The organism is Enterovibrio norvegicus, assembly GCF_002876705.1.
GTDB lineage: Bacteria > Pseudomonadota > Gammaproteobacteria > Enterobacterales > Vibrionaceae > Enterovibrio > Enterovibrio norvegicus_B.
Genome location: NZ_MDAG01000006.1, coordinates 1 through 57,671 on the forward strand (window position 1 = coordinate 1; position 57,671 = coordinate 57,671).

The 57,671-nt window shown below is 48.5% G+C and carries 50 protein-coding genes, 3 tRNA genes and 1 pseudogene (1 of these 54 running past the window's edge); 23 read left to right on the forward strand and 31 right to left on the reverse strand.

Annotated elements, in window-relative coordinates; genetic code table 11:
- Positions 1-626 (reverse strand): annotated as a pseudogene (locus BCT27_RS02865) (signal recognition particle-docking protein FtsY); the annotation flags it as partial.
- A 239-nt stretch (positions 627-865) separates the two neighbouring features.
- On the opposite strand from BCT27_RS02865, the gene rsmD reads away from it, so the two are divergent.
- Positions 866-1,501, forward strand: coding sequence for a 16S rRNA (guanine(966)-N(2))-methyltransferase RsmD (gene rsmD / locus BCT27_RS02870; RefSeq protein ID WP_102394981.1), 636 nt, complete (start codon positions 866-868; stop codon positions 1,499-1,501).
- Positions 1,498-1,770, forward strand: coding sequence for a DUF1145 domain-containing protein (locus BCT27_RS02875; RefSeq protein ID WP_017009477.1), 273 nt, complete (start codon positions 1,498-1,500; stop codon positions 1,768-1,770). Before rsmD ends, BCT27_RS02875 begins: the two co-directional genes overlap by 4 nt.
- A gap of 93 nt (positions 1,771-1,863) precedes the next feature.
- Here the strand turns inward: BCT27_RS02875 and BCT27_RS02880 are convergent, their stop codons facing one another.
- The 4 genes from BCT27_RS02880 to BCT27_RS02895 all read right to left on the reverse strand — a co-directional run bounded on the left by BCT27_RS02880 (position 1,864) and on the right by BCT27_RS02895 (position 3,765).
- Positions 1,864-2,100 carry a YecH family metal-binding protein gene (locus BCT27_RS02880; protein ID WP_102317647.1) on the reverse strand — a complete coding sequence of 79 codons (237 nt, stop codon included), beginning with the start codon at positions 2,098-2,100 and terminating at the stop codon, positions 1,864-1,866.
- An 84-nt stretch (positions 2,101-2,184) separates the two neighbouring features.
- On the reverse strand, positions 2,185-2,496 hold the full coding sequence (locus BCT27_RS02885) for a putative signal transducing protein (protein ID WP_102394982.1): 312 nt from the start codon (positions 2,494-2,496) through the stop codon (positions 2,185-2,187).
- A 12-nt stretch (positions 2,497-2,508) separates the two neighbouring features.
- The gene (locus BCT27_RS02890) at positions 2,509-3,135 is read right to left on the reverse strand and encodes a lysoplasmalogenase (RefSeq protein WP_102317649.1); all 627 of its coding nucleotides are present in this window, start codon (positions 3,133-3,135) and stop codon (positions 2,509-2,511) included.
- 267 nt (positions 3,136-3,402) lie between these two features.
- The gene (locus BCT27_RS02895) at positions 3,403-3,765 is read right to left on the reverse strand and encodes a hypothetical protein (protein ID WP_017009473.1); all 363 of its coding nucleotides are present in this window, start codon (positions 3,763-3,765) and stop codon (positions 3,403-3,405) included.
- Between the two features lie 224 nt (positions 3,766-3,989).
- Between BCT27_RS02895 and BCT27_RS02900 the strand changes: the two genes are divergently transcribed.
- Positions 3,990-4,328 carry a DUF2500 domain-containing protein gene (locus BCT27_RS02900; RefSeq protein ID WP_198597500.1) on the forward strand — a complete coding sequence of 113 codons (339 nt, stop codon included), beginning with the start codon at positions 3,990-3,992 and terminating at the stop codon, positions 4,326-4,328.
- A gap of 84 nt (positions 4,329-4,412) precedes the next feature.
- On the opposite strand, the gene BCT27_RS02905 is transcribed toward BCT27_RS02900, so the two are convergent.
- Complete coding sequence (locus BCT27_RS02905; RefSeq protein ID WP_102394983.1) at positions 4,413-5,414, reverse strand: acyltransferase; 1,002 nt, start codon at positions 5,412-5,414, stop codon at positions 4,413-4,415.
- Between the two features lie 576 nt (positions 5,415-5,990).
- On the opposite strand from BCT27_RS02905, the gene BCT27_RS02910 reads away from it, so the two are divergent.
- Together BCT27_RS02910 and BCT27_RS02915 are read left to right on the forward strand one after the other, a co-directional pair.
- Entirely contained in the window at positions 5,991-7,010 is a 1,020-nt protein-coding gene (locus tag BCT27_RS02910) for an alpha/beta fold hydrolase (RefSeq protein WP_102391271.1), read from the forward strand.
- 145 nt (positions 7,011-7,155) lie between these two features.
- A complete protein-coding gene (locus BCT27_RS02915; protein WP_102258818.1) occupies positions 7,156-7,962 on the forward strand; it encodes a Cof-type HAD-IIB family hydrolase in 807 nt (268 codons plus the stop codon).
- 151 nt (positions 7,963-8,113) lie between these two features.
- Here the strand turns inward: BCT27_RS02915 and BCT27_RS02920 are convergent, their stop codons facing one another.
- On the reverse strand, positions 8,114-8,578 hold the full coding sequence (locus tag BCT27_RS02920; RefSeq protein WP_102317653.1) for an EVE domain-containing protein: 465 nt from the start codon (positions 8,576-8,578) through the stop codon (positions 8,114-8,116).
- 83 nt (positions 8,579-8,661) lie between these two features.
- On the opposite strand from BCT27_RS02920, the gene BCT27_RS02925 reads away from it, so the two are divergent.
- The 3 genes from BCT27_RS02925 to BCT27_RS02935 all read left to right on the forward strand — a co-directional run bounded on the left by BCT27_RS02925 (position 8,662) and on the right by BCT27_RS02935 (position 12,479).
- Positions 8,662-10,215, forward strand: coding sequence for a COG3650 family protein (locus BCT27_RS02925; protein ID WP_102394984.1), 1,554 nt, complete (start codon positions 8,662-8,664; stop codon positions 10,213-10,215).
- A gap of 83 nt (positions 10,216-10,298) precedes the next feature.
- Positions 10,299-10,958 (forward strand): tRNA-uridine aminocarboxypropyltransferase, encoded by a 660-nt coding sequence (locus tag BCT27_RS02930; RefSeq protein ID WP_102394985.1) that lies wholly within the window; start codon positions 10,299-10,301, stop codon positions 10,956-10,958.
- A 78-nt stretch (positions 10,959-11,036) separates the two neighbouring features.
- Positions 11,037-12,479 carry a coniferyl aldehyde dehydrogenase gene (locus BCT27_RS02935; protein ID WP_102394986.1) on the forward strand — a complete coding sequence of 481 codons (1,443 nt, stop codon included), beginning with the start codon at positions 11,037-11,039 and terminating at the stop codon, positions 12,477-12,479.
- A 66-nt stretch (positions 12,480-12,545) separates the two neighbouring features.
- Here the strand turns inward: BCT27_RS02935 and BCT27_RS02940 are convergent, their stop codons facing one another.
- The 5 genes from BCT27_RS02940 to ftnA form a co-directional block, all read right to left on the reverse strand.
- Positions 12,546-13,433, reverse strand: a complete 888-nt coding sequence (locus BCT27_RS02940; RefSeq protein WP_102394987.1) for an aldo/keto reductase — start codon at positions 13,431-13,433, stop codon at positions 12,546-12,548.
- 170 nt (positions 13,434-13,603) lie between these two features.
- Positions 13,604-14,788, reverse strand: a complete 1,185-nt coding sequence (locus tag BCT27_RS02945) for a BaiN/RdsA family NAD(P)/FAD-dependent oxidoreductase (protein ID WP_102394988.1) — start codon at positions 14,786-14,788, stop codon at positions 13,604-13,606.
- 159 nt (positions 14,789-14,947) lie between these two features.
- Positions 14,948-16,072: a mechanosensitive ion channel family protein gene (locus tag BCT27_RS02950; protein ID WP_102394989.1), complete on the reverse strand. Its 1,125-nt coding sequence runs from the start codon at positions 16,070-16,072 to the stop codon at positions 14,948-14,950.
- A gap of 123 nt (positions 16,073-16,195) precedes the next feature.
- The gene (uspB, locus tag BCT27_RS02955; RefSeq protein ID WP_017009461.1) at positions 16,196-16,537 is read right to left on the reverse strand and encodes a universal stress protein UspB; all 342 of its coding nucleotides are present in this window, start codon (positions 16,535-16,537) and stop codon (positions 16,196-16,198) included.
- Between the two features lie 63 nt (positions 16,538-16,600).
- Positions 16,601-17,128, reverse strand: coding sequence for a non-heme ferritin (ftnA, locus tag BCT27_RS02960; protein WP_017009460.1), 528 nt, complete (start codon positions 17,126-17,128; stop codon positions 16,601-16,603).
- Positions 17,129-17,415: 287 nt separating this feature from the next.
- On the opposite strand from ftnA, the gene BCT27_RS02965 reads away from it, so the two are divergent.
- Together BCT27_RS02965 and BCT27_RS02970 are read left to right on the forward strand one after the other, a co-directional pair.
- Positions 17,416-17,841 (forward strand): universal stress protein, encoded by a 426-nt coding sequence (locus tag BCT27_RS02965; protein WP_102317660.1) that lies wholly within the window; start codon positions 17,416-17,418, stop codon positions 17,839-17,841.
- Positions 17,842-17,960: 119 nt separating this feature from the next.
- Positions 17,961-18,836, forward strand: coding sequence for a carboxylate/amino acid/amine transporter (locus BCT27_RS02970; protein WP_102317661.1), 876 nt, complete (start codon positions 17,961-17,963; stop codon positions 18,834-18,836).
- A 79-nt stretch (positions 18,837-18,915) separates the two neighbouring features.
- On the opposite strand, the gene fre is transcribed toward BCT27_RS02970, so the two are convergent.
- The 6 genes from fre to trxA all read right to left on the reverse strand — a co-directional run bounded on the left by fre (position 18,916) and on the right by trxA (position 24,890).
- Positions 18,916-19,635, reverse strand: coding sequence for an NAD(P)H-flavin reductase (gene fre, locus BCT27_RS02975; protein ID WP_102317662.1), 720 nt, complete (start codon positions 19,633-19,635; stop codon positions 18,916-18,918).
- Positions 19,625-19,903 (reverse strand): 2Fe-2S iron-sulfur cluster-binding protein, encoded by a 279-nt coding sequence (locus BCT27_RS02980; protein WP_017009456.1) that lies wholly within the window; start codon positions 19,901-19,903, stop codon positions 19,625-19,627. The genes fre and BCT27_RS02980 overlap by 11 nt, the downstream gene beginning before the upstream one ends.
- A gap of 3 nt (positions 19,904-19,906) precedes the next feature.
- Entirely contained in the window at positions 19,907-21,799 is a 1,893-nt protein-coding gene (gene ubiD, locus BCT27_RS02985; RefSeq protein WP_102394990.1) for a 4-hydroxy-3-polyprenylbenzoate decarboxylase, read from the reverse strand.
- 90 nt (positions 21,800-21,889) lie between these two features.
- Positions 21,890-22,942, reverse strand: coding sequence for a hypothetical protein (locus BCT27_RS02990; RefSeq protein ID WP_241905174.1), 1,053 nt, complete (start codon positions 22,940-22,942; stop codon positions 21,890-21,892).
- A gap of 166 nt (positions 22,943-23,108) precedes the next feature.
- Positions 23,109-24,377 (reverse strand): transcription termination factor Rho, encoded by a 1,269-nt coding sequence (gene rho, locus BCT27_RS03000; RefSeq protein ID WP_017009452.1) that lies wholly within the window; start codon positions 24,375-24,377, stop codon positions 23,109-23,111.
- A 186-nt stretch (positions 24,378-24,563) separates the two neighbouring features.
- Positions 24,564-24,890: a thioredoxin TrxA gene (gene trxA / locus BCT27_RS03005; RefSeq protein WP_017009451.1), complete on the reverse strand. Its 327-nt coding sequence runs from the start codon at positions 24,888-24,890 to the stop codon at positions 24,564-24,566.
- A 113-nt stretch (positions 24,891-25,003) separates the two neighbouring features.
- Between trxA and rhlB the strand changes: the two genes are divergently transcribed.
- A complete protein-coding gene (gene rhlB, locus BCT27_RS03010) occupies positions 25,004-26,305 on the forward strand; it encodes an ATP-dependent RNA helicase RhlB (protein ID WP_026024530.1) in 1,302 nt (433 codons plus the stop codon).
- Positions 26,306-26,326: 21 nt separating this feature from the next.
- Positions 26,327-27,808 carry a guanosine-5'-triphosphate,3'-diphosphate diphosphatase gene (gene gppA, locus BCT27_RS03015; RefSeq protein WP_102394991.1) on the forward strand — a complete coding sequence of 494 codons (1,482 nt, stop codon included), beginning with the start codon at positions 26,327-26,329 and terminating at the stop codon, positions 27,806-27,808.
- 71 nt (positions 27,809-27,879) lie between these two features.
- On the opposite strand, the gene traF is transcribed toward gppA, so the two are convergent.
- Positions 27,880-29,046 (reverse strand): conjugal transfer protein TraF, encoded by a 1,167-nt coding sequence (gene traF, locus BCT27_RS03020; protein WP_241908492.1) that lies wholly within the window; start codon positions 29,044-29,046, stop codon positions 27,880-27,882.
- Between the two features lie 308 nt (positions 29,047-29,354).
- Between traF and BCT27_RS03025 the strand changes: the two genes are divergently transcribed.
- Positions 29,355-32,588, forward strand: a complete 3,234-nt coding sequence (locus BCT27_RS03025) for a hypothetical protein (protein WP_102394992.1) — start codon at positions 29,355-29,357, stop codon at positions 32,586-32,588.
- A gap of 65 nt (positions 32,589-32,653) precedes the next feature.
- Here BCT27_RS03025 and BCT27_RS03030 read toward each other — a convergent pair whose 3' ends face one another.
- Both BCT27_RS03030 and prlC read right to left on the reverse strand, forming a co-directional pair.
- Positions 32,654-33,514 carry a hypothetical protein gene (locus tag BCT27_RS03030; protein WP_102391307.1) on the reverse strand — a complete coding sequence of 287 codons (861 nt, stop codon included), beginning with the start codon at positions 33,512-33,514 and terminating at the stop codon, positions 32,654-32,656.
- 136 nt (positions 33,515-33,650) lie between these two features.
- Complete coding sequence (gene prlC, locus BCT27_RS03035; RefSeq protein WP_102394993.1) at positions 33,651-35,693, reverse strand: oligopeptidase A; 2,043 nt, start codon at positions 35,691-35,693, stop codon at positions 33,651-33,653.
- Between the two features lie 133 nt (positions 35,694-35,826).
- Between prlC and BCT27_RS03040 the strand changes: the two genes are divergently transcribed.
- Positions 35,827-36,666 carry a 23S rRNA (adenine(2030)-N(6))-methyltransferase RlmJ gene (locus BCT27_RS03040; protein WP_102394994.1) on the forward strand — a complete coding sequence of 280 codons (840 nt, stop codon included), beginning with the start codon at positions 35,827-35,829 and terminating at the stop codon, positions 36,664-36,666.
- An 89-nt stretch (positions 36,667-36,755) separates the two neighbouring features.
- Positions 36,756-38,111, forward strand: coding sequence for a glutathione-disulfide reductase (gorA, locus tag BCT27_RS03045; RefSeq protein ID WP_102260763.1), 1,356 nt, complete (start codon positions 36,756-36,758; stop codon positions 38,109-38,111).
- Positions 38,112-38,179: 68 nt separating this feature from the next.
- On the opposite strand, the gene BCT27_RS03050 is transcribed toward gorA, so the two are convergent.
- The 8 genes from BCT27_RS03050 to BCT27_RS03085 all read right to left on the reverse strand — a co-directional run bounded on the left by BCT27_RS03050 (position 38,180) and on the right by BCT27_RS03085 (position 45,606).
- The gene (locus tag BCT27_RS03050; RefSeq protein WP_102394995.1) at positions 38,180-39,163 is read right to left on the reverse strand and encodes an SPOR domain-containing protein; all 984 of its coding nucleotides are present in this window, start codon (positions 39,161-39,163) and stop codon (positions 38,180-38,182) included.
- A gap of 149 nt (positions 39,164-39,312) precedes the next feature.
- The gene (locus BCT27_RS03055; protein WP_102260761.1) at positions 39,313-40,254 is read right to left on the reverse strand and encodes an ABC transporter permease; all 942 of its coding nucleotides are present in this window, start codon (positions 40,252-40,254) and stop codon (positions 39,313-39,315) included.
- Positions 40,255-40,256: 2 nt separating this feature from the next.
- Positions 40,257-41,234, reverse strand: coding sequence for an ABC transporter permease (locus BCT27_RS03060; RefSeq protein ID WP_017009443.1), 978 nt, complete (start codon positions 41,232-41,234; stop codon positions 40,257-40,259).
- Between the two features lie 179 nt (positions 41,235-41,413).
- Positions 41,414-42,967 carry an ABC transporter substrate-binding protein gene (locus BCT27_RS03065; RefSeq protein WP_102394996.1) on the reverse strand — a complete coding sequence of 518 codons (1,554 nt, stop codon included), beginning with the start codon at positions 42,965-42,967 and terminating at the stop codon, positions 41,414-41,416.
- Positions 42,968-43,078: 111 nt separating this feature from the next.
- Positions 43,079-44,788, reverse strand: coding sequence for a dipeptide ABC transporter ATP-binding protein (locus tag BCT27_RS03070; RefSeq protein ID WP_102394997.1), 1,710 nt, complete (start codon positions 44,786-44,788; stop codon positions 43,079-43,081).
- Positions 44,789-45,337: 549 nt separating this feature from the next.
- Positions 45,338-45,414 (reverse strand) — tRNA-Pro (locus BCT27_RS03075).
- A gap of 2 nt (positions 45,415-45,416) precedes the next feature.
- A tRNA-His gene (locus tag BCT27_RS03080) sits at positions 45,417-45,492 on the reverse strand.
- A 37-nt stretch (positions 45,493-45,529) separates the two neighbouring features.
- Positions 45,530-45,606 (reverse strand) — tRNA-Arg (locus BCT27_RS03085).
- 344 nt (positions 45,607-45,950) lie between these two features.
- Between BCT27_RS03085 and BCT27_RS03090 the strand changes: the two genes are divergently transcribed.
- Entirely contained in the window at positions 45,951-46,370 is a 420-nt protein-coding gene (locus BCT27_RS03090) for a c-type cytochrome (protein ID WP_102317675.1), read from the forward strand.
- 137 nt (positions 46,371-46,507) lie between these two features.
- The gene (locus tag BCT27_RS03095) at positions 46,508-47,086 is read left to right on the forward strand and encodes a sugar O-acetyltransferase (protein ID WP_102394998.1); all 579 of its coding nucleotides are present in this window, start codon (positions 46,508-46,510) and stop codon (positions 47,084-47,086) included.
- A 75-nt stretch (positions 47,087-47,161) separates the two neighbouring features.
- Here BCT27_RS03095 and rep read toward each other — a convergent pair whose 3' ends face one another.
- Complete coding sequence (rep, locus tag BCT27_RS03100) at positions 47,162-49,180, reverse strand: DNA helicase Rep (protein ID WP_017010491.1); 2,019 nt, start codon at positions 49,178-49,180, stop codon at positions 47,162-47,164.
- A gap of 201 nt (positions 49,181-49,381) precedes the next feature.
- Here rep and BCT27_RS03105 point away from each other — a divergent pair, with 201 nt between their 5' ends.
- The 4 genes from BCT27_RS03105 (at position 49,382) to ubiK (ending at position 54,584) form a co-directional block, all read left to right on the forward strand.
- A complete protein-coding gene (locus BCT27_RS03105; protein WP_198597501.1) occupies positions 49,382-49,969 on the forward strand; it encodes a TetR/AcrR family transcriptional regulator in 588 nt (195 codons plus the stop codon).
- Positions 49,966-51,072, forward strand: a complete 1,107-nt coding sequence (locus BCT27_RS03110; RefSeq protein ID WP_102394999.1) for an efflux RND transporter periplasmic adaptor subunit — start codon at positions 49,966-49,968, stop codon at positions 51,070-51,072. Before BCT27_RS03105 ends, BCT27_RS03110 begins: the two co-directional genes overlap by 4 nt.
- Before the next feature lie 10 nt (positions 51,073-51,082).
- On the forward strand, positions 51,083-54,190 hold the full coding sequence (locus tag BCT27_RS03115; RefSeq protein ID WP_102391314.1) for a multidrug efflux RND transporter permease subunit: 3,108 nt from the start codon (positions 51,083-51,085) through the stop codon (positions 54,188-54,190).
- Positions 54,191-54,323: 133 nt separating this feature from the next.
- Positions 54,324-54,584 (forward strand): ubiquinone biosynthesis accessory factor UbiK, encoded by a 261-nt coding sequence (gene ubiK / locus BCT27_RS03120; protein WP_017010496.1) that lies wholly within the window; start codon positions 54,324-54,326, stop codon positions 54,582-54,584.
- Between the two features lie 98 nt (positions 54,585-54,682).
- Here the strand turns inward: ubiK and ilvC are convergent, their stop codons facing one another.
- On the reverse strand, positions 54,683-56,167 hold the full coding sequence (gene ilvC / locus BCT27_RS03125; RefSeq protein WP_102317680.1) for a ketol-acid reductoisomerase: 1,485 nt from the start codon (positions 56,165-56,167) through the stop codon (positions 54,683-54,685).
- A gap of 153 nt (positions 56,168-56,320) precedes the next feature.
- Between ilvC and ilvY the strand changes: the two genes are divergently transcribed.
- Entirely contained in the window at positions 56,321-57,199 is an 879-nt protein-coding gene (ilvY, locus tag BCT27_RS03130) for an HTH-type transcriptional activator IlvY (RefSeq protein WP_102317681.1), read from the forward strand.
- Between the two features lie 165 nt (positions 57,200-57,364).
- Positions 57,365-57,671: the 5' end (the start) of an erythromycin esterase family protein gene (locus BCT27_RS03135; protein WP_102395000.1), read on the forward strand. The gene runs 977 nt beyond the window's last position; 307 of the gene's 1,284 nt are visible here — the first part of the coding sequence; its start codon is at positions 57,365-57,367; its stop codon lies beyond the right edge, outside the window.

The window sequence follows — 57,671 nt, forward strand, 5'->3', positions numbered from 1 at the left end:
GCGGCTTGGGCTTGAGCCTCGGCTTCCGCTTTCAGGCGTGCTTCTTCTGCGGCTTGCGCTTGGGCATCAGCTTCCGCTTTCAGGCGGGCGTCTTCGGCTGCTTGCGCTTGTGCCTCAGCTTCCGCTTTTAAGCGAGCGTCTTCGGCGGCTTGAGCTTGAGCCTCGGCTTCTGCTTTCAGGCGCGCTTCTTCGGCGGCCTGCGCTTGGGCATCAGCTTCCGCTTTCAAGCGCGCTTCTTCGGCGGCTTGGGCTTGTGCATCTGCTTCTGCTTTCAGGCGCGCGTCTTCGGCGGCTTGCACTTGGGCATCTGCTTCTGCTTTCATGCGTGCGTCTTCGGCGGCTTGCGCTTGGGCATCTGCTTCTGCTTTCAGGCGCGCGTCTTCGGCGGCTTGCGCTTGAGCCTCAGCGTCTGCTTTCAGGCGGGCGTCTTCTGCGGCTTGGGCCTCAGCGTCCGCTTTCAGGCGCGCTTCTTCGTCGGCTTGCGCTTTTGCTTCTGCCTCAGCGTGAAGACGTGCTTCTTCTTCAGCACGTGCTTGGGCTTCTACCTGTTGCTGTTCTTCTTGGTCATCTTTCTTGCGGCCGAAACCCAGCCAGGACATAAATCCGCGTTTCTTTTTTTCTGCCATTGGCAAATCCTAAAGCATGATTGGTACAATCGGCGCAATACACAGCGAACTGATCAAAAACTGTAAACACTGCGCCTATGAATGCAGTGTGGTAACGAAGCTAAAACACATTCCTTGCAGCGTAACAAACTCGGCGAAAGTGACCGAAGTCCTTTCGTCGTTGACTCGTTAAATAAGGGGAATGCAGAATCGTTACCGAACCGACATATACTAACACCTTCTTGGCGGTCAAAAAATCTATGGTAAGACGTAACCCAAAAAACCCTGCGACGCGCAACACGAGCAGGGGCAGCAATCCATCTGCATCAACAGGTGGCGGATCCGGTTTTGTCCGTATCATCAGTGGCAAATGGCGAGGCCGTAAGCTTCCCGTGAAAAACGTAGAAGGCCTGCGCCCAACCACTGACCGCGTTAAAGAAACCGTCTTTAACTGGTTGGCAGCCGATCTCTATCAAGCAAAGTGCTTGGATGTGTTCGCAGGCAGCGGCGGCCTTGGTCTTGAAGCCTTGTCTCGCCAAGCAGAGCATGTAACCCTCCTAGAACTAGATAAAGGCGCTGCAGACCAAATTAAACTGAATATCAATACGTTGAATGCCGACAATGCCACGGTAGTAAATACTGATGCCTTGAGTTATTTGTCACAGTCAGGGCAGGCTTTTGACGTGGTGTTCATCGATCCGCCGTTTCGCAAAGAGTTACTGTCAGACGTCATTACACGTTTGGAGCAAAATGGCTGGCTAAGTCCTAACGCCATGATTTATATCGAGGCGGAAAAAGAACTTGGCGCTATCGACGTGCCAGTACATTGGGACATGGTTAAGGAAAAACATGCCGGACAAGTCAGCTTCCGGTTGTATCAGAGAGAGGAAGAATGAACGCACTCATCTTATTAGCAAAAGCCGCCATCGGTTTTGTTTGGCTCATATTGTTCACCAATATTGCCTATCCATTTCCCGGCGTTGCCGCGATAGCGCTCTATATCATGACCGCATTCTTATTTTGTATGCACGGTCTTCAAATGCTGATTTTCATCGGTGCGTTTGGCGATAAAGTGAACATGACGCGTTGGGAAAAGTGGTCGATTCTCTTTTTCGGGATTTTCGCACTGCTCGGCATTCGCCAAAAATACATGATTGGTAAGTAAGTACTAACATTCATTTTTCATCAGTGTTTCCCTGATGTTAAAAAGGCCTCTATTGAGGCCTTTTCTATTTCCGCAGTGTATCAATCAACCCACTCAGTGCTGGCATACTCGCGCAGTATTCACCAACAAGGTGCCTGACTGTTCGGTGATTTTTTTACGTCGACGAAGAAACACTAAGACTTCGCTGAACAAAAGATCTTGTTGGCTGCACGTATGAAATCTTGCTGTCGCACCCCATTGCTCGGTCACCCATTGGGTAAGGTCAAGCTCTGACATTGGTTCAGCACTGAGGTGGTTTAGGATTTGGTGAACATGAACAGAAGAAGACATTTGCGCTCCACACGTTATCTGACGGTCTCTACGCGCATGGAATCACATTTATAGAATCAATGAGTTGATGTGGCACAAGCTCAATCAGGTTTCATCATGTGGCGTATTACACTGCCAACACACCTCAAAGCTCCCACCGTTCTCTTCTTGGCAATGTGAACAATGCCAAACCGTTTCACTCTGCACCTCATAGGCTTCAAGCGCTTGGCGTGCTTTGCTTTCTTGTATGGCATCCACCCACAGTGTCACCGCAACAATGTCCGGTGGTAGTTCGCCCGCAGCGCTGGATAGCGATTCACCTTTTAGCATCACTTCAATGCCTTGAGATCCCAGCATGCCTTTTAAACTATGTGCTTCCAATGCGTTAGCAGCGCTATAAACCTGAACCCATGACATAAGTAATCTTCCTTACAGCGAAAGTACGGAGGCGGTGATAAGCCCTTGCGCACAAAAATAGGTGGTCATAACGAGAAGAACAGACGCTTTAAATGGCCCTTTAAATCGCTCAAATGCCAAGACGGTATCGGACACCATAAACAACAGCGCACCACCAAAGGCATAGGCCGCAGGCTGGGTGCCCGCACTCATCCAAAACTCACCTGCCCCCCATGCCATTTGGGCGATCACGGTAATATAAATACCGACAGGAATGAGCAAAGCACCCAGGTTTGGCAGTAATAGTAAGAAAACAATGATACTGGCAGCACCAATTAAAGAAGGTAACCACCACACCATTGTGCCTTCAAAACTTTGCCAGAACGCAACGCTGTAGATGATATGTGCCACTAAAAAGCTGAGCAAACCGGGAATGAAGCGGTCTTTTGGCAGCATTAAAAACACATCGCCAAACAGTGAGAACAGTAGGCCAGCTAAGATCAGATAGGTATACCCGTTCGGCTCTCCGCCAAAAACGGCAATAAACATCATCAGCGCGATCGTTAATGGCTTAAAAAGATAAAATTGCCAGCGCGGTCCTTTATAGGCGGCATTGATATGCAACAATCCTGAACAACAAACGGCAAACCAACTCAGCATGTTTTCATTCCCTTAAAATCAAGCCAACCAAGTCTAGAGATGACACTAAGAAAGTCCACCGTACACCTCTCAGAAAGCGAACGACACATCAAAAGCCAACATCTGCCACACAAAAAATGGCAGCACATAGATTTTCAATGAATCTCCACATTGAAGACCTCGCTAAAACACACGACATTTCAGTCCGCTTGTGCATCAGACAATAAAAAAGCAGGCCCCTTTAAAAGGCCTGCTTTCACTTGTTTGTATTCAATTTTTAGAACGTGGCTAACTGCCGACAATGTGTCGCCAGTTTTCGATATAGAACCACACGGCGCCTGCTGTGACGGCAAAAATGAGGAAAAATGCCATCCGCCAAATCATTCGATTACTGCGAGGCTGCAATTCTTTTTCGCACTGTTTGCAGGCAGAAACGAACCCGCGCATGTCATCCACTTCGTAGCCATCTTCATGTACAGCTTTGTTTCGGACGGTTGCGACAAACCTAAGTTTCGCAATCACATCATGGGGTAAGCGCTCTTGGCAGCTCGATACCAGCTCATGAAGACCACGGCCTTGCGCGTGGTAATGCTCCTTGAGCAGCCGTTCTAAACGACGACTATTTCTCACTACGACAGCAATATCATCCATGCTGACCTCCTTGGGCGTAGGGTCTCATACCCTTTATACCTTCATTTCATTAGCTTACGTCAATTCGACGGAAATGAGAAAATCCTTTAACTTCGTTTACATTCACTGCAACGACTGACTATATGAGTGCGATTGATCACGAAACCAATTGCACTAAGGTTTGCGCGAGTAGAGTCTGAAGTAGACTCATGCTCGACTTCTTCAGGCCGGAACAGGAGAACACCGTGCCAATTTCTATGATTTTACTCTTAGTTGCGTTGGCCGTGATTTCGACAGTGTATTTTTTCCTGTCATTTCAAAAACACTCTCTCGGCAAAGGTGCAGAAGAGCGCGCCATTGATATCCGCATCTTAGACAAACAGTCTGTTGCGCTGCCTTCTCCAGAGCAGCACGAAGATCCAGAAGAGTATTGGATCTACGTTCAACCTTTGGCTGGCGGCCCTAAGCGCGAATTCCAAGTGGGCGTTCATTATTACCATGCACTTCAGCCGGGTGATTGCGGCACATTAACCTACAGAGGGTTGCAATTCCTGCACTTCGCAAAGCTACAACGCGCAGATTAATGCCACACGGCAACATCACCTTAAAGCGCGGAGACAGACGTTTCCGCGTTTTTTATTTCCGCCTCATCAAGACGCTATTCCGTCTTATGGCACCAACCACGCAGTCCAACGCGATGAAGAGAGTGCTCGGCTCGTCCAATAGGACAACACAAATACCACTAACGTCACTAATGGAATGGTTAACCACGCCATATCAAACGTGCCACCCCATTCCCGAATAGGCCACAAGAAAATCGGATGAATGAGATAAATCCCCAAAGATTGACGGCTTAATGCGACAAGACGTTGCTGGTTCTTTGGTGAAATACGGTCTGCCCAATGTTTGCATAGGCCAAACACCATGGCAGCAATCAGCACAGTGTTGACCGTTTTATATGAAAACCAGCCCGCACTGGTGTATCTACTTTGCAATTCACTTTGACTCAGCGCCATGTATTCCGTAGCGACGAGCGCGAGAAGCCCAGCAAAGAGTAAGCCCTTAATGGGAATGTCATTTCGATGAAGTGCCAACCCCAACAGCAAATACCCACCATAGAGCAGTAAATCTTCCACGATCCCAAAGCTCATCCCCGCCAAACGAAACGTACAGAGCGCGATCCAAACGCCTAGCAAGGTATTAAAATAACGAGGGTCTTGGTGCTGGGCAGCAGGCCTAAGCAACGGAATAACGAAATACAACGGCAGAAAATAGTAGAAAAAACCCAGGTGATAGTAGGTTTCTTGATATGGAAAGGCCGTTAAGCGCTGTACCGTTTCCGCCCAGTTTATATTTTGCAATGAAACAGCAGCCAATAGCCCATAAAACAAGGACCACACGACAAATGGCACAAAGACTTTCATCACGCGTCGACGAACGAAGTAAGACGCGGAAAAAGCCCGAGTGTCCGATAACATTAATGCACCTGTGATCATAATAAACACAGGCACAGCCCATCGACTTGCACCATTGATCAACACCGCAGATATCCAATCAGAATCAGGGATTTGTCCTAACAAGTGACGATAAGGACCAAGGACATGGATGGCGATAACGGCGATGGCTGCTACAACGCGTAGCAGTTCAACGTAAAAGATTTTTTTCTGCATGATGGCAATGTAGCGCGAGTGACGCTCACCTTCCTCCTACGCATTTAAAAGTGCGCACACTATTAAGACTTTCTGTACATATTCTTTGCAAAACTATAGCCCAAGCGTTAGCGCTCATTTGCTTCATATTGCTGACCAATTAATCAATAACAGCGTTTAGTCTTGAGAAATGGCTTGTTCATGCCCTTGCATGCTGTGGGAAGCCAAACAAACCCCTTTTTTCCCGTTTTTCTCGACGCAGCCGAGTAATTCTGAGGCTTACAGCCTCCTCTCCGTTATTCTGTTTGCCATTTTATGTATGGCTATCTTCTTCGCATTGGGTATTTCAGAGTATGTCGACGTGTCTGGTATCAATCTTCAATTGCGGACAATAGTTTGAATAGTGAAAGACCGATTTTCTCGCTGTGACTTCATAGCAACTTGTTGAGTAACTAAACGAGAAGCAGCGGAAAAATACGTCAAACAGTCGGCCTATGCCGACTGTTTTCTTTTATTGATTGCCAACTCAATGCCACAAACGCAGGGCAGAAATGGCGACACATGATATGCTAAATAAAAACCCCAACGGGATTAGACATGGTAATTGAACACCCTTTTTTATTTACTCGCGAAACTGAGCTTACAGACGCCATGGAAGCGTCTATTGGGCCATTTTGGGCATCGCGTCAGCAGGGACAGTTCATAGGTAAAGACGGACTGCGCTTGCAGTGGTGCGCTTTTACATCGCCTGAGCACACCAAAGCCATTGTTGTGGTAAACGGCCGTATTGAGTGCGCAGAAAAATACCAAGAAATTTTCTATGACCTATTCCAGCAGGGGTACGACGTTTACAGCTACGATCACCGTGGCCAAGGCATCAGCCAACGTTTGGTGACGGGCAGCGATATCGGTCATGTTGTGCAGTTCGAAGACTACGTGGACGATCTCGAGACCTTTGTTGATGATGTGGTGACACAAAAAGTCCACCAGCAACGCATGATTCTGGCGCATTCAATGGGAGGCGCAATCGCCACCTTGTATGCGGCACGTAAACCTGCGGCCATTGATGCATTGGCGCTGAGTGCGCCTATGCTGGGAATTAATCTTTCTCCATTGCTGCGTGTTACCGCAAAGCCACTGTGCCGCGTACTTTCTCAGTTACAGCACCCAGCAGGGTTTGCACCCGGCCAAGTACCGTACTGGGCAAAACCTTTCAAACACAACCTGCTCACCCAATCTGAAGCGCGTTATCAGTGGTTCAGAGAGCTGTATGAAGAACATGAGACAGTGCAGGTTGGCGGCCCAAGTGCGCAGTGGATTTGGCAAAGCATGACCTCTTGCGAGCATGCCGTGAGCCTTGCAAAAGACATCGACATGCCCATTTTAATGATACAAGCGGCCCGCGATGCGATCGTGTGTAACGAGAGCATGTTCCGTTTCTACCGCGACAGACAAGCATCAGGTCAGCCGATTCAATTCCAAATCGTCCCTGACTCTCGCCACGAGCTTTTGTTTGAACGTGATGAAATTCGCGATAAAGCACTGACCTATGTGCTGACCTTCTTCGGCGCCCAACAGCCCGATCAAGAAACCGCGCCTCTCGAACAAACTGCCTAACGGCATTGCCCGCAATCTACTTAGGTACAAGACGGTTATTTCGACTAAACAGGAAAAAATAACCGTCACTTTGATCCCTTTTCTTTATCTCCACCTTGGATACACTGGTTAGGTTAAGAACATCTTCTCTCCTACCGAGGTTTCCATGTACAAAATCGTTGCGTCTGATCTTGACGGCACATTGCTGACACCCGACCACAAAATCGCCCCTTATACTCGCGACGTACTTCAACGTCTGCACAGCAAAGGCGAACACTTTGTTTTTGCGACAGGTCGTCACCACATCGACGTTGCTAGCATCCGTAAAAACGTGGGCATTCCCGCCTTCATGATCACCTCTAACGGCGCACGTGTGCATGATGCTGACGATAACCTCGTATTCAGCCGTAACGTAAACCCAGAGTTGGTGGCTGAACTGATCAAGATGGTGAAAGACGACGAAACCGTCACCATTCATATCTACCGTGAAAACGACTGGTTGCTGAACCGTGTTGATGAAGAGCTGGCAAAATACCACAAAGAATCAGGCTTCAGCTTTACCGAGTTCGACTCAGAAAACCCACCATTAGAAGACGTTGCGAAGGTTTTCTTTATTCGTCACGACCATGACTACCTAACGAATTATGAAAAAACCTTCACAGAGAAATTTGGCGACCAAGTTAGCGTCGCGTTCTCAACGCCATTCTGCTTAGAAGTCATGGCGGCAGGCGTCTCTAAAGGTGAAGCATTGAAAGCCGTTGCAGAATTGAAAGGTTTTAGCCTGGATGATTGTATTGCCTTCGGTGACGGCATGAACGACGTTGAAATGCTCAGTGCGGCGAAGAAAGGTTTGATCATGGAAACCGCCCACCCACGCGTAAAAGCAACGCTACCAGACAACGAAGTGATCGGCAGTCATGCGGATGAAGCCGTTGCACGCTACTTAGAGAAACACCTGCTGAACGTGGAGTAAGACCCGCGCGCGCCGCGCAATTTGACGATTGAACACGCGGTGCAATCTGCATAGAAACGTAGCGTGATTAAAAAGGCAGCCATTCCCCCGCTGCCTTTTTCTTTGTCCGCCCGTTTGTTGCGTCGATAAAGACAGTCTCAGCGGAACAACCTCAACGCCCTTTGCTTTCTGACATGGCGATGATTTCAAGCCACTGACATTCAGTCAGCGGCATAATACTGAGGCGATTGCCGCGCTTTACCAAAGGCATCTCTTCCAATGCAGGGTTGGCTTTGATTCGCGCCAGCGACACGTAATTGAGGTGTTGGCGGTAAGCGACATCCACCATGATCCATCGCGGATTATCTGGCGTACTTTTCGGGTCAAAATAGTGGCTTTCTGGATCAAACTGGAAATGATCGGGATACGCCTCTTTCACCACTTCCGCAATACCAACGACGCCCACATCCTTGCAAGATGAGTGGTAAATAAACGCCTTATCGCCCACTTTCATGCCATCACGCATCATGTTTCGCGCCTGATAATTGCGCACACCTTCCCAGCAAGAGACCTTTTGCTGTTTTAAGGTGTCTATAGAAAAAGTGTCAGGCTCGGTTTTTAGTAGCCAATACGCCATAATTTCCCCGTAAACGATCCATTGATTAATCGGTGACTCACGGTTTTAACCCGTAACGAAAACAAAGAGAAGAGGAATCTCCCTTGTTGACCCAATATCGACAACGTCTCCAACTGCTCGGCAGCCTTTCTATGATCAGCGTGCTGTCAGCCTGTAGCTTATCGCCTTCTGAACCTGTTGAACTGGGTAATTCCGACCAGCTCGAGCAAGCGGCACAAACGTCGCCTTCCCATGTCGCCGCCACGCCACAGCGCTTTATGTTGCGCGGCAATGTCACGCTAGGCCATGAAGTCAGCGCCATTTCTCCCTGTGGCAGCAAAAACCAATATTGGCTTGAACTGGACGCGAACCTCGCCCAAAAAGGCACCATGATGACACCAAGCCCTTACGCCAGTATTTATGGTGAAATGATTGGTGAATTCGTTCAACCCGCCTCTGACGGCTTCGCTGCCGACTACCCAGCGGTGTTTAAAGTCAGTCAATTAAACCTGATTTCTGCTGAAATTGATGGCTGCAAGCAAGCGCGAAACAACACTGTCGCCGCCGGCAATGAGCCATCATGGTCAGTGTCTATTGAAGGTAATACACTCAACTTCAACCCAATTGGCGGCACACCAGAACGCTTCACCTTGTCAGATCGCTCGCTCACGCCAACCACCCGCACCTACACCGCAAATGGTGCGACCTTGACGTTGGATGCCAAGATCTGCAACGACACCATGAGCGACAGCCTGTATGGCTGGTCAGCAACGTTCAATAGAAACGGAAAGACCTATAAGGGCTGCGCAACCTTATCTGCGGATGACCCAACACACACTTGGGTGGGCAACTATCAAGGCGTAACACGTCTTGGCAGTACCTCGCTGAGCACCACCCTAACGTTAAATACTGATCACTCAGCAAAAACCACCTACCAAGAAGCGGGTGAATCTCCTATCGAGGAAACGGGCGTTTGGCAGCAAGTGAATGATCGCGAAGCCCATGTGATGATGACTCGTCATCAAGGCCGTTTTTTGGTCAGCGAGCGCGTGTTTACTCGCAATGGTTTTTCATTGCACGCGGACAGCGAGGTGGTCAATGGTCGAAAATACAGCCTTGGCAAAGAAGGTTTGAGTCTCTCTTTGATGGTCGGCAACCATGCAGAAGCCAGCAATGCGCCCGCCAAAAATGGGATTAACGGCTCTGCGACACCAAATTCGAAGGTCGATGCGGCGTTAAAAGCCTACTTGGGCGATGCACTCGATAACATCGACCCCACAACGTATCGCTGGCTGGCACAAGATCTGAACCAAGACGGACAAGACGAATTGCTCGTGATGACCGATTGGTGTGGCAGTGGCGGTTGTACCTTACTGGTGTTCGCCAACAACAAGGGGGACTGGCAGTTCAACAGCCGCGTCACGCTGGTGCACTTGCCATTCCAAATGAGCAATATCACCAGCCAAGGTTGGCACAACCTGATCATGCCAGTGGGCGGCGGTGGCGCGAAACCTGCCACCCATGTGCTCGAGTTTAACGGCCAACGCTATCCTGGTAACCCTTCCATAGCACCAGAAGTCAGCAAGCCAGATAGCGCCGACATCTACTTATTTGCTGACGGTATTTACCCTGCGCAGCAAGGCGTAACGTTACAATAAATGCCCCGTGAGCCGCCAAAGACCCAAGGTTGATGGCGGCATGCTCATGTTAAGCATCAGCCTGACCATAGACCGAGGAACACATGGCGCCATCTTCTGATTCCCCCTCATCACCCAATCCCGCAGGCACGCCCTTATCGGCAAAACCTGCACCGTGCTCAGGCTGTGGCTTTCACTACAACTGCCTGTGTGACGCAGTGCCAAGGCTCGATAGCCAAATGCGTATTGAACTATTAATGCACGAAACAGAAACCGAGCGCGCCACCAACACAGGGCAATTGCTTGAAGCATGCTTGCCTCACTGTCGCCGCCATGTTTGGCAGCGAAAAGATCCGCCTATCGAATTGCTCACACTGTTGGCCGATCCTGCCGCAGAGCCCGTCTTGGTCTTTTTAAGCGACGATGCCCTGCCGCTCGAGCAGATCACAGCGCGACGCTGCTCTAAGCCAGAAGCCAAACCTATTCATTTCATTATTCTGGATGCCACATGGCAGCAGGCGAAGAAAATGCGTAATAAGAGCCCTTGGCTGCAAGACATTCCCACCGTAGTGCTACCCTCGGGTTTGGTGACGGAATATAGCCTACGACGCAACCAACCCGACGGCGCTTTGTGCACCTGCGAGGTGGGTATCGTTTTGATGAAGGCGATGGGCGAGCAAGAAAATGCAGAGAAAGTAGACCAATACTTTCATCGATTTATGGATACGTTCGAGGCTGACAGACAACACAAATCCGTGCGGTAATAGGTGGTCTGACGCTTGCCTTTGTGCTGGTCTGACCTTAATGTTAGTAGATAGTGTCTGCAAAAAGGAAATGCACACATGGGCGTGGTATCAATGGCAAGTATGGTTCCTGTTGAACAGCAAATCACAGCGTTAGAAACGCAGTTTGCAACCCTGTTCGAGCACAGTAACGTGAATCCTGACGTGGCGTATGAAGATCGTATTAATGACCTTAATCAGCTGCAAAAAGCACTAAAATGCCACTATAAAGCGCTTGTTGATGCCTTATCGCAGGATTATGGCCACCGCAGTGACACAGACACGCTGATTGCAGATATTCTGCCGTGCTTCCAGATGCTGCGCTACACCAAGCGCAAGCTCAAACGTTGGATGCGCCCATCATCTCGCTCAACGGGTTTGCTGCTCACCCCCGCGTCGGTGAAAGTGCATTATCAGCCCCTTGGCGTCGTGGGCATTGTTGTGCCGTGGAATTTCCCGGTGACCCTCAGCATTATTCCACTGATGACAGCCCTTGCCGCGGGCAACCGCGTGATGCTCAAACTCAGCGAATTCACACCCAACACCAATCTCGTCATCAAAGCCATGCTCGGCGACGCATTCCCAACGGAACAAGTGTGCGTGGTAGATGGTGAAGCGGCCGTTGCCAGCGCCTTCTGTAAATTGCCGTTCGATCACCTGCTCTTTACCGGCTCAACGGAAGTGGGCAAAAAAGTGATGGAGGCAGCGTCAGCAAACCTTACGCCTGTCACGCTTGAACTCGGCGGTAAATCACCCGTTATCGTGGCACCAGACATCGACCCAGCCCTTGCGGCTGATCGCATGCTGTTTGGTAAAAACCTCAATGCCGGACAAATCTGCGTCGCGCCAGATTTCGTGTTTGTTCCCGAAGACTCGCTCGAGCCTTTTGTTGAAGCGCTGCGCGCAAAGTGGCAAGCGGCATACCCCAAAGGCATTAACAGCAAAGACAGAACCGCCATCATTAACGATCACCAGTTTTCCCGCCTTGAATCTTTGATTGAAACTTCAAAGGAGAGCGGCGCAACCGTCATCCACCTTGCTGAACCTGCCATCGACCGTGGCACGCGAAAAATGGCACTGCATCTTGTCATTAATCCACCAGCAGACAGTGCCGTGATGCAGCAAGAAATCTTCGGCCCAATTTTGCCGATCATTACCTACAAAGATGTGCACGACGTAGTTAGCACCTTGCACCGCCAGCCTCGCCCTCTCGCGCTGTATGTGATGACGTTTGATAAAGATTTTCAGCAACACGTAATCAAACATACCCATTCAGGATCACTGGCCATCAATGACACCGTGGTACATGTCGCTGTGGACGATGCGCCCTTCGGTGGCGTTGGCGCATCGGGCATGGGCAGCTATTACGGCATTGAAGGGTTTCGCACCTTCAGCCATGCCAAAACCGTCTTCACACGTGGGAAAATAAACCCTGGTAAGTTGCTCACGCCACCGTATGGCAAGTGGTGGCAAAAGCTGATGCTGAAGACTTTTTTACGCTAATCAGAAACGAAAAAGGCGCAAATTGCGCCTTTTTGCTCACTCTTTTCGGGCATCCCCGAGATGAAGCTACTTCACGCCATGCCCCACGGCGGCAGACCACACTTGATACCACTGTTCTCTTGTCAGTCGGATATCTCGCGCGTTAACCAAAGGGCGAATGTTCTCAATCTTGCCAGAGCCGGTAATGATTTGCGGCTGACTTGGCAGGGTTAGCACCCAAGCATAAATAAGCTCAGCCAACGAAGACACACCAACCTCTTCCATTAAACCGCTTAAGCCCTGCGTCAGCCTTTGGGTGACGGCATCCGTCGTATCAAACAAACGTCCGCCGCCCAAGCAAGACCAAATCATAGGACGAATGCGGTGCTGATAGCATTGGTCGAGCAGACCATTGTCCAGCGCGCTGGTTTCAAACGGCGACAACTCAATTTGGTTCGTGATGAGCGGTTCATCCAAAGTACTTTGTAGCAAAGAAAACTGCGCGGTATTGAAGTTCGACACACCAAACTGCTTCACTTTTCCCTGTGCTTTTAGCGTATTGAATGCATCGTTTACGGCATCAACATCCATCAGATAATCAGGGCGGTGCAGCAATAATGTATCAACATAGTCCGTCCCGAGCGCCTTCAATGAGTGATCGACTGACGCAAGGATGGTCGCTTTGCTTGAGTCATAGTGGTTCACTGACGTCGCATCAAGTGGGCTGTCACCCACGCCACGAATACCGCACTTGGTGATGATATTGATGTTGTCTCGAAGGTTTGGAGAGAGGGACAATGCTTGCCCAAATGCCGCTTCACTGCGATACACATAGGCGTGGTCGAAGTCTTTCAGACCGATGTCGACGAGCTGCTCAATAAATTGATTTAACGCTTGGGTAGAATATCCCCATGCATTAGTTCGCCAAAAACCCGCAATAATTGATGCGTTCTCATCTGTCGTGTTTGCACTCATTGAACAGTTCCCTAAACTTGCACAAGTCTCGAGAGATTAACGGTTTCCTGAACATCCGCAACAAAAGCAAAGCATTGCGTGCGTCATGTCCCTCATTGACGCAAAAAGCCATGACACGTCATGGCTTTAGAGCATCGAGCATCAGTGATGCAAATCTTGAAGAGACCGCGTTAAACGTGTTGACCTGCAACCCAACCAGAGCTCCACGCCCATTGGAAGTTATAACCGCCTAACCAGCCTGATACGTCCATCACTTCACCGACAAAATACAGGCCAGCGATATTTTTCGTTTCCATGGTTTTCGAAGATAGCTCGTCTGTGTCTACGCCGCCCAAGGTCACTTCCGCGGTGCGGTAGCCTTCTGTGCCATTCGGCGCGATGTTCCAATCATGGAAGTAATCAGACAGCGATTGAATGTCTTTCAGGTTGAGCTGCTTAAGTGGCTTATCTTCAATATCTCCACGTGTAATCAAGGCTTCGATCAAACGCTTTGGCAGCAAACGGGATAAGCTGTTTTTCAGGCTTTGCGCAGGGTGCTTGTCGCGCATGGCGTTGAGCGTGTCAGCCAAATCCAAATCAGGCAGCAGGTTCACGGCGACTTTCTCGCCTGGGTTCCAATATGAGCTGATTTGCAATACCACAGGGCCAGACAAACCTCTGTGAGTGAAAAGCAGGTTTTCTTTAAAGGTGATACCACTGTCAGAGGTGATCACCACAGGAATCGCGATACCGGATAAATCAGAGAACGCTGCTTTGTCTTTATCATGCAGCGTGAAAGGCACCAGACCAGCGGTGGTTGGAATGCGTTTCAGGCCAAACTGCTCTGCGATGTGGTAACCAAACGGGGTCGCACCCAGCTTAGGCATCGACAAGCCACCTGTCGCCACCACCAGCGATTGGCAGGTAATCGTGTCGGTATCTAACTTCAAGATGAAGCCATCTTCTGTTTTTTCGATGTCATGAACATCACAGCGATAGCGTTGCTCTACATTCGGAAGATCGCATTCTTTTAGCAGCATTTCGACGATGTCTTTTGCTGAATCGATGCAAAATAGCTGACCATGCTCGCGCTCTTCCCATGCGATACCGTGTTCGTTCACCATGGAGAAGAAATCCCACTGGCTGTATTGCGCCAACGCGGATTTAGCGAAGTGCGGATTGCGACAAACAAAGTTGGCCGAGGTGACATCATAGTTGGTGAAATTGCAGCGACCGCCCCCGGAAATCAGGATTTTACGTCCGGGCTTTTTGCCGTTATCGACCACCAATACCGAGCGACCACGCTTTCCAGCCTGCGCAGCACACATAAGGCCCGCAGCACCTGCACCAATGATCACGACATCAACTTGCTTCATTTTTACGCTCTTCGCTTTGCATGACAAAAGGCAGGGAGTTCCACCGTTCGCTGCTTATAAATAGGGCGGCATTGTAGCCGCCCTGTTCGCATTGAGCCAGACCCAGATAGACACCTTATACCTTGCTGGTGCCTTACCGATCCCTTGCCTACGCCATGCTTAGTGTTGGTTCGGCACCGAATCAAACGGTTCGGACGATGGGATACCTGCATCTGCCATGTCCCCATTGTCGAAGCTCAATGTTCTGGTTGGGAAGGCAAAGTCTGCGCCATGTCCATGAACAATCTCGACAATCTTAAGCATCACGTCTTGTTTTACTTCGTGGTATTTCGCCCAGTTGACGGTTTTGGTGAAGGTGTAAATAAAGAAATTCAGCGATGAGCCTGCAAAGGCATCAAAGTTCACCATCATGGTGGCACGCTGTTCGATGTCCGGATGGGCTTCGAGCATTTTCTTCACGTCAGCGACCACCACCGCCATTTTGTCTGCGTCTTTGTAGCGCAGGCCAAAGGTTTCATTGATGCGGCGATTCTGCATACGAGACGGATTCTGTACCACGATGCTGCTGAACACGGAGTTCGGTACATAGATAGGACGGCTTTCAAACGAGCGGATCATCGTCATGCGCATACCAATGCGTTCCACCGTGCCTTCAATGTTTCTGTCCGGCGAGCTGATCCAATCACCAACGCTAAATGGGCGATCGAAGTAAATCATCAAACCGCCGAAGAAGTTCGACAAGAGATCTTTGGCCGCCAAACCGACGATTAAGCCCCCCACGCCACCGAAGGTCAGTAACCCTGTCAGGCTAATACCAAACTCTTGCAGGGCCGTCAGCACGCCGACAACGGCGAGCAATAAGCGGAAGATATGCCCCATGGCAGACACTGTGGTCTGATCGCGGGTTTCCGAAGTCATCAGGTAGGCTTCTACCTTGTTGACCAAGCGCAGCAAGATCCATAGCACCACGCCAAACAACATCACGCGACGTGATATCGCAAGCCAATCTGTGCTGGCCTTGCTGGTGACTTCCAGCAAGCTATCTATGGCATAGCTCGATGGCCACAACCAAATCAGCACACTGATCGGCACGCTCACCGATTGCAACACAATGGTGTCCCATTCTGTCTTCGTGGTTTTCGATACCGACACCAATTTGCCAAATACCACTTTCCAGACCAACCAAGAAAACGCAGCTGCCGCAAGCAGCAGCGCAATGTGCTCTAGCCAATTCCAGTTGAGGCCTTCGGAACTTGTTCGCCACCATGCTAAAAAGCGATCCACAGAAATCTCCATTACATCAGATAGGTATATCTAGGTTACTTAGATATTGTCTTAGAGTGGGAGGGTATCAAAAAAAACGCTAACCTCGGTCAGCGTATTTTTAAGACATGCGTGAAGTAACCGTTATAAACCAGCAAACGCCACAAAAAAGAGTGAAACAACCAAAGCGAGTACAAGGGCGGTCGAAAGGATAAACAGGTGTCGGACTTTATTGCACTTGGCAATAAACGCATCATCGTGATGGTGGAGGTATTCTTGACTTCGAATGTAATGATAAAGCCGCTTCTGCCGGCTAATGTCGCCTTGCGAAGAAAAGAAGTTATTGTTGCCGCGGTGCATTTGTTGGTAGAGCAGCGGATTGGCTTCGCGCATCATGCTGAGCAGCGCGCGCAGTGAACTGAAATAGCGCAGAATGTTTGCCAGTGTCACGAAAAAAATCGCAATAATTAATGCGTCTCCGCTCATGGTGTCATCTCCCATCATAAAACTTCGGTGGGGGCCCATGGCGAAGACGCTAGCAATCAGGTCTTAAGCCGCTGGGCTATCCATCACAGAAGTGGACTCTTGTTTGGCCATTTCAGCCAAATCTTTATCAATGAAGAACAGGGCTTTTCCGTCTTCCCCTACGAGCTCAATCTTGTCCAAGATCCCTTTGAAGAGTTTCTCTTCTTCATGTTGCTCTGCGACATACCACTGCAGGAAGTTGAATGTTGAGTAATCCTGCGATGTGAATGCCACATGCGCCAAATGATTAATCCTTTGTGTGATCAGTTGTTCGTGTTGGTAAGTTTCACGGAACACTTCACCTAACGACTCAAACTGATGGCGCGGCGCTTCAATCGTGCCCAAAATTGGCAGTGCACCCGTCTCGCTTACGTATGTAAACAGACGTTGCATATGCTCCATTTCTTCTACGGCATGCTTGCGCAAAAACTGAGCCGCACCTTCGAAACCTTTGTCTTCACACCAGGCGCTCATTTGTAAGTATAGATTTGATGAAAAAAACTCCAAATTAATCTGTGCATTGAGCTGGTCGATCATCGGTTTTGCTAACATGCTATTGTTCCCTGTTTTCAATCTAATATACCCAAACAACCTGAAAATGCTCGATGTTGGACGTCTTGAATGTTCTCAATTCTTCGAGGCAAATTCTTGTAGTGATGATCATTCTCCCTACCTGATGGTCACTTTTCAACCCCATTAATGTTGGAGACGTATAAACTTCTACTATGCGCTTCAGCAGTGAGATCTACACGACAGTCTTGCCGCCGAGACAGTGCTAATTTCTGATCAGGTTTCAATGTTTTCCCACCCCGAAAGGGGCTGACTTTAGGAGTGAAGCCATGGGCTATAAACACATTCTGGTTGCCGTCGATCTCTCTACCGACAGTGAAGTGTTAGTGCAAAAAGGCGCTGCATTGGCTGCGCCACTCGGGGCAAAGCTGTCCTTGATTCATATCGACGTGAACTATGCACAGCTCTACACCGGTCTGATCGACATCAACATGGTTGAAGTGCGCCATCGCATGGCGGAAGAAGCGCAAGCACAGCTCAATGTGCTGGCAAAACAATCGGGCATTCCCGTTACCCACACCTTTGTAGGCAGTGGCGATTTGGCAGATGAAATCACAGAATCGATTTCTAACTTCGGCATCGATTTGGTGATTTGTGGGCACCATCAAGATTTTTGGAGCACTTTGATTTCTTCCGCTAAGCAGCTCATTAATCGCACCCCTGTCGATATGCTCATGGTGCCGCTGCCAAGTTAAGCCTTCACCAAGGCGCGCGTTCGCGCCTTCCCCGTCGCTCATCCGTCCAGACTGACGTTACCGACACGTTGCCGTGATTTACAGTACAATGGCGGCAACTTTCACGGATAGAGCACATCATGGGATACCTTTCGTTCATCACCCTTCTTTGGGCATTTTCTTTTAGTTTGATTGGCGTTTACCTCGCCGGACAGGTCGATGGCTACTTTTCAGTGGTGAGCCGTGTCGCGCTCGCCGCTCTGGTCTTTTTGCCTTTCTTGCGCTTAAAGGGCATTCCAAAACCTTTGATGCTTAAACTGATGGTGATTGGTGCCATTCAGCTTGGTTTGATGTACTGCTTCTACTATCAATCCTTCCTCTATCTTTCAGTGCCTGAGGTGCTGCTGTTCACCGTATTCACGCCGGTGTATGTCACGCTGACTTACGACATCATGCATCGCCGTTTTTCACCGTGGTACTTGATGACCGCCCTACTGGCAGTGCTCGGCGCAGTCGTGATTAAGTTTGCCTCGGTGAACCCGAACTTTATGCTAGGTTTTTTGGTCGTTCAGGGCGCAAACCTCTGCTTTGCAATCGGCCAGGTGAGCTACAAAGTCGTGATGGAAAGATCGCAGGTCGATGTGCCGCAACACACAATTTTTGGTCTGTTTTATCTCGGCGCACTCTGCATCGCGGTGCCCGCATTTTTGCTGTTGGGTAACCCAGAGAAGTTGCCGACAGACACCCATCAATGGCTGATTTTGGCGTACCTCGGCACAGTGGCTTCAGGGTTGGGCTATTTCCTTTGGAACAAAGGCGCAACAATGGTAAACGCCGGGGCGCTGGCGGTGATGAATAACGTTCTCGTGCCAGCCGGCATTGTGGTGAACGTGTTGATTTGGAACCGCGACGCGGATTTGGTCACTTTGGCTATCGGCGGTGCAGTGATTTTGCTTTCACTGTGGATCAATGAAACCTGGGTGAAGAAAAAGATCATGGCAACTTCTGCCGCGTAATGCGCACAAGCCACCCATGACGTAGACATAAAAAAACACCGCCAACGGGCGGTGTTTTCATGTCAACGAGATGTGCGAATCAAAGAAACGCAAACGCATCGGCAAACAAATGATCACGTTCAGCGCCGCGTTCATTACAGAACATCTCACGCGCTGCGCCTGCCATTTCAAAGCGCCCTGCAATGTATACGTCGTAGGCTGACAATGACACGAAATCGGTCATTACGGCTTCCAACACATTACCGACCTTACCATTCCACCCTTCCGGCGCATTTTCAACGACAGGAATGTAGTTCAGCTGGCTGTTTTTCAATGCCAGTGCTTCCATCTCATCATTCGAGTAAAGCTGGCTAAGGTCACGGCCACCCCAATAAAGGAAAATGGGCTGCGAGAAGTTTTGGCTAAGGCAGTGATCAACCATGCTACGCACATAAGAAAAGCCAGTACCGCCCGCGATCAAGATCAACGGACGCTGACGTTCTTCACGCAACCATGCGTCGCCATGCGGCGCTTCAATCAAGAAAGAATCGTCACCTTTCTCTAGCGTTGCTTTCGCTGCGGTTACCACGTCGAGCGCGTAGGCATTCTCTTCTGCCGCACCGATGTGCAATTCAAGCTCATGGCCGTTTTGACGGCATGGGCTGCTCGCAATCGAGAACGGGCGCTTGTCTTTTTCACCAAGCACTGCCAACAGGTATTGTCCGGCTTTGTAGCTCACCGGCGCTGCTGGCTTTAATAAAATTCGATAAGTGTTATTGGTCAGTGACGACACTGACGTAACTTCACATTTAATAGTCATCGCTTTCCTCAAAACTAACCACCAGATCACTGCATGGTATGGCTTGGCAGGCAAATATCCAGCCTTGTTGTTTCTCTTGCTCAGTGAGCATTGGCTCGAGGTGATAGTTCACTTCACCTTTTTGCAAACGGCATAAGCACGTTGCACAAGCACCGATCTGACAACGGTTAGGAAATGGTACACCAGCGTCGAGCGCACCTTGTAATAGTGTCTTATTTGCAGGCACCTCAAATTGGGTGCCAGCGGGCATCAGGTGTACCACAAACATGCCTTAAATTCCCAACTTGCCCCAGATTTCATCGACCTTTGCGACGATTTCCGGATCTTTTGAAATGGGTGTCCCCCACTCTCGTGTGGATTCTCCCGGCCATTTATTGGTGGCATCTAATCCCATTTTAGACCCGACATTGCCAGACAGTGACGAATTATCAAGGACGTCATCAGGCATATTGTCGACCATCAGGGTATCACGGGATGGATCCATTCGGGTGGTAATCGCCCAAATCACATCGTTCCAATCGCGAATATCGACATCATCTTGATCGAATACCATCACGAAGTTGATATCTGCAACCTGTTCAAATTCAGACCAAATCCCTTTCATGATGCGTGGTCCATCACCGAGCGCTGATTTATTGATGGTCACCAACGCCATACGGTTCGCTGCCGCTTCGGTTGGTAAGTGAAGATCAACAATTTCAGGGTACGCCACTTTCAGTGCGCGAATGCTCGCGGCAACGCGCTCTGAGTCGGGTTCAACATCAGAAACTGTCGCGGAATTGGCAAGCTCTGCGTCCCATTTGATGGTGGCATCCAACCCCATCTTGGAGCCAAGGCCCACTACAGGGGAAGCAAAATCGAGGGAGTCGATAGGCGTGTTCTCAATCATCACGGTATCGCGCTTCGGATCCATACGGGTCGTCATCGCGTTGATCACACTGCCCCAATCACGGGTGTTCACGTCTTCATCCACCACAATCACGTACTTGGTGTACATAAATTGGCGAAGGAAAGACCACACACCCATCATCACGCGCTTGGCATGCCCTGGATATTGCTTCTTCATGCTCACAACCGCCATGCGGTATGAGCATCCTTCAGGTGGCAAATAGAAATCAACAATCTCAGGGAATTGCTTTTGAAGAATCGGCACGAACACTTCATTAAGCGCAACACCCAATACCGCAGGCTCATCCGGTGGACGCCCTGTGTAGGTACTGTGATAAATCGGTTTCTGACGCATGGTGATGTGCGTAATGGTGAACACGTGATGACTTTCAACTTCATTGTAGTAGCCCGTATGATCGCCATAAGGGCCTTCGTCTGCATATTCGGTTGGGTCAATGTACCCTTCCATCACGATTTCCGCGCTTGCTGGCACGTCTAGCGTGTTGCTGATGCTTTTCACCACCTCGGTCTTACTGCCGCGCAGCAAGCCCGCAAAGGCGTATTCAGACAAGGTGTCAGGCACTGGCGTAACCGCACCAAGAATGGTCGCAGGGTCAGCACCAAACGCAACAGACACAGGGAAAGGTTCGCCCGGATGGGTTTCCATCCAATCGCGTAAATCTAACGCACCGCCACGGTGAGCGAGCCACCGCATGATGACTTTGTTCTTGGCGATCTTTTGTTGGCGATAGATACCGAGGTTCTGGCGCTTCTTGTTTGGTCCTTTGGTCACGGTCAAACCCCATGTGAGTAGCGGGGCAACGTCGCCCGGCCAGCAACTCATCACTGGGATTTTATCAAGGTCAACGTCGTCGCCTGTCCAAACAATGTCCTGACACGCGGCTTTACGCAGCTTTTTGGCAGGCATGTTCAGTACTTGTCGAAACACGGGGAGTTTGTCGATCGCGTCTTTAAAGCCTTTCGGTGGCTCAGGCTCTTTCAAGTAAGCCAGTAACTTGCCCACTTCTCTAAGCTCTTTCACTTCGTCCCGTCCCATGCCCATTGCAACGCGCTTTGGCGTGCCAAACAGGTTCGCAAGAACAGGTATGTCATAACCAATAGGGTTTTCGAACAACAATGCAGGGCCGCCAGCACGCAGCACGCGATCGGCAATTTCCGTCATTTCTTGATCAGGGCTTACGGGTTGTGCAATGCGTTTTAATTCACCGACTGATTCCAAATAGTCGATGAACTTACGTAAATCGGTAAATTTCATAACTTTCTCGGGCGAGGTGTTGTGGGTTGATTATAACGAGATGAACACAGTCTATCCGTGTCCAATATACTGAAATTCTGCCGTTTTGGATTACCCTGCGGCGAGGTCGAGGCCTTTTTCGATATTTCGATGCGTAACCCCCGTCGTGCTCTCCAACATGTCTTCCAGCCATTGCGCATGACCTTTCTTCGCAATCATTTCAGCAATGCCTTTCCCTCGTTGCCTGTCACTGAGTTGCTTCAGTAAAAATGCTTTTACGTCATCAGGTAACGGGCGCAACCCTGCCAACTGACGGGTCGCAATATTACGCAACAACGGGTTCACACTCGCCGCGATCATTTGAGAGATTTTATCTTCTGTCACTGGCGGCATATTCAACAATTGCAGCTGTTTCAAACTATGGCTGTCGGTGCGGCGACGCCATAACAGGTTGTACAGGGCTGGATCGCCGGTTTTATAAGCCAGTGCACCCAGAACTGCATTGTCTGGGGTCCACACCATGTTTTTGTCAGCAAGGTACAGCGTGACCAGCTTTTCCACGTTTATCGACGTCATCTGAGAAATCATGCCGACCAACGCATCACGACGCAGTGGATAATCAGACGAGGTGAAAGAAAGCCATGTCGACAAAGAAAGCTCGTTGTATCCCAACAAACGCCGCACTTCATCTTGAAGCAGTTTCACTTCCCAATGATTGAGTACCCAGCGGGCCTCTCCTGCAAAATTGAAGGCCGGTATCGTGACCCAATAACCATCACCTTGGCTTTTTACTAAGTATTGAGGCTGTTGGTGGCTGAGCTTAACGAGAAACTTTTCGCGCTCTGGGGTCATATTTTCGAAGTTACCAGCACGCCTGGCGAGCACTGTCAGTGCTTCTTCGTGAATTAATAGCGGGAGTGTTTTGAGGTAAGCGGTGAGTTTATCAAACTCATTGGCATCGAAGATTTGAATGGCATGCATCACCGACGTGACAGATTTTGGGCTAGCCATGGAATCAGAGACTTCACAAGCAGATACCGTAATCGCATGCACCGATTCCGTTTCAAAATCGGAGATTTCACACGAAGACATTGGGATCGCTTGGACAGCACTTGAGAGCAAGCACATCACGAAAATGAACCGTTTTACTATCGAATCTTTCATCCCAGAATCCTGAATCAACACATCCCAATGTGCTGAGTATCTCGTTGCTTCGCTCAATTCTGAGGATGAATCTCACGTTTGGCAACTGATTAGGTTGTTAGCAAATATGTTTAAGATACAAAAAAGCACCGCTAGGCGGTGCTTTTCCTCTCAAAACAAAACGTCGTTATGATTTCTGACGACGCATTGCTTCAAAGAACTCTTCGTTGGTTTTGGTCATCGCCAGCTTATCCAGAAGGAATTCCATGCCATCGATTTCGCCCATAGGGTGAACAATCTTACGCAGGATCCACATCTTCTGTAGCTCGTCAGACTTCGTTAGAAGCTCTTCGCGACGGGTACCAGAACGCGTGAAGTCAATCGCAGGGAAGACACGCTTCTCAGCAATCTTACGAGACAGGTGCAGTTCCATGTTACCTGTACCTTTAAATTCTTCGTAGATAACTTCATCCATTTTCGAGCCTGTATCAACCAGCGCTGTTGCGATGATGGTCAAGCTACCGCCTTCTTCAACGTTACGTGCAGCACCGAAGAAACGCTTAGGACGATGCAATGCGTTCGCATCCACACCACCAGTCAGTACTTTGCCTGAGCTTGGTACCACGGTGTTGTAAGCACGCGCCAGACGTGTAATCGAATCCAGAAGGATAACGACGTCTTTTTTGTGCTCAACAAGGCGTTTAGCTTTTTCGATAACCATTTCCGCAACTTGTACGTGGCGGCTTGCTGGTTCATCAAAGGTAGAGGCAATCACTTCACCTTTAACAAGGCGCTGCATCTCGGTCACTTCTTCTGGACGTTCGTCGATAAGAAGTACCATCAGCTCACACTCAGGGTGGTTGTAAGCAATGCTCTGCGCGATGTTTTGCAGCAACATGGTTTTACCGGCTTTCGGCGGTGCAACGATCAGACCACGTTGACCTTTACCGATTGGCGATGCCAAATCCAGCACACGGGCTGTGATGTCTTCGGTAGAACCGTTACCACGCTCCATCACCATACGCTCGTTAGCGTGCAGTGGTGTCAGGTTTTCAAACAGGATCTTGTTGCGGGCATTGTCAGGTTTGTCGTGGTTAACTTCGTTCACTTTCAACAGTGCGAAGTAACGCTCGCCATCTTTAGGCGGACGGATTTTACCTGAAATGGTATCGCCGGTACGTAGGTTGAAACGGCGAATTTGACTTGGCGATACATAAATATCGTCAGGACCCGCAAGGTAAGAGCTGTCTGCGCTACGCAGGAAGCCAAAACCGTCCTGAAGAATTTCCAGCACGCCGTTTCCAAAAATATCTTCGCCACCTTTCGCATGTTGCTTCAAAATCGCAAAGATAATGTCTTGTTTACGGAGGCGGGCGAGATTCTCAAGGCCCATAGTCTTTTCGCCTAAGGCGACCAGCTCAGATACGGCCTGATTCTTCAGTTCGGTAAGATTCATAGTGGTAGGTGTCTTGTCAGTCAAAGTTGAGGTCTGATTTAATTAGAGTGTATATGATCACGGGTGTGAACGAGAAATGAACAGATGAACAATTTACGTGCAATAAATTAGCACCAGAATAGTGAACTGTCTAGCAGATGGAAGAATTAAGCCGTGTCCAGGGTGGTACACGGCTTCTATGTCACATTACAGGTTTGCGTCTAGGAACTCTTTCAATTGAGTTTTAGACAGAGCGCCAACCTTAGTTGCTGCAACACCGCCGTCTTTAAACAGCAGTAAAGTCGGGATACCACGGATACCGAATTTAGGTGGTGTACCCGCATTCTGATCGATATTCAGTTTACCGATAGTGACTTTCCCTTCGTATTCTTCTGAGATTTCATCAAGAATCGGGGCGATCATTTTACAAGGACCACACCATTCAGCCCAGAAATCTACTAGTACAGGGCCAGCTGCTTTAATAACGTCAGCGTCGAAACTGTCGTCAGTCAACTGCAAAATCTTGTCGCTCATCTTCCACTCCAATGATTGCTTTTTGTCACTGGCGATATACCAACCAGTAAATCATCACACTATTTGAATGTATTCACTATCGTATTGCAAGCCTAAGCTGATATTCTATGCGGATGAAAATGACGCATCTCACAGAGCAGAAATTTGCCGACTTCGGTCTACACGCCGATGTTATCAAAGGTTTGGAAGAAAAAGGGTTTCATAATTGTACCCCTATTCAAGCCTTGGCATTGCCGGTCCTGCTCACCGGCCAAGACATTGCAGGACAGGCCCAAACGGGTACAGGTAAGACACTGGCGTTCCTGACTGCTACTTTCCATCACTTGCTAACGACTGAGGCACCCGCTGATCGTAAGAAGAATTGCCCACGCGCCATCATCATGGCACCGACGCGTGAACTTGCGATTCAGATCTACAACGATGCTGCCCCTCTGCTAGCCTCAACCTCGCTAACCGCAGGCCTTGCCTACGGCGGCGAAGCGTACGACAAACAAAAAGAAGTGCTGGAAAACGGCGTTGATATTCTTATCGGCACCTGTGGTCGTATCATCGACTTCTACAAACAGCGCGTTTTTGACCTAAGTGCCATCCAAGCCGTTGTGCTTGATGAAGCTGATCGCATGTTCGATCTTGGCTTTATTAAAGACATTCGTTTCTTGTTCCGTCGCATGCCTGCACCTGCAGATCGTCTGAACATGCTGTTCTCTGCAACGCTGTCTTACCGCGTTCAAGAGCTGGCGTTTGAACACATGACAAACCCAGAACACGTTGAAGTGGAACCTGATCAAAAGACAGGTCACCGCATCAAAGAAGAACTGTTCTACCCGTCGAACAACGACAAAATGCGTCTGCTTCAAACCCTCATCGAAGAAGAGTGGCCAGAGCGTGCGATCATTTTCGCAAACACCAAACACCGCTGTGAAGACATCTGGGGCCACTTGGCAGCCGATGACCTTCGCGCTGGTCTGTTGACGGGTGATGTTCCTCAGAAAAAACGCGTCAAAATTCTGGAAGAGTTCACCAAAGGCAACGTTGATATTCTTGTGGCAACCGATGTTGCGGCCCGTGGCCTACACATTCCTCAAGTAACACACGTCTTCAACTTTGACCTACCTGACGACTGTGAAGATTACGTGCACCGTATTGGCCGTACTGGTCGTGCTGGCGCAAGTGGTTCGTCAATCAGCTTTGCGTGTGAAGAGTACGCCATCAACTTGCCTGCGATCGAAGAATACATCGACCACGCAATCCCTGTTTCCGAGTACGATGAAAGCGCATTGATGACCGAGCTACCTGCACCGATTAAAGTGCATCGCCCACGTCAAGTGAACGGCCGTCGTAACACCAATGGCAAATCTGGCTCACAGCCACGCAGCCGTGGTCGTCGTCGCCCGCAACAGGCCAACAAAGCGTAATTCGCTCAGGGGTAACACAGCATGGAAAACGCGCGTTCGCCCCTGTACGCTGCTATCGACCTAGGCTCCAACAGTTTCCATATGTTGGTGGTTCGAGAAGTTGAAGGCAGCGTGCAAACGCTGGCAAAAATAAAACGCAAAGTCCGCCTCGCGGCAGGGTTAGATAGCCAACGTCACCTCAGTGATGAAGCCATGCAACGCGGCTGGGATTGCTTATCCTTGTTTGCCGAACGTCTGCAGGACATCGACACCAACAATATCCGCATCGTCGCAACTGCCGCCCTTCGCAGCGCCAAAAACGCTGACATTTTCATTGCCAAAGCCAATCGCATTCTTGGTCACCCTATTACGGTCATCAAAGGTGAAGAGGAAGCGCGCACCATTTATCACGGTGTCGCACATACCTCTGGCGGCAAAGGAAAACGTCTGGTTGTCGATATCGGCGGTGCAAGCACTGAACTGATCATTGGCGAAGGCTTTGATGCCGCCGCCCTCACTAGCCTTGATATGGGTTGTGTAACCTGGCTAGAGCAGCACTTCAAAGACCGTTCACTCACGGAAACGAGCTTTAAAAGCGCGATTGAAGGGGCGAAGCAAGTGCTTCAACCGATCGTTGCGCGGTATGGTGAGTTGGGATGGGACATCTGTGTTGGCGCAAGTGGCACCGTTCAAGCTTTGCAAGAAATCATGATTGCACAAGGCATGGATGAAGTAATCACCCTCGCCAAACTGCACAGATTGCGTCAGCAAGCCATTGGCTGCCACCAGCTTGAAGAACTGGATATTGATGGTCTCACACTTGAACGTGCTTTGGTCTTCCCGAGTGGTTTGTCGATCCTTATCGCCATTTTTGAAGAACTGAACATCGAGTCCATGACGCTGGCTGGCGGCGCACTGCGCGAAGGCTTGGTCTACGGCATGATGAAAAGCATGCGCAAGAAAGATATTCGAAAGCGTACGATTGAAAGCATACAGTCGCGTTACCAACTCGACACAATGCACGCTCAACACGTTGCTGATACCGCCGAAAATCTGCTCACACAATGTGGGGAAGAATGGGTATCAGAACCTATCGCCAAAGACATGCTGATCACTGCCGCCCAGCTACATGAACTCGGCATGAGCATTGGCTTTAAGCAAGACGGCGAGCATACCGCATATCTCATCAAGCATTTGGATTTGCCCGGTTTCACCCGCGCACAAAAACAATTGCTGGCTGAAATGCTGCGCCACTATCGCGAACAACTGCATGGCGTAAGTGCTCAAAACGCGCTTTCCACCTTCAGTGCAAATCGCTTGCTTCGAGTCCTGCGCTTGGCCGTTATTCTCTGCCATCGTCGTGACCAATCAGCGATTCCAGGTGTTACATTGAAGGCGTCTGCAAAGGCATTAACCCTTTCTCTGCCAACCAATTGGCTAACAGAAAACCCGTTAATGTCGGCAGAACTTGCACTGGAAGCGCAGCGCCAATGCGATCACAACTGGCCGCTCACTGTGTCTTAATTGATTGATTCACAAAATGCGCAGACAAAAAAGCACGGCAATAGCCGTGCTTTTTTACACATGATCACGCGTTAAAGCGTGATCACGAACTGCGCAGATACACCAACTTGGTTTTCTTCTTCGCCATAATAAGCACCCAAGTCAAAGCCAAATGCACCGAACGGTTTAAAACCAATGCCAGCCGTGATCGTATCACTCGCATAGTCGGTCATACTTGCGCTATAGCCTGCACGCAATTGCGCCCAATCCCAAGCATTCAGCTCTACACCTACACGAGCAAATTGCGTTTCATGTTCAACTTCACGGAAAAAGCGCGTTTTCGAAATGTCGTAGTCCGCCGCAATGGTAACAACGCCATTACTGTAAGCCGCACCTACTGTGTATTTTGGCTCAACCAAAAACGTCGCTTTTGAGCCGTAGCTTTGATTGGTTTCTAACTCTTGTGCAAAGATATTTTTAGCTGCAAAACCTAGGGTAATTGAGTCAGTCGGCAAATAGCTCACGCCAAAGTCTGCATTGAATACCGTTTTCTTTTGATATTCAGAACCCAAATCAAACTCGTCTTCTTCAAATCCACTGACGGTATTTTTATAGTTAACCGCAACGATGTGTTGTGCCTTTGGCGTGGCACCAACAGATAAACGTTGGCCTTCAAACGGTAACTCAATCGCACGAGCTAAAGTAATACCGGCATCGACAGTACCACCCATCATACCTTGAACGGTAGATACCATATTGTCTGGGTTTGGTTGACCTTGTAGATCATCCTCAGCAACATCAGAAAGCGCGATTGTCGCAACATTTGCTTGAACAAAAACATTCATGCTCAAGTGCTTGTTTGGAATTGCAGCCGCCAAACCAATACTTGTGTCGACATTTAGTTGTCCATTATCAATGGCTCTCAACGCCTGTTTCCATTCGTCCTGAAGCGCAAGGTTATCAGGCATATTCTCTAGCGCTTCATCAACATCCTGAAAATGGTCGATTTTATTGTATAAATCATCCCCATCATGGACGCCCGCGCCAATGGATAGCAAGAAACCAAAATCGTCAGACCCAGAGTAATTTACCGCCTGAGCAGGGTTATGAAATGGCGCCATCAAATAAGACGACGAAGCGACCCCTGTGCCTCCCATCGCTAAAGAACGAGAATCAGACACACCGAATGCGGCTGCAGGTAATGAGGTAATAATAAGGCCGATCGCCAAAGTTAAACGCGCTTTCTTTATTTGTTTCATTCTAAAACCATAACCATATGCAACATTTTATTCTTCAAACAAGAACAAAGAGAAACTATATGAATTTTTATACACAGCTCTTTTAGCCACTTCGCCAATGCGCAATAATTGACCAAAAAAAGGCTGTGATTTATTCATAAGCATTGGGAATATATGCATTTAATGAAGGAATATCACTAAATTTCATCATTCATTAATTTCTACACCACTCTCAACTATCCATAAAAATATGCATTTACTTATAATTTAATCAAAACGATAATCCGCCACACAAAATACAAATGGCAACATTTTATAAAAGAGGCGTTATGGTAACTATCCCAAAAAAGCAGGCTGTACTTGCGCTTGCTATATCTTCCGCACTTGCTCTATCAGCATGTGGCGGCAGTGATGACAGCGGCACATCAGGCGGTGGCAATATTGGCGGCGGTGGCGGTGCAGTTCAGCCAGGTGGCGTGATCATTACTGCAATGGATGGTTACCTAAAAAATGCGCTTCTGTGTGCGGATGACAACGGCAACGGCATTTGTGAAGCCAGTGAAGTAATTAAAGATTCAGACGGTAACGTTCTGCTAACCGATGAAAGCGGCCACATTGATGCCGAAATCAACCAAGCAGATGAAAAACGTCTTGAAACTTCAGCTCGCCTTATTGCAACAGTACAGTCTCTAGATGCTGATTCCGAAATCATTACTGAAGACATGGACTTACCCGGTCAAGCGATGAAGGCAGTAACTTTTCGTGCGCCAGCAGGTTCTGAAATTGCCAGCCCAATTACAGACTTGGTTGTATCTAAGATGCAATCAACTGACACTGCTGAAGGCCTTTCAAAAGAAGATGCAGAGAAAGCGGTGATCGAATCTCTAGGTGGCCTAAACACTGAGGGAGAGCTTAGCCAAGACATTCTTTACAGTGATTACATTGTTGCGAAAGAAACGGGTGACGATGCAAGCAAAGAGTTGGCTGCAAAAATCCATAAAACTGCGCAAATCCTAACTGAAACGAAAGCAAACGCATCGTCTGACGAAGCGTTTGACGCACAGTTGGACCAAGTTGTTGAAGCAACGGTTGACGCAACAGCGACAATGAAACCAGAAGAACTGGAAGACGAAACGTACAAGCCATATGTGCCTGTTGTTGAAGAGCCAACTGAGCCACCGGTGATCGTGACCAACTTCGCGGTTACATTCAACGCTGAAAATATTAAAGCGATTACCGCTCAGTTTACTGAAAACGGCGCCTTCTACGGTGACACCGAAAAATGGCTAGATTACTCAGTGCAGATTGCAGACGTTCAAGTACTGGTAAATGATAGCGACGCAACCACTCTAGGTAAGCAAAACACCGTTATCATCGCTAACACAAAAGCGTTGGAAGAGAAAAACATCGCTGTAAGCTTGAAAGATGGCGAACTGGCTATTTCACGCTCAGATTCATCTAAAGATGTTGCCGCAGGCACTTACAGCATTCAGCTTGCATCTAACGACTTGAACAGCAAAGGTGAGGCACTGTCTTCATTCGTTACTTCTGCAACTACCGTTGATTTCGTGGTAAAAAACTTCAACTACGCACCCGTTGTAAACACCGCAAAACTGGATCAAGTGCAGAAAGCATTCGACGCAATGAAGCTAGAAGTCGGCGTTCCGGTAAACAAGACGTTCAATATTGAAGGTCTGTTCACTGATAAGAACGGTGAATACGACATCACCAGCGTCGGCCAATCGTACCAAGCGAATGGTATTGAATATATGCTGGGTGAAGGGGACTTTTCGCAGCTTATCGCGACTGGCACACCAGAAACCGCGATGGACGCCACCATTTTGACCGTTTTTGCGTTCGATAAAGGCGGGCTGAAAGCTGAAGCAGAAATCACGATTCCAAAAGTGACGTCTGTTACACCAAGCGAAATCAAAGATGTCCTGGTCGGTTCAGGCAAAACTTGGTACCGCTGGAATGGTGAGCAAGATTACAACGAAGCCGAGCAAACAACCTACAACTATGCAAACTGTATGGCGTTCCGCTTTGTAGAGAGCAGTGATCCTAACTCGGGCACAGTTTTGTTTGCTGAAGGCGAGCAATGCCCACAAGAGTCTGATGTCACTAAACAAGATGGTACTTGGGAAATTAATGAAAGCGGCCACCTGATTTGGTCGCTACCAGGTGAAGGCAACCTGACTCTCACTCGCGTTCTTACTCAACATGAAAATGATGCCCGCGAGCCTCGTGTAACCGCATTTGAGCTTGAGCAAAAGACTGCTCTGACGCGTGAGTCGAACGGCTATGTGGCCATTAAGACCAATTCCTTTGAAAGCGGCTTTACGCTGTTTAAAGGTCAAGTATCTGCAAATACATACTGGAATGATGCGAGTGGTAGTATTTGGGTAAACGGTAAAGACGTAGCCATCGACCTGTCTGCACAACATGGCCAATTCACCGCTAACGAGCTATTTGATTACATTGACGTAGATCTGTACTTCAATGGCATGCAATGTTCAGAGCTAGGACTCGTAGCAAACGAACACGGTACTTTTGAACCAACATTCCCTGGTTCTCGTTACGACTGGTTCCGTATCACTGGCGAAGCACTGAACGGCAATGCGTTCTACTTCAATGCTTCAGATAAGGGCTTCAAAGCATTCCAGTCTGGCAACGATTGTGCTGTGAACCTTGATATTACCGAAGCGATGGCAACATCAGCGGGTGCAAACTTCAAGGCAGGTCAAGCACTGACAGCTTACGGCTCAGAAGCGTCAAACATTGGTGATGAAGAGTTCATCATCAACACCTTTATCGACCGTGATTTTTCTATCCAACCTAAAGAAGACCTGATTATTTCTGAAACGGGTTTCTTCTTTGTTGATGGTAATTCAGTGAGCAATGTTTACCGCACTGAGAAAGGTGGTAAAACCGTATTCCTAGAACAGGGAATGGAATTGCAAAACGGCAAGTGGAGTGATTGGTCTCCGTTTGGTGACTCTCAACTGATTACTCAATACGTAGCAACAAACGGCCACCACGCTTACCAGTTCTTTAATGAGGGTGATCATTACAACTCTGATGAGTCTTTCACCATCTGGTCTGATGCAGTAAATACTATGCACGGCAAAGACACTGGCAGTGACGAAGTTTGGGATCAAAAGATCTTCTTCTCACTAGAAGAAGCACAAGCTGCTGTAGAAGCGGTACTGAACTCAGAAATCAACTTCGTTGGCACCACTTGGCGTGAAACCTTCGTCACTGAAGGAAGCGAAAACAGGGAACATGCAGACATGACTTTCTCAGTTGAAGGTGTGAACTACCAAGCAAGCCAAGAAGACCCTGAATTTCCAAATGGATTTTACTCTTGGGCAGATTACACTGGTGGTGAACCTGTTGATCTACCATGTTTGTATAACGACGATCACACATGTAACTATCAAGAGTTGAACGCTCACTATGACTACGAAGAAGGCGTTCATTGGGAATGGGATCCTTTGACTGACAAAAACAAAATGTGGCGCCACAAAGGTCGACATGAGTCTGTTTGGACTTTAGTTAAGTAATCTCAAGTCATGTATATTAAAAAGGCGACCAATCGGTCGCCTTTCTTCTTTCTAAACACTGAAGCTTAGAAGCTCCAAAGCAACTGAACACCTGCACTGTAGTGCATGGTGTCGCCCTCAGGGACAACCGCGCTGTAGCGCTTATCGTCAACGGTGATCACAACACTGTCGCTCTCGCTGCGATTTTCATAGGTTGCGGTGACAAAACCGCCGATGCTAACACCTGGATAAACGCGATATGACACCCCCGCTTCCATCGAGCCCCGGTAGCCTGTTTCATAGAATGTTTGGTCTTCCAAACCCGCAGCCGTATTGGTGGTATAGCTCCACACTGGCACACCTACAATCGCACGAAACTGGTACTGCCAAGGGCTTGCGTTGTGTAATGTACCCGTATCGTAAACAATACCCATGTCTAAGAAGATATCTGTTGACGTCTCTTCCCACGTATTCGTGAAGAACTCGTGTTGACCTTCAGGTAACTCACGAAAGCTTTCTTTACCATAGCGTTTGTGGGTTTGATAGCTAAATGCAGGACCTGCTACAACACGCCATTCTGGTGTCATCTTGTAGTGCAGTAGCGCATTGGTAGACGCGCGAAGGTACTGATATTTATTGGTTTGCATCAGCCCAGCAGCATCATGCCACTCTTCTTCTGCGCTACCTGGCGAAAAAGTAGCTAAGGCTTCTAACGAGAAATCGAATTTCTCATTCACGTAGTACAAACCACCCGTATTAATCACTGGGCTCATGACAGTGACTGAAGATTCTATGTTTGGGTATTTTTCGTCATAAGTCACATGCTCGAAACCACCGCGGAAATACGAGTATCCGCCTTTTGCTTCTTTCTCTGCCGCGATAACCTGCGGAGCAAAACCACTAGCCACTGCGAACGTCACTGCCGACGCTAAAACCGCCTTTTTCATTGTTGTATATTCCAACTATCTTATTGTTTATAAATGCATTTGAAATCCATTCGCATTATACAAACTCAGGCAGTCTTTAGTTTTTCAGGCAGAAAAAAAGCACGCGATTCGCGTGCTTTTTCTGCCGAACGATTACTTAGTCAGCAATACCACTATGACGCAGCAATGCATCAGGCGATGGCTCGCGGCCACGGAAGCGTTTGAACAGCTCCATTGGCTCTTCACTGCCGCCACGCTCTAAGATGTTTTCTAGGAACGATGCGCCCGTTTCGGTGTTGAAAATGCCTTCTTCTTCGAAGCGGCTAAACGCATCGGAAGACAGCACTTCTGCCCACAAGTAGCTGTAGTAACCCGCACTGTAACCACCCGCAAAGATGTGGCTGAAGGCATGAGGGAAGCGATTCCACTCTGGCGATTTCATCACAGCGACTCGGCTCTTGATACTGGCCAGTGTTTCCAGCACTTTCGCCCCTTCTTCTGGGTCGTAAGTGGTAAACAAGGTGAAATCAAACAGCGCAAACTCTAGCTGACGCAGCAAACCCATCGCGGATTGGAAGTTTTTCGCTGCCAGCATTTTATCGAGCATGTCTTTTGGCAGCGGTTCGCCTGTCTCGAAGTGGCCAGAAATGAACGCCAGCGCGTCTTCTTCCCAGCACCAGTTCTCAAGGAACTGACTTGGTAGCTCTACTGCATCCCAAGGTACACCGTTAATGCCTGACACGGATGACTCATCCACTTGCGTCAACATGTGGTGAATGCCGTGACCAAATTCATGGAACAGCGTCACCACTTCGTCATGCGTGAACAGCGCCGGTTTGCCGCCAATCGGTTTGTTGAAGTTACACGTTAGGTACGCGACTGGGGTTTGTAACTCACCAGATTGCGTCACACGACGGACACGACACTCGTCCATCCATGCGCCGCCGCGCTTATGTTCACGGGCATACAAATCCAGATAGAAGCTGCCACGCAAGGTACCTTTTGCATCGAAAATGTCGCAAAAGGACACAGATTCATGCCAAACTTCCACACCGTCACGGCGTTTCACGTCCATGCCGAACACGCGCTTCAATACTTCGAAAAGACCTGCTACGACCTTTTGTTCAGGGAAGTAAGGGCGGAGCTCTTCATCTGAAATGCTGTATTGGTGTTGCTTCAATTTTTCTGAGTAGTACGCCACATCCCAAGGTTCGAGCGCTTCAACACCAAAATTGTCTTTCGCGAATTGCGTTAATGCTTGGAAATCTTGCTCACCTTGTGGATGCGCTTTGTCGACCAGTTCATTCAGGAAGGTTAAGACCTGATCCGTCGAGCTCGCCATTTTGGTGGCCAGTGACAGTTCGCTGTAGCTTGCAAAACCCAGTAGGCGGGCAATCTCGTGAGAAAGCAGCAGTGTTTCGCTGATAAGGTCAGTGTTATCCCACTTGCCTGCATTCGGACCACGATCAGAAGCGCGTGTACCGTAGGCTTCGTAAAGCTCTGCTCGTAGTTCACGATTATCACAATACGTCATCACTGGCAGATACGACGGAATATCGAGCGTGAGTAAATAACCGTCGAGTTCTTTCGACTCCGCCTGCGCTTTTGCAGCCGCAATGGCAGATTCAGGCATGCCCGCAAGTTCATTTTCCTCGGTAATGTGCTTGCTCCAACCCATGGTGGCATCTAAGACATTGTTCGAGAAGTTTGAGGAAAGCTCTGAAAGACGTTTGCTGATCTCTCCGAAACGGTGCTGTTCTTTTTGGCCTAGCGCGATGCCTGAAAGCTCAAAGTCGCGCAGCGCATCGGTAATGGTTTTCTGTTGAGCAAGGGTGAGAGAAGCAAAATCATCACGCCCTTTAATGGCTTTGTACGCATCATAAAGCGGCTTGTGTTGACCGACCCACGTCGAGTAATCAGACAACAGTGGCAAACACGCTTCATACGCTTCACGCAACGCCTGGCTGTTAGCGACGGCATTGAGGTGCCCAATTGGCGACCAAACGCGACTTAAACGATCATCACTCTCTGCGAGCGGCACGCAAATGTTGTCCCAACTTGGATCGGTGTTGTTTTCCAGTACCGCTTCAACAGCAGCACGGCAATCGGCAAGCACTTGCTCAACCGCAGGTTGCACATGCTCTGGTTTGATATCAGAAAATGGCGGTAAATCTGTAAACGACAATAGCGGGTTGGTCATTGCGGGTTCCTTTCTCTCTCAGATATGTCTTATTTATGGCGGTAAATAGGTGGGTTTTCAATGCTCATGCTGCATCCAATCACGCAATAAGCGATAATACTGGCTACTTTTTTCGTTTTCATCGGGTCATACCATGCTCAGTTATCGCCACAGCTTCCACGCTGGCAACCACGCTGATGTTGTTAAACACATCGTTCAAAGCCTGATCATTGAATCACTAAAGCAAAAAGATAAGGCTTTTGTTTACCACGATACGCACAGTGGTGCGGGACGTTATGATCTGTCAGATGACCACGCTGAGAAAACCGGCGAATACAAACAAGGCATTGGCCAGATTTGGCAATGCGATGATGCACCAGACGCATTAGCGCCCTATTTAGATGCCATTCGCAGCCTAAATGACGGTGATGAGCTACGCTACTATCCGGGCTCACCGAAGGTAGGCAGAACCTTGCTGCGCGACCAAGACCGTGCGATGTTCACTGAACTTCACCCGACAGATTTTCCGCTGCTACTGCAAGAGTTTCGTGGCGATCGTCAGGTGAAAATGTTCAAAGAAGATGGCTACGCACGGTTGAAAGCCAGCCTGCCACCGAAAGAGCGCCGCGGCGTGGTGTTGATTGACCCGCCTTATGAGCTCAAACATGAGTACCAAGATGTTGTCGATGCGATCGGTGAGAGTATTGAACGTTGGGCAACAGGTACCTATGCGATTTGGTATCCAGTGGTGTATCGTAAAAATATCGACCTGATCACCCGTGGTTTAGAAAAACTCGGCATTCGTAAAATCCTTCAAATCGAACTGGGTGTCTCACCCGATTCAGAAGAGCGCGGCATGACGGCATCCGGCATGATTGTGATCAATCCGCCATGGATGCTTGAAGCGCAGATGAAAGAAATTCTACCGTGGCTGCAAAGTAAAATTGCGCCCACGACAGGTCATCACTTAGTAGAATGGGTGGTACCTGAGTAAAAATCAGCCCGCATCGGGTCTGTTAGTATTGGGAAATATTCGATTGCCGCTTTCAGTGCGGAAATAAGAAAAATCACATGGAGAATAAAATGGCCAAGCATTTTGATTACATCTGTATCGGTGGTGGTAGTGGTGGTATTGCATCGGCTAACCGAGCAGCAATGTATGGTGCAAAGGTAGCAATTGTTGAAGCGCGCCACTTGGGCGGCACTTGCGTAAACGTAGGCTGTGTACCAAAGAAAGTGATGTGGCACGGCGCTCAAGTTGCTGAAGCGATCAAACTGTATGGCCCTGACTATGGTTTCGATACCACGGTGAACAAATTCGACTGGGCAAAGCTTGTCGAAAACCGTGAAGCGTACATCGGACGCATTCATGCCTCTTATGAAAACGTATTGGGCAAAAACAACATCGAAGTCATCAACGGCTTCGCCAAATTTGTTGATGCGAAAACCGTCGAAGTGAACGGCGAGCACTATACCGCTGACAACATTCTTATTGCAGTCGGTGGCGAGCCAACCATTCCGAACGTACCAGGCGCTGAGCATGGTATCGATTCAAACGGTTTCTTTGAACTCACTGAGCAGCCAAAACGCGTTGCCGTTGTCGGTGCGGGTTACATCGCGGTTGAAATCGCGGGTGTTCTGAATGCACTAGGCACTGACACTCACCTGTTCGTGCGTAAAGAGTCGCCGCTTCGTACCTTCGATCCGATGATTATCGATACCTTGGTGGAAGTGATGGAAGCCGAAGGCCCAAGCCTTCACACCCAATCAACGCCAAAAGAAGTGGTTAAAGAATCTGACGGTTCAGTGACGCTGCATTTTGAAAACGGCACGTCACACAATACCGACGTATTGATCTGGGCGATTGGTCGTAACCCAACCACCAGCAAAATCAACTTGGAAGCAACTGGCGTTGAAACCAATGCGCGTGGCTACATCAAAGTCGACGAGTTCCAGAACACGAACGTAACTGGCATCTACTGTGTGGGTGACATCATGGAAGGTGGTGTTGAGCTGACACCTGTTGCCGTAAAAGCAGGTCGCCAACTTTCAGAGCGTCTATTCAATGGCAAAACCAACGCGAAGATGGATTACACGCTGATCCCAACCGTGGTCTTCAGCCACCCGCCAATTGGTACCATTGGTCTGACTGAGCAGGAAGCGAAAGCACAATACGGCGAAGAGAACGTCAAAGTGTACGGTTCTGGTTTCACAGCCATGTACACCGCGGTAACACAACACCGCCAACCTTGCCGCATGAAGCTTATCTGCGCTGGTGAAGAAGAAACGGTTGTTGGCCTCCACGGTATCGGTTTTGCTGTTGACGAAATGATTCAAGGCTTCGGTGTTGCCATGAAGATGGGTGCAACGAAGGCGGATTTCGACAGCGTTGTCGCTATCCACCCAACAGGCTCTGAAGAGTTTGTTACGATGCGCTAAGCATTGATTTAAATATTAAAAAAGCGGCCAATCGGCCGCTTTTTTTGTTTATCGCCACACCGTTTCCGTCACTCACAAAGCACATTCACTTCGGAGGACTGGGATAAAGGCATGGGCACCATGATGACAAGGTCATAGGCATCACCGCTCGCAACCCAATAGGGCAAACGGTTCGGCACTACTCCTCGCGTCTCGGGGTCGGCAATCAGCTTTTTCAGCGAAGCGGCAGAAACCACTTTAAATCCGTTTTCAGTGCACGTCGTTTCTGCGTCGGCAAATGACGCGCGTAGCCACATTTCATCATTGCGAGAATAATGTCGTTCGCCATATTTCGGTTTGGGTACTTGCATACCCGCAACCGCTCTGAACTTGCGATTACGTTTTATTTTCTTGGGCTTAGCGGTAGTTTTGGTCGGTGTCGCTTTGACCATGGCCTCAGCAACAGGTAACGGATCATTGTTCTGTGTAGTCATCAGTGGCTCTGTAGCGGCTTCTGCCGACGCAGCTATTGCCACTACTGGCGCTGCAAGTGTCGCCTTCTCGAGCATCGCTGCTTCAACCACAGAGGCTTCCACAATAGGTGATGAAGACGGCGCTTGGGCCACCATCTCAACAACCGGTGCCGGGGTTAACCGCATTTCGTCACTGATAGAGACTTCACGAACAAACGCAGCTTTCATTGCAGGTTGCTTTCGCATTCCGTCTCGCACTCTCATTGCGGTACTGAATTGCTCAAAGGGCCCAGCAAGGCAGCGATAAGCTTCCCCTTCCTTGCGGAAGATGACCTGATTAGCGAGTACAGATTTGGCTAATTGACTGGAAAGCCAAGCATCAGGCAGGTTGTTCACTATCCCACACTGCACCCAAAACTGGCCTTGCTCGGACGCTGGATTTTTACCCCAAAGGCCATCACCAATCGGGCAAGCCTCATCCACCACATTCCACGAATCTATACGCTCAGGCGAACAAACGCTCTGCGCCGAAAAAGCCGGGACATTGAGAACTACCGATAAAATCAAAGCGCTAACAATACGAATGCTCGAAGCGATCATGATCCCTCACACGCTGGAAATGGATGATTAAACTTTTATGAGCGGAGATCGTTAGCTTAGTTCGGATTTGAACGAATCGATAAATTTGATGCATAAAACAATAAAAAAAGGTAACAAACGTTACCTTTTTTATTTGGCATTAGTGAGGATTAACCTTTGTATATTTTGGGGTTAAACACATCTCTTAGCCAATCGCCCAATAAATTTATCACCAGGACGAGAACAATCAACACGATGCCTGGGAAAGCAGTTATCCACCACGAGCCAGAGAAAATATACGTAAAGCCAATACTGATCAGTGAACCAAGAGAAGGCTTGTCGACGGGCATGCCTAACCCAAGGAAAGACAATGCCGCTTCAGACATGATGGCATTCGCGACTTGCACCGTTGATATCACCAAGATTGGGGACAAGCAGTTCGGCAAAATGTGTCGGAACATAATGCGCGGAGCTTTGAAGCCCATCACTTGCGCCGCTTCCACATATTCCTTTTTCTTTTCAGCCAACACAGAGGCACGGATCGTTCGAGCGTACTGAGGCCACTCTGCAACACCGATGATGACCACCAGCATCAAGATGGCATACTCGCTATAGAAGTCACTGCCAAAGCTCGCTTTAAAGATCGCCGAAACGATGATTGCGACCATCATGGTAGAGAACGACAATTGCACGTCAGCGATACGCATCAGTAGGCTATCGATACGGCCACCGAAGTAACCCGCACTCAAGCCAATCACAATGCCTAAGAGCAATTGCAAGGCAACGGCACCAAGACCGATGATTAACGAGATACGCAGGCCATACAGGATGGTTGAGAGAATGTCTCGACCTTGGTTGTCCGTACCCAATAGGAAGCGTTCATCTCCCCACTCCATCCACGTAGGAGGAAGTTCAGAGTCCATGATATCAATCACAGACAAATCGTACGGATCTGACGGAGACAGAAGTGGAGCCAGCACGGCCGCCAATACAAAAGAGACAAAAACAGCAAAGCTGAACATGGCGACTTTGTCGCGCTTAAAGTAATAGAAAAAATCTGACGCTAAAAACTGCTGCCAGCGAGAAGGCGCTTTTGATGTCATCTGTTCCATGCTTATGCCCCCTTACCAGTGAGATTAACCGTTGGGTTAATCAAGCCGTAAACCAAATCAACAATCGTATTGGTCACCACAAACAGCAAACCCACAAAAATGACATAAGCCGTGATCAGCGGAGTATCGACACGGTTGATCGCTTCTAAGAACAAAAATCCCGTTCCTGGCCACTGGAAAACCGTTTCAGTCAAAATGGTGTAAGCCACCATGGTGCCTATCTGAACACCACCTACCGTGACCAATGGAAGCATGGTGTTTTTCAGTGCATGGCGATACTGCACGGTTTTTTCAGGCATGCCCTTTGCGCGTGCAAATTTCACGTACTCAGTGCTTAACGCTTCTAGCATTTCAGAACGTACGAGACGGATGAACAGCGGCAGCATGATGGAAGACAGAGCAATACTGGGCAAAACAAGGTGTGACAAGCCATCAAGCGTAAAGAAGCCAGATTCCCAACCAAGAATGTTGACGGTATCTCCCCGCCCAAACGACGGAAACCATCCCAGTTCAATGGAAAAAACATACATCAGCATAATGGCGGTCAGGAAAACAGGGACTGAGATGCCGATACTGCTGCCCGCCATGATGATTTTGGTAAACACACTGCGGGGGTGAATGGCAGAGTACACACCCAGAGGAATAGAACACACAATAATGATGATGGTCGCGCCAATCACAAGCTCAAGTGTTGCCACCAGCTTATCCAGAATGACATCAACGGCTGGGCGTTTGAAGAAATAGGATGTACCCAGATCGCCCTGAACCGCATTGCCAACAAATCGCGCGTATTTCTGATGGAATGGGTCGTTTAACCCAAGCTCATCACGCAGTGCTTGTCTTTCGGCTTCTGAAACCGATTGCCCAACCATTTCACGCAACGGATCGCCAAGATTATCCTGAATGGAAAATGCCACTAGGCTGATCACAAACATCACTATCACGGCCTGAAACAGACGCTTGACGAGAAACGTAAACACTCCTTGCCCCTTACCTTTCCTTGAAGACTTTTACTTTTACTTCTTTCAATTGGCTTCATTTCCAAATGAAAGAAAACGGCCCTTTCTATCCATTGGTTCTACAAGATAGAAAGAATGGCCGTTTACAGTGTTTAAATACGCCAGATAAAGATGCTTCTTTTAACTGGCGTAATGGGTGATTACTTCACCACAAGGTTGCCGAAGTAAGGGAAGTTCATTCCGTTTACAATTGGACCGATTTCTACGTTTTTCTTGGCAGCCCATGACGGATCTTGCCAATGCAGAGGAAGGAATGCCGCTTCGTTGTACAGCGTTTCTTCAACTTGCTTGAGCATCGCATTTCGCTTGTTCAGATCCGTTTCTTTGTTCGCCGCATTGACCAACTTATCCACTTCACCATTGCTGTAATGGCCACAGTTGTACTGACCTTTACCTGTGTCAGCATTGCGGGTCATTGCTAGGAACTCAGTGAAGTTTGCAGAATCTTCTGTATCTGGGTGCCAGCCGATCATCAACATGTCAGCCGCACACTTATCAAACTCAGGCCAGTATTGCGCTTTTGGCATGGTCTTGAGATCAACTTTGATACCGATTTTCGACAGCATGGCCGCGGTTGCTTGGGCAATTTTGTCATCATTCACGTAGCGGTTGTTCGGCGCCATCATGGTCAGCTTGAAGCCATCCGCATAGCCCGCATCTTTCATCAACTGCTTGGCTTTGTTGAGGTCATAACGTGGCTTGAGGTTCTCATTGTAACCCGCGTAGCCTGGAGGACTTTGCTGTGCTGACGCAGTCGCTGCACCCTTCATGACTTTCTTCGCGATACCTTCGTTATTTACCGCGTAAACAATGGCCTGACGAACTCGCACATCTTTTAGTGCTGGGTTACTGTTTTGGTTCATTTGGAACGTGATGATGCGCGTGCCAGGCATGGTGTAAAGATCAACGTCTTTCGCTTTTTGAATACGCTTGTAATCGTTTGGCGAGACAGGCGCGATCATGTCAACATCGCCAGACAGCAACGCGGCAACGCGGGTTGCGTCTTCTTTGATCGGCACCAGCGTTAACTTATCAACGTTACCGCCAGACGCGTTATCCCAGTAATCGGCAAAACGCTCAAACTCAACCTTCACGCCTTGCTCACGCTCTTTTACGATAAAAGGTCCCGTACCAGAAAGGTTTGCTGACGCAAAAGAGTTACCGTGCTTAACGAGCTCCGCTTTGTCTTTCCCTTCAGCGGTTTTCCCAGAGTAGAACTTGCTGTCCATTGGGAAGATGTACGTCGCCACGTTTTCAATCAGTGGGTACGTGCCGTCTGTTTTGATTTCAAATGTGTAATCATCAACTTTCGTCAAGGACACGAGTGGCTCAAAAATGCCTTTAAAGTCAGGGGATGACTTTAAGCGATTGAACGTCCACACCACATCATCTGCGGTCAGTGCATTTCCTGAGTGGAATTTCACACCCTTGCGAAGGTTGAAACGCATGGTTTCGTTATCAACGCGTTCCCATGACTCAGCGAGACGAGGTTCAAACTCCATTGACTGGTTAAAGCGAACCAATGGATCAAAAACCATATGAGACAACTGAAGGGTACCGCCAGAGAGTTGCTCATGCGGGTCAAGTGAGACCGGATCGGCATCGTAAGCAACCGTAATGTCTGCGGCTGATGCAGCAAAGCTTAAACCCGCTGCCATCATCGCGAGGGCGATTTTACTCTTGAAGGTTTTCATTGCATGACTCCTTATGCAGGGAAGCAAGTTCCCTTTCTGTTGTGTATTGCTGATTCACATTGCCAGTGAACACAACGTATCCTTTCCACTGACAAATAAAATGTGTATGTCTTAATTGGCAACAGTACTCATGCCCTTGAACTCAGGCATTAGCGATATCAAATGCTGGCTGTATTCATGCTGTGGCGATTCAAACAATGCTTCCGTTTGTGCCACTTCCAACAAGGTGCCTTTCTTCATCACCCCGATGCGATCACACATCTGACGAATAACGGGTAAATCATGGCTAATAAACAGCATGGTAAGGTTAAGTTCTTGCTGCAGATCTTTGAGTAGGTTGAGTATTTGCGCTTGAACGGACACATCAAGTGCCGATGTGGGTTCATCACAGATCAATAGACGAGGTCTTGTAGCAAGTGCGCGAGCAATGGAAATTCGCTGACGCTGTCCCCCAGAAAATTCGTGAGGGTACTTAATGCCACTTGCTCGACCTAGGCCGACATGATCCAAGAGATCGCCCACGATTTGTTTAACCTGTCTGTCGTTCTCTGCGAGTTTATGGAAGCGAATCGGCTCCGCTATGATGTCTTGCACCTTCATGCGCGGGTTCATTGATGAATACGGGTTTTGAAAAACCATCTGCATCTGACGTCGCATCGGGCGACGTTGGGCTTCACTTTTCAGCCCGGTTAGGTCGATACCTTCAAACCACACTTTCCCCGAGTTAGGCGGGTAAAGGCCTGCGATCACTCGCGCAATGGTCGATTTTCCTGACCCAGACTCACCCACCAACCCAAACGTTTCACCTTCTTGGATATCAAAGCTGACATCGTTTGATGCTTGGACGTATTCTCTTTTGCTTTCAAAGAAAGAGTCTTTGGTGATGAACCGCAGATTAACGTTTTCAACCCTTAACAGAGAGCCGGTGTAGTCACGCTCGTCTTGGCTTTGGCCAAGCCAATGCGTTTTCACATCTAACGGCTTCATCTCGACAGCTTCTTCGATGTAGCTCACCAGTGGGAATCTATCGAGCTTGATGTCCGATCGCGGTACGGCTGAAATCAAACTTCGGCTATAAGGGTGCTCGGGGGTGTTTAGCACTTTGGATGTTTCACCAAATTCCACCAAATCGCCACGATACATCACTGCAATTTTGTCTGTGACGTTAGAAACGACACCCATGTCATGAGTGACAAGCATGCAGCCCACGTTTTTCTCGATACAAAGCGTGCGGATAAGATTCAGAATCTGATCTTGAATGGACACATCCAGCGCCGTTGTCGGTTCATCGGCAATGATAAGCTCTGGCTCACCCGCCAATGCAATGGCAATCACGACACGCTGGCGCATGCCACCAGAAAACTGATGAGGGTATTGTTTAACGCGAACATGTGCTTCTGGAATGCCAACCTGCTCCAATAAAGAAATGGAACGTTGCTTAGCCTCTTGCTCAGAAACACCAAGGTTGACGGTAATGGTTTCAACAAGCTGCTGTTCTACCGTAAACAAAGGGTTCAAAGACGTCATCGGATCTTGGAAGATAAATCCGATACGGGATCCCCGATAGTGACGCATTTTCTCAGGTGAAAGCCCGGAGATTTTCTCTCCATCCAAATACACCTCGCCGCTCGCCACATGTCCAGGTGGACTCAATAGGTCAATAACGGCGTTTCCAACGGTAGACTTACCCGCCCCAGATTCACCAACGACACCAACGATCTCCCCCCGCTCGATAGAGAAAGATAGATTGTTGACCGCGGCAAAGATGCCATGACGAGATGGATACTCAATTCGAAGGTTTTTTACTTCAAGCAATGCCATTGACCAGACCCTTGATACTGCACAAATCCGTGCCTGTCTGAACACAATCCCTGTTTACATCAATAAAACAAGACCAAATTAACGACCTACAATCTGTCAAATGTTTCACGAAAAAGCAACAAACCAACACTTATGGCCACAACTAACGCTGTTTATCGTATAAATATTCACCAATAGTGCATTTGACAGCATCTGGAAAAATGAAAAGTAACCTCTATCTCGCACAAAAAGGCTCAACTTAATGCACACATCTGACGGACTCGTAACAAGAAAGGCTGTTTAATTATTCAATGTGAATTAAGAAATAAGTAAGAAAAAGGTAGGGAAATAACCACAAACGCGGTGCTTATTTGATGAGAACTGTGAGGATACGCAGTCAAACTGGGGGCGAATTCAATGATAAGGCCCACCTCATTGACAGAGATTTTGCTAAACAGCGGAAATTAGGGACTCTACATTAGAGGTAAACTCGGCATTGAGCCCCCTAAACGCTTTCCCAAACCGCAGATACGAAAAAGCCCGCTCTATTGAGCGGGCTTAATCTGAATGTGGTCGGTGAAGAGGGATTCGAACCCCCGACCCTCTGGTCCCAAACCAGATGCGCTACCAAACTGCGCTATTCACCGAGTGGGGTGGCTAACGGGACTTGAACCCGCGACAACTGGAATCACAATCCAGGACTCTACCAACTGAGCTATAGCCACCACATTATTTTTTTGCCAATTTTTGCTGTATCCGGATTGGCGCACCCGACAGGATTCGAACCTGCGACCTTTGGCTCCGGAGGCCAACGCTCTATCCAGCTGAGCTACGGGCGCTTGTCCCTGTCGGCGGAGTCGCATATTACGGAGATCGCTACTTGCCGTCTAGCACTTTTTTTAATTTTTTTTCTGAATGCTCTCTTTTTGTTCAATCAGAATAAAAACCGTGCGAGTGGCCGTAATCATAACGGTTTAACGCAACAATCTAAAGCGCTATAATCACTTAATGTTTACACGGAGTTAACCTAATCGCGGTATCACTTCGTAGTTAGACAAAGTCACATATACTCAAAATGTCGACCTTGGTATCCGAATATTGCCCTTTCGGTGTGATATAACGAACCAACAGCATAAAAAACGCTCGGATTTATCAGAGCCACAATGAAATTGGGAGTGAAACAGTGAGCGCAAAGGGAATTTTTTTACGTCGTTTAGCAGTGTCTGCTGTCACCGCATTGTCTCTTGTTAGTGCAGTTCACGCTGCGGACATGTCTGAAGAAGCCATTGCAGAACGTATCGCACCTGTTGGTTCTGTCTATCTAGAAGGCGAAGCACCTGTGGAAACAGCGGCTGTACCTTCAGGCCCACGTGCGGGCGATGCCGTTTACAACACCTACTGTATGGCATGCCACTCTACGGGTGCTGCTGGCGCACCAAAAGCAGGTGACGCTGCCGCTTGGGAACCTCGAATTGCTCAAGGTAAAGACACGTTAGTGAGCCACGCAATTAATGGCTTTAACGGCATGCCTGCAAAAGGAACATGTATGGATTGTTCTGACGACGAAATCGTCGCGGCCATTGACCACATGCTTTCTCTCTAAATCAGGCAACCCCAAGAAAAAAGCGGCCTCCAAGGTCGCTTTTTTGTTTTTAGAATATCGACTCTGGAAGCAACAGCACTGACAGCACACAACAGATCACACAGAATATCGCCGTGTTCTATTGTGAAAATTTCAACATGACTGAATTTGAAAAAATGTCTCAGGGTCTTGCTTTTAACGGTGGTGATGCAGGGATCAGCGCCATTCGATCCAATGCTTTCATTCATCTCCAAGCCCTCAATGCCCAGCGCAATGACAACATTGCAGATATCGCAAATAAACTCTTTGGCCATTTTGACGCCGAATCCATGGTAATGACGCCCTTTCAGTGCGAGTTTGGAAAGAATATCCACATCGGCCGCCAAACGTTTCTCAATATGGGGGTAGTGATGCTGGATGGTGCGCCGATTACCCTCGGCAATAACGTATTAGTAGGGCCAAACTGCCAGTTTTATACAGCGGGGCACCCTCTTGATTACCGACGTCGTCGCCAATGGGAAACCGTCTGCAAGCCTATAGTGGTTGAAAACGATGTGTGGATGGGTGGAAACGTTGTGGTTTGCCAAGGCGTTACCATTGGCGCTCGATCGGTGATTGCCGCGAATTCCGTCGTCACACAGGATGTGCCGCCCGATAGCCTTGTAGGTGGCACTCCCGCGAAGGTGATCAGGAAAATCCACGAGAATGACGATACAGACGCGCTGGTGCCAGCCTAACTCCTCGTTGTTTGACGCCCACAGCGCCAAACATGCCCTCATTAAAGAAAAAGCCAGCATTCGCTGGCTTTTTCTTTAATCCTTTTTGAGCATAGCCCTGAGGTTTGCAATGGCTGCTGACCCCTTCGCCATTCGCTCTTCTTGTGTTTGAGGCTTTTTCTTTTCTTCCCATTCAACATCGTCGTAAGGAAGCTCTTCAAGAAAACGGCTCGGCATCGGTTTAATCAACTCGCCGTACTGGCGGCGTTCTTTGCACAAGGTGAAGGTCATTTCTTTCTGCGCGCGCGTGATGCCCACATACGCAAGGCGACGCTCTTCTTCGACATTGTCTTCATCGATGCTCGATTGGTGCGGCAGCAAACCCTCTTCCATACCAATCAAGAACACGTAAGGAAACTCGAGCCCTTTTGATGCATGCAGTGTCATCAACTGCACCTGATCGGCATCATCGTTGTCTTCACCGCGTTCCATCATGTCGCGCAAGGTAAGTCGCTGTACCACCTCACGTAACGTTTTCGGTTCGTTGTCGTAATTGTCCCCTTCCAGGTCGGCAACAATCCAGCTGTAGAGGTCTGAGACATTCTTCATCTGCATCTCAGCGGCTTTCGGGCTTGATGCTGTCTCATAGAGCCAATCTTCGTAATGTGAATCGCGTACCAGCGAGCGAACCGCCTCAACAGCGTTGCCACGTTCAAACTCATCAGACATTTCGACAATCCAACGCGTAAAGCGTTGAAGTGACTCCAATCCACGCCCTGCAAGGTGCTGCTGTAACCCCATTTCAAAACTGGCAGCAAACAGGCTTTTTCCTCGCATGTTCGCGTACGTTCCCAGCTTTTCAAGCGTTACAGGACCAATTTCACGACGCGGCGTATTAACGATACGCAAGAAAGCATTGTCGTCATCTTGGTTCGTTAACAAACGTAGATACGCCATGATGTCTTTGATTTCTGCGCGTGCGAAGAACGACGTTCCCCCTGAGATCTTGTAAGGAATGCGGTTTTGCATCAGGGCTTTTTCAAACAAACGGGACTGATGGTTACCGCGGTACAAAATCGCATAGTCTTTGTAATCAGAGCGGTGCATGTAGCGGTGTGCAATGATTTCACCCACCACACGTTCGGCTTCATGGTCTTCGTTGTTGGCTTTAAGTACCTTCAACATCTCGCCATCGGGCAACGCAGAGAACAGGGTTTTCTCAAACACGTGCGGGTTGTTGGCGATCAGGATATTTGCCGATCGCAAAATACGGCTGGTTGAGCGGTAGTTTTGCTCCAGCTTAATGACTTTAAGGCTCGGAAAATCCTGATTCAACATCAACAGGTTTTTCGGCTGTGCGCCACGCCAACTATAAATGGATTGATCATCGTCCCCTACCACGGTGAAACGCGCTCGCTCACCCACCAGCATCTTCACCAATTGATATTGGCTGGTATTGGTATCTTGATATTCATCCACCAGCAAGTAGCGAATTTTGCTTTGCCAGCGCTCACGGACGTCTTGATTGGTTTTCAGCAAGATCACAGGCATCAAAATCAGGTCATCAAAATCCAGTGCGTTGTAGGCCTTCATTTGTTTCTGATACAGGGTGTAGCAATGCGCGAAGAGCTTATCTTGCTCACCCATGGCTGACGCTTCCGCTTGGGTTGGCGTCAACATGTCATTTTTCCAATTGGAGATTTTGTGCAGAAGCTGCTTAAGCAGGTCTTTATCGCCTTCTAGCTCATCTTCCGTTAGCTCTTTGAGCAAGGCCATTTGGTCTTGGTCGTCAAACAGCGAAAAACCCGCTTTAAGCCCTAGCGTTTTATATTCACGACGAATGATGTTGAGGCCGAGAGTATGGAACGTAGAAACGGTGAGACCACGCGATTCTTGCTTACTCAGGGTTTGATTGACACGCTCTTTCATCTCACGTGCCGCTTTGTTGGTGAACGTCACCGCCGCGACATGACGCGCTTTGTAATCACACTGCTGAACCAAGTAGGCGATTTTATTGGTAATAACGCGGGTTTTACCCGAGCCAGCGCCCGCCAAGACTAGGCACGGTCCAGACACGTGGTGGACTGCGTCATTTTGGGCTGGGTTCAGTTTCATGTGGTTCCTCTGTTTATCGTCAGCGATGAGTCGCCGTTACATTGTAAAAGGAATAGCTGCGCACTTCATCATTCGGTCAGTTTTATTGATCTCGCCAAGAATCCTTACAATGTTCAGTACATTCATTGTTCACTTAACCTTGCAGAGTGTTTTAAATCTAATACAATGAATGAACGTTCATTCATTGAGAGCGTATAAATGATGTCTGACAAAAAAACGCAGATCTTAGAAGCCACCGAGCGTTTACTGGCAAAACACGGCTTTGACCGCCTCTCTATGCAGATGGTCGCCAAAGAAGCTGGCGTCGCGGCAGGTACGATTTATCGGTACTTCTCGGACAAGAACGATTTGTTGAGCCAACTTCGCAACCATGTCATTGGAAAATGTGCCGAAAATATATTGCACGGTTTGTCCGATGACATGTCTATGAAACAGCAGTTTGTCACCCTTTGGCGCAATGCCTGGCAAATCACCATTGATCGTGACGACAATGCAATCAACCGTGAGCAGTTTGATAGCTTGCCCTATCAAAACGGTACAGAGCAAAAAATGGCGGAACGGGAGGTTTTTACTCCTATACATCAGCTTTTCGAGGCTGGTATCGCTAATGGAACATTCAAACCACTCTCGACTGACGTGCTTTCTGGCATTGGCCTTGAACCGGCCATTTGTTTAGCTCGCAAACAGGTAAGGGGTGTTATAAACCTTGACGCTTCAGCACTCGATGATGCAATCAACGCGTGCTGGGATGCTATATGCCTTCATAAAGAATCGGAGAAATCTAAATGAAGAAATCGTTTGTTGTCATGTTGGTCTTGGCACTTGTACTTTTCGGTACAGTTATCGGCTTTAACATGTTTAAACAACAAAAAATTGCCGAATACATGGCAAACATGCCTGAGCCAGAATTCCCAGTGACAGTGACAGAAATGTCATCCATTGAGTGGATCCCAACCATTGAAGCTATCGGCTTTATCGAACCCAACCAAGGTGTCACGCTAACAACCCAAGTTAACGGCGTTATCGACCACATCAACTTCGTTTCAGGTCAATCCGTGAAACAAGGTGATGTGCTATTGGCATTGGATTCAAAAGTAGAAGCGGCAAACCTAAAGAGTACTCAAGCGCGTTTACCTGCTGCAAAAGCAAAATACAAGCGCTACCAAGGTCTGTTCCGTAAAGGGTCTATTTCGAAAGAAGCCTTGGATGAAGCAGAAGCTAACTACCGCTCGCTACAGGCTGACGTAGAAAGTTTGAATGCGTCGATTGAGCGCCGCACCATTGATGCACCGTTTGACGGCGTTGTGGGTCTTCGTAACGTGTTCCTTGGTGAATACCTGCAACCAGGTACTGAAATTGTTCGCTTGGAAGACACCTCCATCATGCGCCTTCGCTTTACTGTGCCACAAACAGACATTGCGAAAATCAAGCTAGACCAGAAGATTAACATTGCTGTCGATGCATACCCTGAGACGCCTTTCACCGGCAAAATCAGTGCCATCGAGCCTGCGGTTAACTTCCAAAGTGGCTTGATCCAAGTACAAGCTGATATCCCTAACAACCACGGTCAACTGCGTTCAGGTATGTTTGCGCGCGCAAACATCATTCTGCCAACGGTTGAAGATCAGATTGTTGTCGACCAAACCGCTATCAACTTCACACTGTACGGTGAGAACGTTTATGTACTTCGCGAAGAAGACAGCGAGACGCGCGCGTACCAACAAGTCGTGAAAGTCGGTGAGCGTAAAGGCCACATCGCACACGTTCTGAATGGTCTAAAAGCGGGCGACAAGGTGGTGACATCGGGTCAAGTACGCTTGAGTAATGGTGCGAAAGTACGCGTTGTTGAAAACGATGCGCTTACACCACCTGAACAGCTACCACAACTGTGATGAGGTCCTGATGAAATTTACGGATATTTTCATACGGCGTCCGGTTCTGGCCATCTCGATCAGCTTTTTGATCGCGCTGCTTGGTCTGCAATCGATGTTCAAGATGCAGGTTCGGGAATACCCGGACATGACCAATACCGTTGTTACCATCGCCACCAGTTACTACGGTGCAAGTGCTGACTTGATCCAAGGCTTCATTACGACGCCACTGGAACAAGCCGTTGCACAGGCTGACAACATTGACTTTATGACGTCTGAATCGGTGCTGGGTACCTCTACCGTGACGGTTTACATGAAGCTGAACACCGATCCAAATGCTGCCTTGGCGGACATTTTGGCGAAGGTGAACTCTGTTCGTGCACAGTTGCCAGGTGAGTCTGAAGACCCCTCTGTCACCATGTCGACAGGGTCAACAACAGCGGTAATGTACATCGGCTTTACGTCTGACACCCTCGATTCAAGCCAAATCACGGACTACCTTGAGCGTGTAACAAAACCTCAGCTGTTCACGGTGAATGGTGTAGCAAAAATCGACCTTTACGGCGGTTTGAAATACGCCCTGCGCGTATGGCTTGATCCAGCGAAAATGGCAGCGTTCAACCTGACGGCGACGGAAGTGATGGGCGTACTTAACGCCAACAACTACCAGTCAGCAACCGGCCAGTCGATTGGTACTTACATGGTGTATAACGGCTCTGCCGATACCCAAGTATCCAATACCGACGAGCTTAGCCGTTTGGTTGTCGCCACGCAGGAAGGTCAGGTTATTCGTCTGGGCGATATCGCGAAGGTCTCGCTAGAGAAGAGTCACGATATCTACCGTGCCACTGCGAATGGCTCAGAAGCGGTTGTCGCCGCGATTAACGCAGCTCCAACGGCTAACCCAATCAACATTGCTGCAGATGTCACTGCCAAGCTGCCAGAGCTTGAACGTAACATGCCTAGCACCATCAAGATGAATGTCTTGTATGACTCCACCGTTGCGATCAACGAATCGATTCATGAGGTTGTGAAGACCATCATTGAAGCGGCACTGATCGTATTGGTGGTGATCACCTTGTTCTTGGGTTCATTCCGCGCAGTGCTGATCCCTATCATCACTATCCCACTGTCTTTGATTGGTGTGGCCATGATGATGGAGCTGTTTGGCTTCTCGCTAAACTTGATGACACTGCTCGCCATGGTACTGGCCATCGGTCTGGTGGTGGATGACGCGATCGTTGTTCTTGAGAACGTCGATCGCCATATCAAGCTCGGTGAATCACCATTCCGCGCCGCCATTATCGGTACCCGTGAAATCGCGGTGCCTGTTATCTCGATGACGCTGACACTGGCAGCGGTATACGCACCTATCGCATTGATGGGCGGTATCACAGGCTCGTTGTTTAAAGAGTTTGCGCTGACGCTTGCAGGTGCCGTTTTTGTATCGGGCATCATTGCTCTGACGTTGTCGCCAATGATGTGTTCGAAAATGCTCAAGGCCAACGAAAAGCCGAGCAAATTCGAAGCCAAGGTACATGGCTTCCTCGATCGCATGACGGAAGGCTACGCACGCATGCTGGGCGGCATCATGAAGATTCGCCCTGTAATCATCTCTTTCGCGGTGATCGTGTTTGTCAGTCTACCCATCATGTTCTCCTTTATCCCGAGTGAGCTTGCGCCACCGGAAGATAAAGGTGTGATGGTAATGATGGGTACAGCACCATCAACGGCGAACTTGGATTACATCGAAAACACCATGGCAGAAGTCAACGCAACATTGGCAGCACAGCCAGAAGTTGCGTTTGCACAGGTGTTCTCAGGTGTACCTAAGTCAAACCAAGCCTTCGGTATTGCCTCTTTGGTGCCATGGAGTGAGCGTGAAGCCAGTCAGGCAGACGTGGTTAAGCGTATGACTGACGAAGTGAAAGATGTACCAGGCATGGCGGTAACGGCATTCCAGATGCCAGAACTACCCGGTGCGTCTTCAGGTCTTCCGATTCAGTTCGTTATCACCACGCCAAGTAACTTCGAAAGCTTGTTCCAAGTTGCGGCAGATGTGCTTGCTGACGTGAAAAGTAACTCTATGTTTGTTTACTCAGACATGGATCTGAATTTTGATTCTGCGACGATGAAAATCAACATCGACAAAGACAAAGCAGGCGCTTACGGCATCACGATGCAAGACATTGGTATCACGCTAGGCACGATGATGGCGGACGGTTACGTTAACCGTATCGACTTAGATGGCCGCTCATACGAAGTGATTCCACAAGTCGAGCGTAAGTACCGTTTGAACCCTGAATCTATCAAGGGTTACTACGTACGTTCAGCCAGTGGCGAAGCTGTGCCTCTGGGCTCACTGGTGACCATTGATGTGGTTGCAGAGCCTCGTGCATTGCCACACTTCAACCAGCTAAACTCTGCGACTATCGGTGCAGTTGCTGCGCCTGGCGTTGCAATGGGTGATGCGATCAACTGGTTTGAAGGCATTGCAGCTGAGAAACTGCCACGTGGTTACCAACATGACTACCTCGGTGAAGCGCGTCAGTTCGTAACAGAAGGCAGTGCGCTATTTGGCACCTTCTTGCTGGCATTGGCTGTTATCTACCTTGTACTCGCGATTCAGTTCGAATCATTGCGCGATCCACTCGTTATTCTGGTCTCTGTACCGTTGGCGATTTGTGGTGCCTTGATTGCTCTGGCGTGGGGTGCGGCGTCGATGAACATCTACTCTCAAGTCGGTTTGATTACTCTGATTGGTTTGATCACCAAGCACGGTATTCTTATCTGTGAAGTGGCAAAAGAAGAGCAACTTCACAACGGCATGAGCAAGATGGACGCCGTCATGGAAGCCGCAAAAGTGCGTCTTCGCCCAATCCTGATGACAACCGCTGCGATGATCGCGGGTCTTATCCCGCTGATGTACGCAACCGGTGCAGGTGCTGCTCAGCGCTTTAGTATTGGTATTGTTATCGTTGCGGGTCTGGCAATCGGTACGCTATTCACCTTGTTCGTTCTTCCGGTTATTTATACTTACCTTGCAAGCCGTCATGAGCCGCTGCCTGTGTTCGTAGAAGATGATGAACTAGAAGCAATGAGATTGGCAGAGGAAGCTGAAAAAGCCGCTTCGCACTAAGTCTCTTTATGCACTGAAAGGCCTCCAATGTGAGGCCTTTTTTATTTTGTACCGTAGTGAATAAGAGAAAAGAGTTTTTCGACAACAATCCGAGGATTGCTTAGAATAGCATCATCATAATAAGGAGTAGCGCATGTTCGACCCTAAGAAACTAGAGCAAGTCGTTAAGCAGATTCAGGAATCTATGCCAAAACCCGTGAAAGATCTGGGTAATGACGTAGAACAGAAAGTCCGTGAGGTGATCCAATCACAACTAGCAAAATTGGATGTTGTTAGTCGTGAAGAGTTTGATGTTCAAACTCAAGTTCTGCTTCGCACTCGCCAAAAGTTGAGTGAAATGGAGCAAAAACTTGCTGAGTTCGAACAGAAGCTGAACGAGAAATCTGACGCTTAGTCATCGCAAGCCAATGAAGGCTGCATGCAAAACAAACCAGCATTAAAAAACCCGGCTTTCGCCGGGTTTTTCGTATTCAATTCGTCAATGCGAAGAGATTAATCACCAACAGCAATGCGCTTCATGTCAGTCATATAGCCACGTAGCTCAGTGCCAATCCACTCTACAGGGTGGTTACGTAGTGCGTCGTTAACAGCAATCAAGGTTGCGTTGTCAGCGTCGTTGCCTACATCGCCAAGACCCTTACCGATAACGTCAGTACCAACTCCTGGCATGAACTTCTCACGCAACAGTGGTGTTGCAACGTTTGCGAACAGGTAGTTACCGTATTCAGCCGTGTCAGAAATAACCACGTTCATTTCGTACAGACGCTTACGTGCAACAGTGTTTGCAATCAAAGGAAGCTCGTGCAGTGACTCGTAGTATGCAGACTCTTCAATGATGCCTGATGCCGTCATTGCTTCAAACGCCAGTTCAACACCTGCGCGAACCATTGCAACCATCAAGATACCGTTGTCGAAGTACTCTTGCTCAGAAATCTTAACGTCTGAATCAGGGTATTGTTCAAATGCCGTTTCTGCCGTCTCTTCACGCCAGCCAAGAAGGTTTGCGTCATCATTTGCCCAGTCAGCCATCATGGTTGATGAGAAGTGACCAGAGATGATGTCGTCCATGTGCTTGTTATAAAGCGGACGCATCAGATCTTTAAGATCTTCTGACAATTCAAACGCTTTGATCTTCGCAGGGTTAGACAGACGATCCATCATGTGCGTGATGCCACCGAACTTCAGTGCTTCAGTGATCGTTTCCCAACCGAACTGCAGAAGTTTACCTGCATAGCTTGGGTCGATGCCGTCAGCAACCATCTTCTCGTAACATACGATAGAACCCGCTTGAAGCATGCCACACAGAATGGTTTGCTCGCCCATCAGGTCAGATTTAACTTCAGCAACAAAAGACGACTCAAGAACGCCTGCACGGTGACCACCGGTTGCAGCAGCCCAAGCTTTTGCAATTTCATGTCCTTCACCTTGTGGATCATTCTCTGGGTGAACGGCCATAAGAGTAGGAACACCGAAACCACGCTTGTACTCTTCACGTACTTCAGTACCTGGGCACTTTGGTGCAACCATCACAACTGTGATGTCTTGACGAATTTCCATGCCTTCTTCAACGATGTTGAAGCCATGTGAATAACCAAGAGCAGCACCTTCTTTCATCAAAGGCATTACTGCACTAACAACGCTTGTGTGCTGTTTGTCAGGCGTTAGGTTAACCACCAAATCCGCTTGTGGAATCAGGTTTTCATAGTTATCAACGTTGAAGCCGTTTTCTTTGGCATTCTTGTAAGATTGACGCTGTTCGTCGATAGCTGCTTGGCGAAGTGCATAAGACACGTCTAGGCCAGAATCACGCATATTTAGACCTTGGTTAAGGCCTTGCGCACCACAGCCAACAATAACCACTTTCTTACCTTTTAGGTAATCTGCTTCATTGGCAAATTCCGCTTTATCCATAAAGCGACAAACACCCAGTTGATCAAGTTGCTCGCGCAAATTCAAGGTATTGAAATAGTTAGACATGTCGAATACTCCGTAAGAAAAATCTGTCCTTGAGCGATGTGAACATGACAAGCTGCCACATCGAATTGAGTTCATAATAGATCAGGCAGTAAATTGCTTGAAGTGATATATTCACAACATGTAATTGCAATTTATGCAACATAGAGAACGACAATGGACGTCAAACATCTACAATTCTTTATTCATCTGTGCGACAGCAAAAACTTCTCGAAAACCGCTGCAGCGATGCACATCAGTCCTTCAGCGTTAAGCCGCCAAATACAAAAGCTTGAACAAGAAGCCAATCAACAACTTTTCCTTCGCGATAATCGCAGCGTTGTACTAACTCCAGCAGGAAAAAAGCTATTGCCTATTGCTATGCGAATATTATCAGAATGGCAGCAATACCAAAGCCAAGCTGATGCATCAGAGAACGAGCTCCGTGGTGAACTTCGTCTATTTTGCTCAGTGACTGCCAGCTATAGCCACTTACCCGAATTACTATCCGAATTTAGAATTCGTCATCCCTTTATTGAACTTAAACTCTCGACGGGCGACCCTGCACAAGCAATAGACAAAGTGCTTCTTGATGAAGCTGATATCGCAATATCCGCAAGACCCGAACAACTTCCTGCCAAAGTCGCATTCAAAGCCATAAGTGAAGTCCCTCTGTCTGTAATCGCGCCTGCAGGAGTAAGCAGTTTCGCCGAAGCACTGCAAAAAGAAACACCGGATTGGCATGCCATTCCTTTTATTGTGCCTGAAGCCGGCACAGCACGAGAGAGAGCAAATACTTGGTTCAAACAAATGAAGATAAAACCGAATATCTACGCACAAGTGTCTGGCCATGAAGCCATCGTGAGTATGGTTGCACTCGGATGTGGGGTAGGTATCGCACCAGATGTCGTCATCAACAACAGCCCTGTACGAGAGAAGATTGAAAGGTTAAAACTTGCCCCAATTCGCCCTTTTGAATTAGGTATTTGCAGCCTTCGCTCTCAACAAAACAATCCATTGGTTCTGGCACTTTGGGATGTAGCACATAACAATTAATCAAAACTAATGCACGAGATAAATAACTAAAAAACTGACTTTATTGGTGACAACTCGCAATATTTGTTCATGGAAAACCTTAAGAATCACCTTTTTCGCTAAAAGATCTATCCAATTTTATGCCCTTATCAGAGTATCTAGAAAATTAGTCTAAGGGTGTTAAAAATGCATAAAGTTAGTTTGCTAACAGCTCTGTTACTTGTTGGTTGTAACTCATCAGAATTTGATCCAATAGATGTTAAACATCAGGAGCTTTCAGGTACCAGTATTGAAAATGGTAACAATGATCTGACCAACTTTGTCTCGGCGGTAAAAGGCGTTGATATTGTAGGTATCGGTGAAGCTACACATCAAGGCTCAAAAGCCCATAGCTACATGGGAAGGATGACAAAAGCGCTTCATCAAGATGGCGACTTGGAGATAGTTGCTTTAGAGGCAGGACTCTACGACGGCTTGGTTGCTTGGAATAATT

What these genes read in the sequence shown, in the direction of transcription:
- BCT27_RS03110 (WP_102394999.1), top strand. Translation starts at nt 49,966, where the DNA reads ATGAAGAAATCGTTTGTTGTCATGTTGGTCTTGGCACTTGTACTTTTC.
- ilvY (WP_102317681.1), top strand. Translation starts at nt 56,321, where the DNA reads ATGGACGTCAAACATCTACAATTCTTTATTCATCTGTGCGACAGCAAA.
- BCT27_RS03050 (WP_102394995.1), bottom strand. Translation starts at nt 39,163, where the DNA reads ATGATCGCTTCGAGCATTCGTATTGTTAGCGCTTTGATTTTATCGGTA.
- BCT27_RS03095 (WP_102394998.1), top strand. Translation starts at nt 46,508, where the DNA reads ATGACTGAATTTGAAAAAATGTCTCAGGGTCTTGCTTTTAACGGTGGT.
- ubiD (WP_102394990.1), bottom strand. Translation starts at nt 21,799, where the DNA reads ATGAAATTTACCGATTTACGTAAGTTCATCGACTATTTGGAATCAGTC.
- BCT27_RS02935 (WP_102394986.1), top strand. Translation starts at nt 11,037, where the DNA reads ATGGGCGTGGTATCAATGGCAAGTATGGTTCCTGTTGAACAGCAAATC.
- rsmD (WP_102394981.1), top strand. Translation starts at nt 866, where the DNA reads ATGGTAAGACGTAACCCAAAAAACCCTGCGACGCGCAACACGAGCAGG.
- ubiK (WP_017010496.1), top strand. Translation starts at nt 54,324, where the DNA reads ATGTTCGACCCTAAGAAACTAGAGCAAGTCGTTAAGCAGATTCAGGAA.
- gorA (WP_102260763.1), top strand. Translation starts at nt 36,756, where the DNA reads ATGGCCAAGCATTTTGATTACATCTGTATCGGTGGTGGTAGTGGTGGT.
- traF (WP_241908492.1), bottom strand. Translation starts at nt 29,046, where the DNA reads ATGAAACAAATAAAGAAAGCGCGTTTAACTTTGGCGATCGGCCTTATT.
- BCT27_RS03030 (WP_102391307.1), bottom strand. Translation starts at nt 33,514, where the DNA reads ATGAAAAAGGCGGTTTTAGCGTCGGCAGTGACGTTCGCAGTGGCTAGT.
- BCT27_RS03055 (WP_102260761.1), bottom strand. Translation starts at nt 40,254, where the DNA reads ATGGAACAGATGACATCAAAAGCGCCTTCTCGCTGGCAGCAGTTTTTA.
- BCT27_RS02895 (WP_017009473.1), bottom strand. Translation starts at nt 3,765, where the DNA reads ATGGATGATATTGCTGTCGTAGTGAGAAATAGTCGTCGTTTAGAACGG.
- gppA (WP_102394991.1), top strand. Translation starts at nt 26,327, where the DNA reads ATGGAAAACGCGCGTTCGCCCCTGTACGCTGCTATCGACCTAGGCTCC.
- BCT27_RS02930 (WP_102394985.1), top strand. Translation starts at nt 10,299, where the DNA reads ATGGCGCCATCTTCTGATTCCCCCTCATCACCCAATCCCGCAGGCACG.
- rho (WP_017009452.1), bottom strand. Translation starts at nt 24,377, where the DNA reads ATGAATCTTACCGAACTGAAGAATCAGGCCGTATCTGAGCTGGTCGCC.
- BCT27_RS03065 (WP_102394996.1), bottom strand. Translation starts at nt 42,967, where the DNA reads ATGAAAACCTTCAAGAGTAAAATCGCCCTCGCGATGATGGCAGCGGGT.
- BCT27_RS02970 (WP_102317661.1), top strand. Translation starts at nt 17,961, where the DNA reads ATGGGATACCTTTCGTTCATCACCCTTCTTTGGGCATTTTCTTTTAGT.
- BCT27_RS02945 (WP_102394988.1), bottom strand. Translation starts at nt 14,788, where the DNA reads ATGAAGCAAGTTGATGTCGTGATCATTGGTGCAGGTGCTGCGGGCCTT.
- BCT27_RS02890 (WP_102317649.1), bottom strand. Translation starts at nt 3,135, where the DNA reads ATGCTGAGTTGGTTTGCCGTTTGTTGTTCAGGATTGTTGCATATCAAT.
- BCT27_RS02980 (WP_017009456.1), bottom strand. Translation starts at nt 19,903, where the DNA reads ATGTTTGTGGTACACCTGATGCCCGCTGGCACCCAATTTGAGGTGCCT.
- BCT27_RS02905 (WP_102394983.1), bottom strand. Translation starts at nt 5,414, where the DNA reads ATGCAGAAAAAAATCTTTTACGTTGAACTGCTACGCGTTGTAGCAGCC.
- uspB (WP_017009461.1), bottom strand. Translation starts at nt 16,537, where the DNA reads ATGAGCGGAGACGCATTAATTATTGCGATTTTTTTCGTGACACTGGCA.
- rhlB (WP_026024530.1), top strand. Translation starts at nt 25,004, where the DNA reads ATGAAAATGACGCATCTCACAGAGCAGAAATTTGCCGACTTCGGTCTA.
- BCT27_RS03025 (WP_102394992.1), top strand. Translation starts at nt 29,355, where the DNA reads ATGGTAACTATCCCAAAAAAGCAGGCTGTACTTGCGCTTGCTATATCT.
- BCT27_RS02920 (WP_102317653.1), bottom strand. Translation starts at nt 8,578, where the DNA reads ATGGCGTATTGGCTACTAAAAACCGAGCCTGACACTTTTTCTATAGAC.
- prlC (WP_102394993.1), bottom strand. Translation starts at nt 35,693, where the DNA reads ATGACCAACCCGCTATTGTCGTTTACAGATTTACCGCCATTTTCTGAT.
- BCT27_RS03040 (WP_102394994.1), top strand. Translation starts at nt 35,827, where the DNA reads ATGCTCAGTTATCGCCACAGCTTCCACGCTGGCAACCACGCTGATGTT.
- BCT27_RS02885 (WP_102394982.1), bottom strand. Translation starts at nt 2,496, where the DNA reads ATGTCATGGGTTCAGGTTTATAGCGCTGCTAACGCATTGGAAGCACAT.
- rep (WP_017010491.1), bottom strand. Translation starts at nt 49,180, where the DNA reads ATGAAACTGAACCCAGCCCAAAATGACGCAGTCCACCACGTGTCTGGA.
- BCT27_RS02965 (WP_102317660.1), top strand. Translation starts at nt 17,416, where the DNA reads ATGGGCTATAAACACATTCTGGTTGCCGTCGATCTCTCTACCGACAGT.
- ftnA (WP_017009460.1), bottom strand. Translation starts at nt 17,128, where the DNA reads ATGTTAGCAAAACCGATGATCGACCAGCTCAATGCACAGATTAATTTG.
- BCT27_RS03115 (WP_102391314.1), top strand. Translation starts at nt 51,083, where the DNA reads ATGAAATTTACGGATATTTTCATACGGCGTCCGGTTCTGGCCATCTCG.
- BCT27_RS02940 (WP_102394987.1), bottom strand. Translation starts at nt 13,433, where the DNA reads ATGAGTGCAAACACGACAGATGAGAACGCATCAATTATTGCGGGTTTT.
- BCT27_RS03105 (WP_198597501.1), top strand. Translation starts at nt 49,382, where the DNA reads ATGTCTGACAAAAAAACGCAGATCTTAGAAGCCACCGAGCGTTTACTG.
- BCT27_RS03070 (WP_102394997.1), bottom strand. Translation starts at nt 44,788, where the DNA reads ATGGCATTGCTTGAAGTAAAAAACCTTCGAATTGAGTATCCATCTCGT.
- BCT27_RS02990 (WP_241905174.1), bottom strand. Translation starts at nt 22,942, where the DNA reads ATGAAAGATTCGATAGTAAAACGGTTCATTTTCGTGATGTGCTTGCTC.
- trxA (WP_017009451.1), bottom strand. Translation starts at nt 24,890, where the DNA reads ATGAGCGACAAGATTTTGCAGTTGACTGACGACAGTTTCGACGCTGAC.
- BCT27_RS02875 (WP_017009477.1), top strand. Translation starts at nt 1,498, where the DNA reads ATGAACGCACTCATCTTATTAGCAAAAGCCGCCATCGGTTTTGTTTGG.
- ilvC (WP_102317680.1), bottom strand. Translation starts at nt 56,167, where the DNA reads ATGTCTAACTATTTCAATACCTTGAATTTGCGCGAGCAACTTGATCAA.
- BCT27_RS02880 (WP_102317647.1), bottom strand. Translation starts at nt 2,100, where the DNA reads ATGTCTTCTTCTGTTCATGTTCACCAAATCCTAAACCACCTCAGTGCT.
- BCT27_RS02910 (WP_102391271.1), top strand. Translation starts at nt 5,991, where the DNA reads ATGGTAATTGAACACCCTTTTTTATTTACTCGCGAAACTGAGCTTACA.
- fre (WP_102317662.1), bottom strand. Translation starts at nt 19,635, where the DNA reads ATGACTATTAAATGTGAAGTTACGTCAGTGTCGTCACTGACCAATAAC.
- BCT27_RS02915 (WP_102258818.1), top strand. Translation starts at nt 7,156, where the DNA reads ATGTACAAAATCGTTGCGTCTGATCTTGACGGCACATTGCTGACACCC.